The sequence below is a fragment of the Burkholderia sp. YIM B11467 genome (assembly GCF_052952715.1).
This window is the reverse complement of sequence record NZ_JBQVSQ010000012.1, coordinates 1-54,944: the sequence shown is the minus strand read 5'-3', so window position 1 is coordinate 54,944 and position 54,944 is coordinate 1. Positions and strand designations below refer to the sequence as shown.

At 67.9% G+C, this 54,944-nt stretch carries 56 protein-coding genes and 2 pseudogenes (1 of these 58 running past the window's edge); 26 read left to right on the top strand and 32 right to left on the bottom strand.

The features are described from left to right. The 3 genes in view from ACTRWB_RS31350 to ACTRWB_RS31340 are tightly spaced (at most 25 nt apart) and all read right to left on the bottom strand, a layout consistent with a single transcriptional unit that may run on beyond the window. Positions 1-792, bottom strand: partial view of a DUF4178 domain-containing protein gene (locus ACTRWB_RS31350; protein WP_446904136.1) — the 5' portion only. Its footprint begins 720 nt before the window's first position; only the first 792 of its 1,512 coding nucleotides appear in the window; it begins with the start codon at positions 790-792; the stop codon falls past the left edge of the window. A gap of 9 nt (positions 793-801) precedes the next feature. After that, positions 802-1,857 (bottom strand): SPFH domain-containing protein, encoded by a 1,056-nt coding sequence (locus ACTRWB_RS31345; RefSeq protein ID WP_446904135.1) that lies wholly within the window; start codon positions 1,855-1,857, stop codon positions 802-804. A 25-nt stretch (positions 1,858-1,882) separates the two neighbouring features. Continuing rightward, on the bottom strand, positions 1,883-2,269 hold the full coding sequence (locus tag ACTRWB_RS31340) for a DUF350 domain-containing protein (RefSeq protein ID WP_129515440.1): 387 nt from the start codon (positions 2,267-2,269) through the stop codon (positions 1,883-1,885). Positions 2,270-2,390: 121 nt separating this feature from the next. Between ACTRWB_RS31340 and ACTRWB_RS31335 the strand changes: the two genes are divergently transcribed. The 6 genes and pseudogenes from ACTRWB_RS31335 to ACTRWB_RS31310 all read left to right on the top strand — a co-directional run bounded on the left by ACTRWB_RS31335 (position 2,391) and on the right by ACTRWB_RS31310 (position 8,117). Next, a complete protein-coding gene (locus ACTRWB_RS31335) occupies positions 2,391-3,905 on the top strand; it encodes a polyamine aminopropyltransferase (protein WP_446904134.1) in 1,515 nt (504 codons plus the stop codon). Continuing rightward, positions 3,905-5,524 (top strand): FAD-dependent oxidoreductase, encoded by a 1,620-nt coding sequence (locus ACTRWB_RS31330; RefSeq protein WP_446904133.1) that lies wholly within the window; start codon positions 3,905-3,907, stop codon positions 5,522-5,524. Before ACTRWB_RS31335 ends, ACTRWB_RS31330 begins: the two co-directional genes overlap by 1 nt. Positions 5,525-5,672: 148 nt before the next feature. Then, on the top strand, positions 5,673-6,434 hold the full coding sequence (locus tag ACTRWB_RS31325; protein WP_446904132.1) for an N-acetylmuramoyl-L-alanine amidase family protein: 762 nt from the start codon (positions 5,673-5,675) through the stop codon (positions 6,432-6,434). Positions 6,435-6,484: 50 nt separating this feature from the next. After that, positions 6,485-6,874, top strand: a complete 390-nt coding sequence (locus ACTRWB_RS31320) for a lysozyme inhibitor LprI family protein (protein WP_048245551.1) — start codon at positions 6,485-6,487, stop codon at positions 6,872-6,874. Positions 6,875-6,943: 69 nt separating this feature from the next. Further along, positions 6,944-7,522: a hypothetical protein gene (locus ACTRWB_RS31315; RefSeq protein WP_446904131.1), complete on the top strand. Its 579-nt coding sequence runs from the start codon at positions 6,944-6,946 to the stop codon at positions 7,520-7,522. A gap of 44 nt (positions 7,523-7,566) precedes the next feature. Beyond that, a pseudogene (locus ACTRWB_RS31310) lies at positions 7,567-8,117 on the top strand (N-acetyltransferase family protein). Here the strand turns inward: ACTRWB_RS31310 and ACTRWB_RS31305 are convergent. Then, positions 8,100-9,020, bottom strand: a complete 921-nt coding sequence (locus tag ACTRWB_RS31305) for a LysR family transcriptional regulator (RefSeq protein WP_129515446.1) — start codon at positions 9,018-9,020, stop codon at positions 8,100-8,102. The pseudogene ACTRWB_RS31310 and the gene ACTRWB_RS31305 overlap by 18 nt on opposite strands. A 150-nt stretch (positions 9,021-9,170) precedes the next feature. On the opposite strand from ACTRWB_RS31305, the gene ACTRWB_RS31300 reads away from it, so the two are divergent. Further along, on the top strand, positions 9,171-10,346 hold the full coding sequence (locus tag ACTRWB_RS31300) for an FAD-dependent oxidoreductase (protein WP_446904130.1): 1,176 nt from the start codon (positions 9,171-9,173) through the stop codon (positions 10,344-10,346). Between the two features lie 23 nt (positions 10,347-10,369). Here ACTRWB_RS31300 and ACTRWB_RS31295 read toward each other — a convergent pair whose 3' ends face one another. The 3 genes from ACTRWB_RS31295 to ACTRWB_RS31285 all read right to left on the bottom strand — a co-directional run bounded on the left by ACTRWB_RS31295 (position 10,370) and on the right by ACTRWB_RS31285 (position 13,731). Continuing rightward, complete coding sequence (locus ACTRWB_RS31295; RefSeq protein ID WP_193100050.1) at positions 10,370-11,716, bottom strand: glutamine synthetase family protein; 1,347 nt, start codon at positions 11,714-11,716, stop codon at positions 10,370-10,372. A gap of 150 nt (positions 11,717-11,866) precedes the next feature. Next, positions 11,867-12,424 carry a helix-turn-helix domain-containing protein gene (locus tag ACTRWB_RS31290; RefSeq protein WP_048245547.1) on the bottom strand — a complete coding sequence of 186 codons (558 nt, stop codon included), beginning with the start codon at positions 12,422-12,424 and terminating at the stop codon, positions 11,867-11,869. A gap of 17 nt (positions 12,425-12,441) precedes the next feature. Then, the gene (locus ACTRWB_RS31285) at positions 12,442-13,731 is read right to left on the bottom strand and encodes an NAD(P)/FAD-dependent oxidoreductase (RefSeq protein WP_446904129.1); all 1,290 of its coding nucleotides are present in this window, start codon (positions 13,729-13,731) and stop codon (positions 12,442-12,444) included. On the opposite strand from ACTRWB_RS31285, the gene ACTRWB_RS31280 reads away from it, so the two are divergent. The 10 genes from ACTRWB_RS31280 to ACTRWB_RS31235 all read left to right on the top strand — a co-directional run bounded on the left by ACTRWB_RS31280 (position 13,708) and on the right by ACTRWB_RS31235 (position 23,904). Next, complete coding sequence (locus ACTRWB_RS31280; protein WP_446904128.1) at positions 13,708-13,995, top strand: hypothetical protein; 288 nt, start codon at positions 13,708-13,710, stop codon at positions 13,993-13,995. The genes ACTRWB_RS31285 and ACTRWB_RS31280 overlap by 24 nt on opposite strands. A gap of 390 nt (positions 13,996-14,385) precedes the next feature. Next, a complete protein-coding gene (locus tag ACTRWB_RS31275; protein ID WP_446904127.1) occupies positions 14,386-15,762 on the top strand; it encodes an acyl-CoA dehydrogenase family protein in 1,377 nt (458 codons plus the stop codon). Between the two features lie 36 nt (positions 15,763-15,798). Then, on the top strand, positions 15,799-16,203 hold the full coding sequence (locus tag ACTRWB_RS31270; protein WP_034180561.1) for a thioesterase family protein: 405 nt from the start codon (positions 15,799-15,801) through the stop codon (positions 16,201-16,203). 17 nt (positions 16,204-16,220) lie between these two features. Continuing rightward, positions 16,221-17,240: an NAD(P)H-dependent flavin oxidoreductase gene (locus ACTRWB_RS31265; RefSeq protein WP_446904126.1), complete on the top strand. Its 1,020-nt coding sequence runs from the start codon at positions 16,221-16,223 to the stop codon at positions 17,238-17,240. Then, complete coding sequence (pheA, locus tag ACTRWB_RS31260; RefSeq protein WP_446904125.1) at positions 17,237-18,376, top strand: prephenate dehydratase; 1,140 nt, start codon at positions 17,237-17,239, stop codon at positions 18,374-18,376. Before ACTRWB_RS31265 ends, pheA begins: the two co-directional genes overlap by 4 nt. After that, positions 18,376-19,047 (top strand): hypothetical protein, encoded by a 672-nt coding sequence (locus ACTRWB_RS31255; RefSeq protein WP_446904124.1) that lies wholly within the window; start codon positions 18,376-18,378, stop codon positions 19,045-19,047. Before pheA ends, ACTRWB_RS31255 begins: the two co-directional genes overlap by 1 nt. Next, positions 19,044-19,568, top strand: coding sequence for a shikimate kinase (locus ACTRWB_RS31250; protein ID WP_446904123.1), 525 nt, complete (start codon positions 19,044-19,046; stop codon positions 19,566-19,568). The genes ACTRWB_RS31255 and ACTRWB_RS31250 overlap by 4 nt, the downstream gene beginning before the upstream one ends. 153 nt (positions 19,569-19,721) lie before the next feature. After that, positions 19,722-21,167 carry an efflux transporter outer membrane subunit gene (locus ACTRWB_RS31245; protein WP_446904122.1) on the top strand — a complete coding sequence of 482 codons (1,446 nt, stop codon included), beginning with the start codon at positions 19,722-19,724 and terminating at the stop codon, positions 21,165-21,167. Further along, positions 21,164-22,363: an HlyD family secretion protein gene (locus ACTRWB_RS31240; RefSeq protein ID WP_446904121.1), complete on the top strand. Its 1,200-nt coding sequence runs from the start codon at positions 21,164-21,166 to the stop codon at positions 22,361-22,363. Before ACTRWB_RS31245 ends, ACTRWB_RS31240 begins: the two co-directional genes overlap by 4 nt. Before the next feature lie 2 nt (positions 22,364-22,365). Then, positions 22,366-23,904 carry a DHA2 family efflux MFS transporter permease subunit gene (locus ACTRWB_RS31235; protein WP_446904120.1) on the top strand — a complete coding sequence of 513 codons (1,539 nt, stop codon included), beginning with the start codon at positions 22,366-22,368 and terminating at the stop codon, positions 23,902-23,904. A gap of 398 nt (positions 23,905-24,302) precedes the next feature. Here the strand turns inward: ACTRWB_RS31235 and ACTRWB_RS31230 are convergent, their stop codons facing one another. The 5 genes from ACTRWB_RS31230 to ACTRWB_RS31210 are packed head-to-tail and all read right to left on the bottom strand — an operon-like array spanning position 24,303 to position 27,883. Continuing rightward, a complete protein-coding gene (locus tag ACTRWB_RS31230; RefSeq protein ID WP_446904119.1) occupies positions 24,303-24,614 on the bottom strand; it encodes a DUF1330 domain-containing protein in 312 nt (103 codons plus the stop codon). Next, positions 24,611-24,961 carry a non-heme iron oxygenase ferredoxin subunit gene (locus tag ACTRWB_RS31225; RefSeq protein ID WP_446904118.1) on the bottom strand — a complete coding sequence of 117 codons (351 nt, stop codon included), beginning with the start codon at positions 24,959-24,961 and terminating at the stop codon, positions 24,611-24,613. The genes ACTRWB_RS31230 and ACTRWB_RS31225 overlap by 4 nt, the downstream gene beginning before the upstream one ends. 14 nt (positions 24,962-24,975) lie before the next feature. Next, positions 24,976-25,503 (bottom strand): aromatic-ring-hydroxylating dioxygenase subunit beta, encoded by a 528-nt coding sequence (locus ACTRWB_RS31220; RefSeq protein ID WP_048250716.1) that lies wholly within the window; start codon positions 25,501-25,503, stop codon positions 24,976-24,978. Beyond that, entirely contained in the window at positions 25,504-26,763 is a 1,260-nt protein-coding gene (locus tag ACTRWB_RS31215) for an aromatic ring-hydroxylating oxygenase subunit alpha (protein ID WP_446904117.1), read from the bottom strand. Between the two features lie 13 nt (positions 26,764-26,776). After that, positions 26,777-27,883 carry a 3-deoxy-7-phosphoheptulonate synthase gene (locus tag ACTRWB_RS31210; protein WP_446904116.1) on the bottom strand — a complete coding sequence of 369 codons (1,107 nt, stop codon included), beginning with the start codon at positions 27,881-27,883 and terminating at the stop codon, positions 26,777-26,779. A gap of 207 nt (positions 27,884-28,090) precedes the next feature. On the opposite strand from ACTRWB_RS31210, the gene ACTRWB_RS31205 reads away from it, so the two are divergent. Next, entirely contained in the window at positions 28,091-28,531 is a 441-nt protein-coding gene (locus ACTRWB_RS31205) for an acyl-CoA thioesterase (RefSeq protein ID WP_048250717.1), read from the top strand. A 41-nt stretch (positions 28,532-28,572) separates the two neighbouring features. On the opposite strand, the gene ACTRWB_RS31200 is transcribed toward ACTRWB_RS31205, so the two are convergent. Together ACTRWB_RS31200 and ACTRWB_RS31195 are read right to left on the bottom strand one after the other, a co-directional pair. Further along, a complete protein-coding gene (locus ACTRWB_RS31200) occupies positions 28,573-28,761 on the bottom strand; it encodes a LuxR C-terminal-related transcriptional regulator (RefSeq protein WP_048250718.1) in 189 nt (62 codons plus the stop codon). Between the two features lie 341 nt (positions 28,762-29,102). Beyond that, positions 29,103-30,017, bottom strand: a complete 915-nt coding sequence (locus ACTRWB_RS31195) for a LysR family transcriptional regulator (RefSeq protein WP_446904115.1) — start codon at positions 30,015-30,017, stop codon at positions 29,103-29,105. Between the two features lie 803 nt (positions 30,018-30,820). Between ACTRWB_RS31195 and codB the strand changes: the two genes are divergently transcribed. From codB to ACTRWB_RS31180, 3 genes are read left to right on the top strand one after another with little or no spacing between them, the layout of a single operon-like run. Then, entirely contained in the window at positions 30,821-32,116 is a 1,296-nt protein-coding gene (codB, locus tag ACTRWB_RS31190; RefSeq protein ID WP_412024085.1) for a cytosine permease, read from the top strand. Between the two features lie 44 nt (positions 32,117-32,160). Then, a complete protein-coding gene (gene codA / locus ACTRWB_RS31185) occupies positions 32,161-33,414 on the top strand; it encodes a cytosine deaminase (RefSeq protein WP_446904253.1) in 1,254 nt (417 codons plus the stop codon). Between the two features lie 23 nt (positions 33,415-33,437). Next, a complete protein-coding gene (locus tag ACTRWB_RS31180) occupies positions 33,438-34,133 on the top strand; it encodes a TetR family transcriptional regulator C-terminal domain-containing protein (protein WP_446904114.1) in 696 nt (231 codons plus the stop codon). 154 nt (positions 34,134-34,287) lie between these two features. Here ACTRWB_RS31180 and ACTRWB_RS31175 read toward each other — a convergent pair whose 3' ends face one another. Beyond that, entirely contained in the window at positions 34,288-34,719 is a 432-nt protein-coding gene (locus ACTRWB_RS31175) for a hypothetical protein (RefSeq protein WP_419688968.1), read from the bottom strand. Positions 34,720-34,995: 276 nt separating this feature from the next. Between ACTRWB_RS31175 and ACTRWB_RS31170 the strand changes: the two genes are divergently transcribed. After that, positions 34,996-35,937: a LysR substrate-binding domain-containing protein gene (locus ACTRWB_RS31170; protein ID WP_446904113.1), complete on the top strand. Its 942-nt coding sequence runs from the start codon at positions 34,996-34,998 to the stop codon at positions 35,935-35,937. 169 nt (positions 35,938-36,106) lie between these two features. Here ACTRWB_RS31170 and ACTRWB_RS31165 read toward each other — a convergent pair whose 3' ends face one another. The 3 genes from ACTRWB_RS31165 to ACTRWB_RS31155 are packed head-to-tail and all read right to left on the bottom strand — an operon-like array spanning position 36,107 to position 38,540. Next, complete coding sequence (locus tag ACTRWB_RS31165) at positions 36,107-37,351, bottom strand: NAD(P)/FAD-dependent oxidoreductase (protein ID WP_446904112.1); 1,245 nt, start codon at positions 37,349-37,351, stop codon at positions 36,107-36,109. After that, positions 37,294-37,464, bottom strand: coding sequence for a rubredoxin (locus ACTRWB_RS31160; protein ID WP_048250728.1), 171 nt, complete (start codon positions 37,462-37,464; stop codon positions 37,294-37,296). Before ACTRWB_RS31160 ends, ACTRWB_RS31165 begins: the two co-directional genes overlap by 58 nt. A 20-nt stretch (positions 37,465-37,484) precedes the next feature. Continuing rightward, a complete protein-coding gene (locus ACTRWB_RS31155) occupies positions 37,485-38,540 on the bottom strand; it encodes a Rieske 2Fe-2S domain-containing protein (RefSeq protein WP_446904111.1) in 1,056 nt (351 codons plus the stop codon). A 264-nt stretch (positions 38,541-38,804) separates the two neighbouring features. On the opposite strand from ACTRWB_RS31155, the gene ACTRWB_RS31150 reads away from it, so the two are divergent. Both ACTRWB_RS31150 and ACTRWB_RS31145 read left to right on the top strand, forming a co-directional pair. Then, positions 38,805-39,542 (top strand): sulfite exporter TauE/SafE family protein, encoded by a 738-nt coding sequence (locus ACTRWB_RS31150; protein WP_446904110.1) that lies wholly within the window; start codon positions 38,805-38,807, stop codon positions 39,540-39,542. Positions 39,543-39,622: 80 nt separating this feature from the next. Continuing rightward, a pseudogene (locus ACTRWB_RS31145) lies at positions 39,623-40,174 on the top strand (amino acid permease); the annotation flags it as partial. A 28-nt stretch (positions 40,175-40,202) separates the two neighbouring features. Here ACTRWB_RS31145 and ACTRWB_RS31140 read toward each other — a convergent pair. The 7 genes from ACTRWB_RS31140 to ftrA all read right to left on the bottom strand — a co-directional run bounded on the left by ACTRWB_RS31140 (position 40,203) and on the right by ftrA (position 47,193). Continuing rightward, positions 40,203-40,781, bottom strand: a complete 579-nt coding sequence (locus tag ACTRWB_RS31140; protein ID WP_412024075.1) for an NnrU family protein — start codon at positions 40,779-40,781, stop codon at positions 40,203-40,205. Positions 40,782-41,049: 268 nt separating this feature from the next. Beyond that, on the bottom strand, positions 41,050-41,631 hold the full coding sequence (locus tag ACTRWB_RS31135; RefSeq protein WP_446904252.1) for a TfoX/Sxy family protein: 582 nt from the start codon (positions 41,629-41,631) through the stop codon (positions 41,050-41,052). Then, entirely contained in the window at positions 41,628-42,737 is a 1,110-nt protein-coding gene (locus ACTRWB_RS31130; protein WP_446904109.1) for a malate/lactate/ureidoglycolate dehydrogenase, read from the bottom strand. The genes ACTRWB_RS31135 and ACTRWB_RS31130 overlap by 4 nt, the downstream gene beginning before the upstream one ends. Positions 42,738-42,782: 45 nt before the next feature. After that, positions 42,783-44,237 (bottom strand): M20 family metallopeptidase, encoded by a 1,455-nt coding sequence (locus tag ACTRWB_RS31125; protein ID WP_446904108.1) that lies wholly within the window; start codon positions 44,235-44,237, stop codon positions 42,783-42,785. An 81-nt stretch (positions 44,238-44,318) separates the two neighbouring features. Then, positions 44,319-45,389, bottom strand: a complete 1,071-nt coding sequence (locus ACTRWB_RS31120; protein WP_446904107.1) for an NAD(P)H-dependent flavin oxidoreductase — start codon at positions 45,387-45,389, stop codon at positions 44,319-44,321. Between the two features lie 55 nt (positions 45,390-45,444). Then, the gene (locus tag ACTRWB_RS31115; RefSeq protein WP_446904106.1) at positions 45,445-46,176 is read right to left on the bottom strand and encodes a hypothetical protein; all 732 of its coding nucleotides are present in this window, start codon (positions 46,174-46,176) and stop codon (positions 45,445-45,447) included. A 54-nt stretch (positions 46,177-46,230) separates the two neighbouring features. After that, complete coding sequence (ftrA, locus tag ACTRWB_RS31110) at positions 46,231-47,193, bottom strand: transcriptional regulator FtrA (RefSeq protein ID WP_129515468.1); 963 nt, start codon at positions 47,191-47,193, stop codon at positions 46,231-46,233. A 114-nt stretch (positions 47,194-47,307) separates the two neighbouring features. Between ftrA and ACTRWB_RS31105 the strand changes: the two genes are divergently transcribed. Then, positions 47,308-47,727 carry a rhodanese-like domain-containing protein gene (locus ACTRWB_RS31105; RefSeq protein WP_446904105.1) on the top strand — a complete coding sequence of 140 codons (420 nt, stop codon included), beginning with the start codon at positions 47,308-47,310 and terminating at the stop codon, positions 47,725-47,727. A 90-nt stretch (positions 47,728-47,817) separates the two neighbouring features. Continuing rightward, positions 47,818-48,144 (top strand): superinfection immunity protein, encoded by a 327-nt coding sequence (locus ACTRWB_RS31100; protein ID WP_129515470.1) that lies wholly within the window; start codon positions 47,818-47,820, stop codon positions 48,142-48,144. A 15-nt stretch (positions 48,145-48,159) separates the two neighbouring features. Here the strand turns inward: ACTRWB_RS31100 and ACTRWB_RS31095 are convergent, their stop codons facing one another. From ACTRWB_RS31095 to ACTRWB_RS31065, 7 genes are all read right to left on the bottom strand, one after another. Continuing rightward, positions 48,160-49,329: a cytochrome P450 gene (locus ACTRWB_RS31095; RefSeq protein WP_446904104.1), complete on the bottom strand. Its 1,170-nt coding sequence runs from the start codon at positions 49,327-49,329 to the stop codon at positions 48,160-48,162. Between the two features lie 100 nt (positions 49,330-49,429). After that, entirely contained in the window at positions 49,430-49,696 is a 267-nt protein-coding gene (locus tag ACTRWB_RS31090; RefSeq protein ID WP_048250743.1) for a YodC family protein, read from the bottom strand. A 344-nt stretch (positions 49,697-50,040) separates the two neighbouring features. Beyond that, positions 50,041-50,901 carry an isocitrate lyase/PEP mutase family protein gene (locus ACTRWB_RS31085; protein ID WP_446904103.1) on the bottom strand — a complete coding sequence of 287 codons (861 nt, stop codon included), beginning with the start codon at positions 50,899-50,901 and terminating at the stop codon, positions 50,041-50,043. Positions 50,902-51,057: 156 nt separating this feature from the next. After that, the gene (locus ACTRWB_RS31080) at positions 51,058-52,725 is read right to left on the bottom strand and encodes an ankyrin repeat domain-containing protein (RefSeq protein ID WP_446904102.1); all 1,668 of its coding nucleotides are present in this window, start codon (positions 52,723-52,725) and stop codon (positions 51,058-51,060) included. A 189-nt stretch (positions 52,726-52,914) separates the two neighbouring features. Then, on the bottom strand, positions 52,915-53,340 hold the full coding sequence (locus tag ACTRWB_RS31075; protein ID WP_048250748.1) for a GNAT family N-acetyltransferase: 426 nt from the start codon (positions 53,338-53,340) through the stop codon (positions 52,915-52,917). A 55-nt stretch (positions 53,341-53,395) separates the two neighbouring features. After that, positions 53,396-54,256 (bottom strand): MurR/RpiR family transcriptional regulator, encoded by an 861-nt coding sequence (locus ACTRWB_RS31070; RefSeq protein ID WP_048250749.1) that lies wholly within the window; start codon positions 54,254-54,256, stop codon positions 53,396-53,398. 55 nt (positions 54,257-54,311) lie between these two features. Then, a complete protein-coding gene (locus ACTRWB_RS31065; RefSeq protein ID WP_446904101.1) occupies positions 54,312-54,665 on the bottom strand; it encodes a YgiW/YdeI family stress tolerance OB fold protein in 354 nt (117 codons plus the stop codon). Positions 54,666-54,944 lie beyond the last annotated feature (279 nt).

Genomic DNA, 54,944 nt, shown 5'->3' with positions numbered 1-54,944 from the left:
GGTCTGCTGCTCGGCCGTGCACTGCACGCCCGCGTGACAACTGCCGCACACGACGTAGTCGGCGACGTTCGGCGCATACGATAGCGGCGCGCCGCAGCTCGGGCACGCGAACGGCACCATCTCCGCGCCGCGCTTCTCGCGCGTATCGGTCTCGGTGTCGCGTAGCCCCGTGAACGCGAGCGCGTCGAACTCCAGCGCCTCGCCCGAATAGACGGCCGGGCTTCCGCCGTTCGAATCGGCGTCGGAATAGTCGTAGGTCGCGAACGCGTTGCCGGTTCGCAGATCGACGACGCGCGCCTCCCAGCCGGCATCGACGCGGAACGGCAGCTCGCCGTCGCCGCCCGTGCAGCGCGCGGTGCGCACATCGGACACGAGGTATGCGCGGCCGCCGTGGTCGATCCGCATGCCCGGTTCGAGCGTGCCGAACGCGGGCCACGCGCCGCCCGACGCATCGTCGGGCTCGCGCACCGTGACCGCGTACTGGCCCGACGCATCCGACAACCAGCCGAACGCGCCGTCGTCGAACACGACGTACCACTCGCTCCACGCGCCGGCGTCGTAGGTCATCTGGATGCGCCCGAGCACCGTGAACATGCGCTTGCCATAGCGCCCGGCCGTGCCGATCTGGATCGGCGACGCGTCGTCGAGCACCGTGGCCAGCTCGCCGATGCGCTCGACGTCGGTGCCGCGCTTGAGCAGCGTGCTGCGGCAGGACGCGCAGACGGCCATCACCGCCGCCGCCGAGCGAAACTCGACCGGCGCGCCGCACTGGGGGCACGAAGTGCTGAACATGCGCGACGCTTACCGGGTGAGCTTCGCGAGGATCTCGGCCTTCGCGCGCGAATATTCGTCTTCGGTCACGAGGCCCTTGTCGAACAGCGCCTTCAACTGCTCGAGCCGCTGCACGTAGTCGGTACCGTCGGCCGGCGCAGCCGGCTGCGCAGCGGCCACCGGTGCCGCAACGGGCGCGGCCGGTGCGGCGGCCGGCGCCGGTTGCGCGGCGCCCGCCATCTGGCCGGCCATCGCCTGCCCGATCACCGCACCCGCGGCGAGCCCCGCGCCGACACCGGCGATGCCACCCGGGTTCTGCGCGGCAAGCGGAATCGCCTGCGCGGTCTGGTATTGCGTGGCGCGCGCGAGATCGCCGGCCATCCCCGCGCCGATCCGCAGGTCGAGCGCCTTCTGCAGCTCCGCCGGCAGCGACACGCTCTCGACCGCGAACGCATCGAGCGCGAGGCCATAACGCGTGAACACCGGCGCCAGCGCGTCGGCGATGCGCTGCGACAGCAGCGACTGGTTCGCGGCCATGTCGACGAACGGTACGTCGGACGCGCCGAACGTCGTGCTCATCGCGGTGACGACCAGGTTGCGCAGCTGCTGTTCGAGATCGTCGACCGTGTACTGCGCGCGCGTGCCGCTGACCTCGCGGTGGAACGCGCCCGCGTCGACGATCCGGTACGAGTAGATGCCGAACGCGCGCACCTGCACGAAGCCGAATTCGCGGTCTCGGATCGTCACCGGCTGCGCGGTACCCCAGCGCCGGCCGAGCTGCAGCCGCGTGCTGAAGAAATAGACGTCCGACTTGAAAGGCGACTGAAAGAGTTTGTCCCAGTTCTTCAGGTACGTGAGCACCGGCAGCGTGTTCGTTTCCAGCGTATACAGCCCCGGCTGGAACACGTCGGCGACCTTGCCTTCGTTGACGAAGATCGCGACCTGCGTCTCGCGCACGGTCAGCTTGCCGCCGTAGCGGATTTCCTGGTCTTCCATCGGATAGCGCCAGGCCAGCACGCCGTCGGTGTCTTCCGTCCATTGCAGGACGTCGACGAACTGCTTGCGGATAAACGAACCCAGACTCATGTCGGTCTCCTCGGACGCGTGGCGGTCAGGTCAGGCAGGCGGCATTGATGATGCCGACGACGAGCGACGCGGTGCCCATCAGGCCGCCCATCGCGACGTTGCGGTCCTCGATTGCATGATTCATGCCGGGCATCAGGCGCGTCAGCGCCGCATAGGTGATCAGTTGCACGGCCATCGCGCCGACGGCCCAGATCACGACTTCGCCGAGCGTCGAGTTGTGCGCGATGCTGGACGCGAGCGTCAGGCAGAAACCGATCAGCGCGCCGCCGAACGACAGCGTCGCCGCCGAGTTGCCGTCGCGGATCAGCGCCAGTTCGTCGAACGGAGTGACCTTCAGGTACACTGCCGCGAACACAAGAAGCAGCACGAACGCCGACAGTAAATGAACCGCATAAAGATAGGCACTATTCATTCTTTCCCTCGGATTTTGTGCTCGGTTCGCCGCCCCGTCGCCGGTCGGCCCGCACGGGGCCAGCTGACAAAAATCCGCGCCAGTATATCCACATTGCCGAACACTGCACAACGGACGCACCATGCTGCATAGGCGTGCGCTCGTCCTGTCGATCCTCGTGCTCGCGTCGTGCGGGCTCGGTTACGAACTGATCAGCAGCGCGCTGTCGAGCTACCTGCTCGGCGATTCGATCCTGCAGTTCTCGTCGGTGATCGGCTGCTACCTGTTCGCGATGGGGATCGGCTCGTGGCTCGCGAAGTTCGTCGAGGACGACGACGTGCTCGACCGCTTCGTCGACATCGAGCTGCTCGTCGGCCTGCTCGGCGGCGTGTCGGCCGCACTGCTGTTCGCGGTGTTCGCGTGGCTGGCCGCGCCGTTCCGCGCGGCGCTCTACGCGCTCGTGCTCGCGCTCGGCATGCTGATCGGGATGGAGATCCCGCTCGTGATGCGCGCGTTCCAGCAGCGGCGCCAGGCGTTCCGCCATACCGTCAGCGAGGTGCTGACCTTCGACTATCTCGGCTCGCTTGCCGTGTCGCTGATCTTCCCGCTCGTGCTCGCGCCGCGTCTCGGCCTGCTGCGCACGAGCTTCCTGTTCGGCATCCTGAACGCCTTCGTCGCGCTGTGGACCACGCACCTGTTCCGCGACGAGATCCGCAACGTGCGCGGCAAGCTGATGCGCGCGTCGCTCGTGATCGGGCTGCTCGTCGCCGGCTTCGCGCTGTCGGACCGCATCACGCACTGGGCCGAGCATGGCGTGTACGGCGACGAGACGATCTATTCGGAAACGACGCCGTACCAGCGCATCGTGCTCACGCAGTGGCACGACGACATGCGGCTGTACCTGAACGGCAACCTGCAGTTCTCGTCGCGCGACGAGCATCGTTATCACGAGGCGCTGATCCACCCGACAATCGAGGCGCTGCCGTGGGCGAAGCACGTGCTCGTGCTCGGCGGCGGCGACGGCCTCGCGGTGCGCGAGCTGCTCAAGCACCGCAACCTCGAACAGATCACGCTCGTCGATCTCGATCCCGCGATGACGAAGCTGTTCTCGACGTCCGCGCCGCTCGTCAAACTGAACCAGAGCTCGCTGAAGGACCCGCGCGTGCACGTGATCAACGACGACGCGGTGCGCTGGCTCGAATCGAACGCCGACGTGTACGACGCGATCGTCGTCGACTTCCCCGATCCGACCAATTTCGGGCTCGGCCGCCTGTATTCGGTGCCGGTGTTCCGGCTGCTCGCGCGCCACCTGTCGGAGAACGGCTATGCGGTGATCCAGTCGACGTCGCCGTATTTCGCGCCGCACGCGTACTGGACCATCATCGCGACGCTGCACGAAGCCGGGCTCAACACGTGGCCGTACCACTGCTACGTGCCGTCGTTCGGCGACTGGGGCTTCGTGATCGCCGGCAGGCGCCGCGACTTCACGGTGCCGACGCACTACTCGGTGCCCACGCGCTGGCTCGACGCGCAGACGGCCGCCGAGATGTTCCACTTCCCAGCCGACATGCCAGCGCTGCCGATGACGCCGAACGAACTCAACGACCAGCCGCTCGTGCGCCGCTTCGACGACGACTGGAAACACGTGCTGCGCTGATGGATCGCCGCACGTTCCTCGTCGCGTCGGCGGCCGCGTCGCTCGCCGCTTGCGGCCGCACCGGCTGGATCGAGACGACGCCGCGCGTCGGCTACCCCGGCATGCGCGAAGGCCATGCGCTGCGCGACCATGCCACGCTGCCGCCGCCCTCCGGCATGATCGAGACGGACGTCGCGATCCTCGGCGCCGGCGCGGCCGGACTGTCGTGCGCGTGGCAGCTCGCGCGCGCGGGCCACACGCGCTTCACGGTGCTCGCCGGCCCCGAATTCGGCGGCAATGCGGCCGGCGGCCGCTTCGGCGATCTCGGCTATCCGAAAGGCGCGCACTACCTGCCGCTGCCGTCGCTCGAATCCGCGCATCTGCGCGACATGCTCGCCGATCTCGGCGTGATCGAATCCGCGCCGTTCTCCGCGCGCCCCGTGTACGACGAGCGCGTGCTCGTCCATGCGCCGGATGAACGCCTCTTCATTGCCGGCCAGTGGCAGGACGGCATCGTGCCGACGGCCGGCCTCGACGCCGACGCGCTCGCGCAGCAGGCGCGCTTCTTCGCGTACACGGACGGGCTGCGCACCGCGCGCGGCGCCGACGGCCGCAAGGTGTTCTGCATCCCGATCGCGGAATCGTCGCGCGACCCGCGCTGGCGCGCGCTCGACCGGCGCTCGTTCCGCCAGTGGCTGCTCGACGAGGGCTACACCGCGAAGGCGCTGCACTGGTACCTGAACTACTGCTGCCGCGACGACTACGGCGCGGGATACGAGCATGTGTCCGCGTGGGCCGGCCTGCACTATTTCTCGTCGCGCGGCGGCCATGCGGGCGACGCGAGCGACGGCGCGGTGCTGACCTGGCCCGACGGGCTGCACACGATGGTGACGAAGCTGAGCGATTCGATCACCGCGCGCACCGGCTCGAATGCGTGGTCGCGGGACGGCTTCGCGGTGCGCGCGACCGAACGCGCGGGCGGCGTCGACGTGCTGTGCGCGCGTCTCGGCGACGACGGCGCGCTGTCGACGTTCACGCTGAAGGCGCGGCGCGTCGTGTGCGCGATGCCGCTGTTCGTCGCGGCGCACGTGTTTCCGCAGCTTTCCGCCTACGGCTTCGAACCCGCGCGCGACCTGCCGCCGCGCGCGCCGTGGCTCGTGTCCAACTTCCTGCTCGACGGCATGCCGGCCGAGGCGGCGGGCGTGCCGCTTGCGTGGGACAACGTCGTCTACGACGGCGCGGGGCTCGGTTATGTCGTGTCGACGCACCAGCTGATCCGGATGTCGCCGCCGACGCGCTCGGTGTTCTCCGCGTATCAGGCGTTAAGCACACGCGCGCCGGACGACACGCGCCGCTGGCTCGCGCAGGCCGAGCCCGGCGCGTTGCGCGAACAGGCGGCGATCGACCTGCAGGCCGTCTACGGGCGCGCGCTGTGGAAGCACGCGACGGCGCTCGAGATCACCGTGCGCGGCCACGCGATGGCGACGCCCGACGTCGGTTTCCTGAGCCGGCCTGGGCTGCTCGCGCTGCGCGAGGCCGACGGCCCCGTCGTGTTCGCGCATGCCGACCTGTCCGGGCTGTCGCTGTTCGAGGAAGCGTCGTACTGGGGCATGCTGGCAGCGCGGCGCGTGCTCGCCTGAGCACCGGCTTCCGGCCGGCGCGGCGGCGGCCGATTCGTCATTGCGACGACGCCGCCACCCGCTATAATCGCGCGACATTCCGACTGCATTGAGCAGGCCGACGGTGCCGTGCCGTTCGACGCGCCGCATGCCCTCCTCGACAACAACAATGACGAACCGAACCCTCCGACGCCTTCGCCCGTTCGTGCGCACCGCCGCGCGTGTGCTTGCCTGCGCCCCGCTGCTCGGCGCGCCGCTGGCGCTGCACGCGGCCGACGCCGCGGCCCCCGGCACCGAGCCCGCATCCGGGCGCTATATCGTCGTCGACACCGGCCACACGCCCGCTCACCCGGGTTCCACCGGCGCGAGCGGCCGCGTCGAATACCTGTACAACCTCGATCTGTCCGCAGCGGTTGCTGAAAAGCTCGCCGCACACGGCGACCGCGTGCTGCGCACGTCGGCCGACGGCCGCGAGATCGCGCTCGACCAGCGTTCGACGCAGGCGCCCGACGCGAACCTGTTCGTGTCGATCCATCACGACTCGATGCAACAGCAGTTCATCGACGCGGGCCGCCAACGCGAATTCCGCGGCTTCTCCGTGTTCGTATCGGAGCGCAATCCGCACTATGCGGAAAGCCTGCGTTGCGCGAAGGCGATCGCCGAGCGGCTGGTCGCGGCCGGCGAGCGTCCGTCGCTGTATCACGCGCAGCCGATCCGCGGCGAGAATCGTCCGCTGATCGACCCGCAACTCGGCATCCACCGCTTCGACGATCTCGTCGTGCTGCGCACCGCGCCGATTCCGGCCGTGCTCGTCGAGGCCGGCGTGATCGTCAATCCCGACGAAGAAGCGCGGCTCGCGCGGCGCGAGACGATCCAGCGCCTGTCGGCCGCGATCGCAGGCGGGATCGACGCGTGCACGGTGCCGAAGTGACGGTATCGCCCATCGGGCTCAACGGTTTTCACCCAGCCAGGAGCATCACAATGAAAAAGAAGAATCTGTTCGCATCCTGCGCGCTGCTCGCGCTTGCCGTTCCGTTCGCCGCGCACGCGGCCGGCTGCGCGAAGCCGCACAGCGCGTTCGACCAGGTGTACTGCACCAGCACGCAGTTCTCGCAGAGCGACCGCGAACTCAACGACGAGTACGGCCGCCTGCGCAAGCAACTGAGCGGCGACCAGCAGGCGACGCTGAAGGCCGGCCAGCTCGCGTGGCTGAAGCAGCGCGATGCGCAGTGCAGCGAGACGCGCAACAACAGCTACCTCGTGGATATCCAGTGCGCGAACGACATGACGCAGTCGCGGCTGTCGTTCCTCCGCGAGCGTGAGCGTGAATGCACGAGCACGGGGTGCGTGGCGTCGAAGCTCGGGGAGTAAGGTCTTCGCGCGTGCCGTGCCGTGAAACGTTTCGCGGCGCGGCGCTTCAGCCCCACGAAGGGAACGGCGATGCGACATGAATTCTCCGAAGTCCTCAACGACCTGGTCGACTACTTCCTCGTCGGCGATGTTCTGCTGCTGAAACGCTACAAGGAACAGCACGGGCTGTCGGACAACGTCGCATCCGAGTTCACGTCGAACGACAGCGGCGACAACGCCGTGCTGGAAGGTGTCGTGATTCCGCTGGCCGGCATCGAGAATCATCCGTACACGGTCATCTTCACGCTGGACGACGAAACACCCGAATTGCTGAAGACGGGAAGCCGCTTGCAGCATCGGCGTGGTGGCTACGTGCTGCGCGTCGGGCATCGTAAGATCATGCTCTACACGTGGCGCATTCTCGAACGCTTCAACGACGAGACGGTGAACGCGCTGCTCGCGCGTTACCGCGAACCGGGCAGGCCCGTCATCGAGATCGAGAACGGCTGGTACGAAGTCGAAGTCCTCGGCGGAGAAGTCCCGCGCAACGGCTGGTTCGAACCTGCGTTCGAATTCGTGCTGAAAAGAACCGACGAACCGCAAGATGCGTCGCACGTGGATATCGGCTACAGCTTCGCGATCGACAGCAGTTCGGATCGCGCGAATTGATCCGGACACGGCAACGCAACAGCAACCGATCAGGCAGAACACACATGGCACCGAACAGATGACGATCGACATCCGCGCTGCCACATCCGCCGACGCCGCGACCATCGCCAGCATCCACGTCGCGTCGTGGCAGGCAACCTACACGGGCATCATGCCGGCCCCGTTCCTCGCCGGTCTGTCGGTCGAAAAGCGCACGGCTGCCTGGCGCCATGCGCTCGATGCCGGTCGGCCGCGCGTCGCGCTCGCGTTCACGGACAACGAGCCGACGGGCTGGATCGCATACGGTCCGACACGCGACCCCGACAAGGATCGCACCTGGGGCGAAATCGAAGCGATCTATCTGCATCCGGCGCATTGCGGGCAACGCATCGGCGCGGCGCTGGTCGACCATGCGTGCCGATCGCTGCATAACGCGGGCCACGCATGGGTGTCGCTCTGGGTGCTGATCGAAAACCGTCGTGCACGGGCGTTCTATGAACGCGAGGGTTTCGTCGCGGAAAACGACATCAAGACGTTCGAGATCGATGGCACGCCAATCGAGGAAGTGCGCTATTGGCGCGCACTGCCGAAGCAATCCTCACGACTGAATAGTTAGCCCCGCCTCCAAACGCAACTGCATCATCCGCACCAACTCGCGGATCTTCGCGTTGACGGAATTGCGGCTCGCATAAGCGGCAAGCAGTTCCAGCGGCGCCGGTGCCATCTCCAGCGGCACGCGCAGCAACCGCCCGTCAGCAAGCTCGGCCGCGCACGCACGCTCGACGAGAATCGCGAAGCCGATCCCGTTCAGCGCCGCCAATCCCGCCATCTCGCCGCTATTGACGCGATACCGGCTCGCGACCGGAATCTTGTGAATCCGCCCATCGCGGTCGGCGAACTGCCACGGCTGCCCTTTCAGCGTGCTCAATGTCGTGATGCACGGCAATTGCCTGAGCTGTTCCGTCCGGGTCGGCATCCCGGTCCGGGCGACGAGCGACGGCGCAGCCACGACGACGCTCGGCAAACACGCGAGCGGCCTGACGACGAACGCGCTGTCGTCCAGCTTCCCGCGATTGACGATGATCGACAGGTCGATGTCGTCGCGCAACGTCGATATGCCCGCGAGGCTGGTATCGCAGTCGATTTCGACGCGCGGATGGCGGCTTGCGAATTCCGCGACGATCGGCCCGAGCATGCGCGGCCCGATTTCGCCGGGCACGCAGAGCTTCAGCACGCCACGCAACTCCGTTTGCTGCGAGGTCAGCTCGGATTCGGCCAGCGTCAGCGCATCGAGCATCGGCCTCGCGCGCTCATGCAGCAGGCGCCCGGCCTCGGTCATCCGAAGGTGCCGCGTGCTGCGCTCCAGCAACCTCACACCGAGCCTCGACTCCAGTTGTGCCACATGGCGGCTCACGTTGGAACCCGGCAACGCAAGCGCACGCGCGGCACCCGCAAAGCTGCCCTCGTCGACGACCGACACGAACACGCGCACCGCATTCAGATCCAGCTTGCTACGCATCATTATCCCGTTTGAGGTATCAAAGCCCGCCATTTTTCATGGCTTATCCCGCCAGACACCGTAATTTACGATGCTCGTCCCGTCAATGCGACGCCGAAGCGCAAACCCGCGACCCAGCGAGCGCTCGCACGACAATACGGAAGGAGTGTCATGGATATTGCAATTCTGGGTGCCGGCGTCGCCGGCATGAGCACCGCACTCGCGCTTGCCGGGCGCGGGCACCGGATCCGTCTGTACGAACGCCGGCTATCCGACTCGACGATGGGTGCGGGCGTGGTGCTGTGGCCGAATGCCGGTTTCGTGCTGGCGCAGCTCGGCATCCTGCCGGACATCGTCGAGGTCAGCGGCCACCTGCGCGCGATGCGGTGCATCGACCGGCACGGCAACCCGTTCAAGCTCACCGATATCCGCCAACTCGACCGCCGCATGGGTTTTCCGACGCGCTCGATCCTGCGGCGCGACCTGCAGGCCGTGCTCGCGCGACACGTGGCCGCGCGCGGCATCGAAGTCTGCTTCGGCCACTGCGCAACGGCCATCGACACCGGGTCGGACGGCCGCGCCGTCGTTCGTTTCGACAACGGCACGGCGATCGCGCCCGATCTCGTGATCGGCGCGGACGGCCGCATGAACTCCGTCGCGCGACGCCATGTCGTCGGCAGCAACACGCCGGTCTATCAAGGATTCGTCAACTGGATCGGCGTCGCGCAGAGCGACGCGCCGCTCGTCGATGAAGTGTCGATATTCGACTACTGGGGCACACGCGAACGGTTCGGTATCGTTGCGATCGATCGGCAGCGCGTGTACTGGGCCGCGGCACGGGTCGAAGCCGACGGCGACGACACGGTACAAGGCGATCCGGGGCCGATGCTGAAACGGCTATTCGATGCGTGGCCTGCACCCATCGCAGACGTGATGCGCGCGACGCCGCCGAACACGATCGCAAAGATTCGCGTGCACGATCTCGATCCGGTCGACGTGTGGCACCGTGGCAATGTGCTGCTGATCGGCGATGCCGCGCATGCGCCCTTGCCCACCTCAGGACAAGGTGCATGCCAGGCACTCGAAGATGCGTGGCACCTCGCCCGTTGTCTCGACGAGCACGGGGAAGGCAACGGCAGCGACCTCGACGCAGCACTCGCGTCGTTCACGATGCGACGCAGCCTGAAAACCACGGCGATCACCCTGCGTGCCCGCGATTTCGCCCACCGGCTATTCGGCAACGACACGCACGAAAGCGCACGGCAGGTCGATCCGCTTGCCGAAATCGACTCCCTGGCGCACGCGTGGGGCGCGAACCTGCCGTTGGAGCAGATGCCCGATCGATAGGACTCGCAGGCGGCGGCATGCAATCACAGAAACCACCGATACTCCCGCGCGCCGATCTCGTTGCGAAAATCCAGCTCCTCCTGCCGCTTGTTCTCGCAATAGACCATCACGAACTCGCTGCCGAGCCCTTCGCGCACGGCCGGATGATCCTGCATCGCCGCGACCGATGACAGCATCTCCTTCGGAAAATCGATCCCGCTGCCGCGATCCTCGTTGAGCGGCGCGATCGGTTCGATCCGTGCATCGAGTCCGTGCTCCATCCCGGAAAGGATCGCCGCGAGCACCAGGTACGGATTCGCATCCGCGCTGGCGAGCCGGTGCTCGATCCGCAGGTTGCGCGCATCCGACTCGGGAATCCGGATGCACGCATCGCGATCCTCGAAGCCCCAGCTCGCACGGCTCGCCGCATTCACCATCGATCCGTAGCGCCGGAACGCATTGTGATTCGGCGCGAACACCGGCATGCAATGCGGCAGCAGCGCGAGACACCCGGCCACCGCGTGCCGCAGCGGCCGCTGCCCGTCCGCCGCGAGCAGGTTGCGCCCCGCGTCGTCGTACAGGCTTACATGCACGTGCATCCCGCTGCCCGGCGCATGCAGGTACGGCTTGCCCATGAAACTTGCGCGATAGCCGTGCTGCAGCGCGACGCCGCGCGTGCTGCGGCAGAACAGCGCCGACCAGTCGGCCGCGCGCAGCGCGTCGTCGGTATGGCCGAAATTGATCTCGAACTGGCCCGGCCCGAGCTCGGCCGTGATCACCGTCGCGTCGACGCCCTGCTCGCACGCGGCCTCGACCATCTCGTGCAGCACGTCGGAGAAGCGCGACAGACGCTCGATATGCATGTTCGGCTGATCGTCGCGGTCGTCGCTCAGGCGGTCGCGCGGATACTGCGGCATCCCTTCCGCGAGTTGCGCGGCGAACAGGTAGAACTCGAGCTCGAACGCGACGACCGGCCGGATGCCGCGCGCCGCGAAGCGCCGCAGCACGCGCGCAAGCACCTCGCGTGGTTCGAACTCGATCGGCGCATCGGTGCCGTCGGAGCTGATCAGCATCTGTGCGAGCGGCTGCCGCTCCCAGCGCACGGGCTTCAGCGTGCCGGGGATCAGCCGGCGCGGCGCGTCGGGGTCGCCGTCGTTGAAGCAGTAGTCGCCGATCTTGTACAGGCCGCCCTGCGTGCCGAGCAGCACGCAATTCTGCGGCAGCTTCAGCAGCGAGCCCGACGCGACCTTCTCGAGCGCGTCGATCGGGTAGCGCTTGCCGTAGAAATGCCCGGGCAGGTCGAGGCAGATCAGGTCGACATAACGGATCTCGGGATGCGCCTGCCGGAATGCGCGGACTTCACCGACCAGCGCGGGAACGACGTCAGCCATGTCTCATCCTTTCCATGTCTTGTATGGCGGTGCCGCAACGCGGCGAACCGGATTCATGCGGCGCGCGGAACAACGCAGTCGCATTTAAATCAGTACTGCAAACAGGCTGCGAGGTGCGGCGGCCTGCAACGCCGCCCGCCCCGCTACAACTCAGGTGAATACCCAGATCACGCGCGTCGGCGCGTCGGTCAGGTTGGCGTAACGGAAGCGCCGGTGCGCGGGAAGCTGGAACGCATCGTTCGGGCCGAGCGTGACGGGCGTGTCGTCGCCGTCGATCCAGATCGTCAGTTCTCCTTCGAGCACAAAACCGCCCTGCTCGTCGCTGTCGTCGACGGGCCGCTCGCCGCTGCTCGCACCGGGCGCGAGATGGCTTTCGAGGATCGAGAAGCGCGAGCGCATGTTCGGCGACACGAGGATGTCGGTAATGCCGGCCGCGTAATACACGGTGCGCCGCTCGTCGGGCCGCGTGACCCACGGCACGCTGCGCGGCTTGCTCAGGCTGTAGAAATACGTGGTCGGCACGCCGAGCGCCTCGCCGATCGCGGTGAGATCCGCGACCGTCGGGCGCGACAGCCCGCGCTCGACCTGCGACAGAAAGCCGACCGAGCGGCCGATCCGCTCGGCCAGGTCGTTCAGCGTGACCTTGCGATGCTTGCGCAGGTCGCGGATCAGGATCGCCAGACTTTCTATCTCTTCCTGTTCGTTCATGATGGGTTCCGGTGCGGTCAGACGGTATCGCGCAAACGGTACCAAACCTTGCCCAGCGCTTCCAGCGGCGCGGCGAGCCGGTCGCCGCCGGGAAAGCGCGGATTGCGGATGCGCTGGTATTGCGCGAGCAGGCGCTCGTCGCCGAGCACGGCGTCGGCGACCGCGCGCGCACCGGCAAGCGTCGGCAGCACGCCGTGCCCCGAGAAGCCCTGCAGCCAGAAACGCTGCCCGTGGCGGCCGATGTCCGGCGTGCGGCGCATGCTGATGTCGATATGGCCGCCCCACGCGTAATCGAGCGGCACGCCGGCCAGTTGCGGGAATGCACGTTCGAGGTGCGGGCGCGTCGCCGCCGCGATATCGGCCGGGATGCCGCCGAGATACGTGCAGCCGCCGCCGAACAGCAGCCGGTTGTCGGGGCTCAGGCGGAAGTAGTCGGGCACGAACTGGTTGTCGATCACGCAGCTGTTCTGCGGCAGCAGCGAACGCGCGACGTCGGGCGCGAGCGGCGCGGTCGCCACCTGGTACGTGCCGACCGGCAGCAGCCGGCGCGCCAGGTCGCGATCGAGCCGGTCGACGTACGCGTTGCAGGCCAGCACGAGCACGTCCGCGCGCACTTCGCCGCGCGCCGTGCGGGCGACGTGGCCGCCGGGCGTCTCGCGGCAGTCGAGCACGCGGCTCTGCTCGAAGATGCGGCCGCCCGCGCGCTCGATCGACTGTGCGAGGCCGAGCGCGAGCTTCAGCGGATTCAGGTGGCCGGCCTCGGGATCGTGGAGCGCCGCGAGATAGCGCCCGCCGCCGATCCACGCCGGCATTTCAGCCCGCTCGATCACGCGCAGCCGGTCGTAGCCCCAGCGCTCGGCGGCCTCGTCGCGGGCCTGCGCGAGCATCGCGACGCGACGCGGCCGCACCGCCGCCCACAGGCTGCCGGGCCGGTAATCGATGTCGAAACCGTGCCGCCCGGGCAATTCGCGCACCTCGGCCGCGGCCCAGCGCATGCTGTCCCACAGCAGGCGTGCGCCGTCGCGGCCGAGCGAATCCTCGAGCGGCTGCATGTCGCACGACCAGCCGAGCAGCGCCTGCCCGCCGTTGCGGCCCGACGCAGCCCACGCGACGCGGCTCGCCTCGAGCACGGCGACGCGCTTGCCGGCGAGCGCGAGACGCAATGCCGTATGCAGCCCGCTGAAGCCGGCGCCGACGACGAGCACGTCGGCGTCGATGCGTTCGTCCAGCTCCGGACGACGCGGGATCGGCGCCGGATAGGTGCCGGCGTAGTAGCTTGCGACGTGACGGTCGGACTGCACGAACATGCGGGCTCCGGTGAAATTTACCTCGCCAAATTTCATGAAAAATTAGCACGACAATTTCATGCGAGCAAGCTGGAAATGCTTTTCCCGATCGTCAGGACAGCAGGATCGGGCGGTCCGAATCGTATGATCTTTTCCATTCCGCGTTGCCTCGTCGAACGCGCCGATGCAAGGCAAGTGCGCGCGGCAGCAGTCCGGCTTGTCGACAACAACGACACGGGCGTCCCGGCATCCGGCGCGAACGCATTGCCGATCACGACACACTGACTCCCCCCCCCGGCCGGAAATTCATCACCGTCTTCGCTCCATGCGGGACTTCGATACGCCACCGGTACGGTTGCCTCCTCGTGCGCAAACGGAATGCCGGCCGCCTTCTGCTCACGGGATCCAGTGTTGTTCGAGATCGTCACGGCGTGCCCGTACGCGCATGCGATCCATGCTGCCGCGCAAGTTACGCAACGCTGAATCTTCGGCACGAATCACACCCTCTCCAAATGATCTGCAGTGCGAACTCAATCGACGTCGCCCGTGCGACAGAACATCGGCAGCCCGACGCCGTCCCGCCGTCACGATCGACGCGCGGCAGCGCCCTCACCCGCCGGCGCGCAATCCTTTCCCGTCGCCGCAGCGACCCGGCCCTGGCGGCGACGGCACACCGTGACCGGAATCGTCCGGCATCCCTCGCCAGCCATCCTTCGCAACGACATGTGCGACGGGCATCACGACCTCGCTCGGCAAGCGTGTTCCGCCGCTCGTCACATCGTGCAATTCACCCGGATCGTTCGCCGATGCGCGTCGCACCCGAGTGCGATAACTGACAGTTTCTCGTCCGGGGGCTTTTCATTAGATTGGCGACACGATCCATACAAGGTCTCGCTCATCGACATGACTCTCACTGCCAGCGAAGCACAGCCCACGACGACCGCCACGTACCGGGACATCGCCGAACGCCATGCACGGTCCGCCCCTTCCGGCGCGTTCCATCGCGATGTATGGGATGCATTGTCCGACGCGGGACTGTGGCGCCTGCCCGTACCGCGCGAACTCGGCGGCGCTGGGCGCACGTGGCACGACTTCGTCGATGCATTCGAAGCGGTCGCCGCAGCGCTGCGCTCCGTCGGCTTCGCGATGGCGCTCGCCAACCAGGCGACGCTGATTCGCGCGATCGTCGCATACGGTTCCGACGCGCAGCGCGCGCGGCATCTGCCGCCGCTGCTGTCCGGCGCGATCGGCGCCACGGCGATCTCGGAGAGAGGCACCGGCACCGAAGTGCGCGCGCTCGAAACGTGCCTCGTTCGCGACGGCGACCACTACCGGCTCGACGGCCACAAGTACAACATCAGCCACGCACCCGAAGCGCGCGTGATGATGATCGTCGCGACCCTGACCGGCGACGCCAAGCCTGCCACCGCGCTGGTGCTGATCGATCCCGAACGCTCGGGCGTGCAGCGCAGCGCGCCGCAGGCGACGCTCGGCGTCGCGGATCTTCCGATCGGCGATTTCGCGCTGTCCGGCGTGCGCGTCGACGCCGACGAACTGCTCGGCGCGCCCGGCGATGGGCTGCGCCTGCTGATGGACATCGCGTCGATGAATCGCGCGCTGTTCGGCCTGCTGTGCGCGAACGTCACCCAGCCGTTCCTCGCCGACGCGCTCGCGTACGCCGGCGCCCGCAAGACGCTCGGCGTCGCGATGGACGCCCATCAGCACGTGCAGCGCCGGCTGGTCGACGTCCAGGTCGGCATCGAACGCACGCGCTGGACGGCGCGCGCAGCGCTCGATCAACTCGTCGGGCAACGTCCCGAAGCGCTCGCGAACTGCTCGATCGCGAAGCTCGCGGGCGCGCGCGATCTCGCGCAGGCGGCGCTGCACCTGCTTGCGATTCACGGCAGCGACGGCTACCGGCGCGGCCCGCTCGCCACCTTCGTCGCCGACGCGCTTGCGATGGGCTCGGCCGGCGGCACCGAGGAAATGCATTACCGGAACATCTTCAGCCAGATGCAACGACGCGCGGCCGCCACGGCGCGCGCGGCGTAACCGCTCACCCTTCCATCACCCCTTCAGGAGCTGACCTTGACTATCCAGACTGGCCTGCGCGCCCGCGCCACCCACCGCGTCGACACGATTTCGCTCGCCGATCAATGGGGAGGCGAAGCGCACGCGCTCGCGAGCCCGATCATGATCATCTTCATCGAACAGACCTGCATGCAGGCGACCGACCATCTGCTGCCGGCCGGGCAGATGACGGTCGGCTACAACTTCGAGATCAAGCACCTCGCACCGACGCCGCCCGAATGGGACGTCACGATCGACGCCGAACTGATCGAGGTCGACGGCCGCATGATGACGTACCGGGTCGAGGTGCGCGACGCGGTGGGCGTCGTCGGCGAAGGCGTGCATACGCGCTGCGCCGTCAGCCGCGACGGCTTCCACCGCCGCCTGGACGAGCGGCGCGACAGCGCGGCGCTCGCGCGCTAACGAGCCGGAGCCCGACCATGATTCCACGTCCGCTACAGGGTCTCCGGCTGCCGGTGATTGCGTCTCCGATGCTGATCGCGAGCTATCCCGAGATGGTGCTCGCCCAGTGCAAGAGCGGAATCGTCGGCACATTTCCGGCGCTCAACGCACGGCTCAGCGCGCAACTCGGCGACTGGATCGACACGATCGACGGCACGCTGCGCGCGTACCGGGATGCCCATCCCGATGCGCCGGTCGGCCCGTACGCGGTCAACCATATCTGCCACCCGTCGAATCCGCGCGTCGAACAGGATCTGCGCATCTGCATCGACCGACGCGTGCCGCTGATGATCACGAGCCTGCGCGCGCCGTCGCGCGACGTCGTCGATGCAATCCACGCCTACGGCGGGATCGTGCTGCACGACGTCACGACGGTGCGGCACGCGCAGAAGGCGCTGGAGGCCGGCGTCGACGGCCTCGTTCTCGTCGCGGCGGGTGCGGGCGGCCACGCCGGCACGCTGTCGCCGTTTGCGCTGGTCACGGAAGTGCGGCGCTTCTACGACGGCTTCATCGCGCTGTCCGGTGCGATCGCGACAGGCGACGCAATCGCCGCCGCGCGCGCGCTCGGCGCCGACTTCGCGTACATCGGGACGCGCTTCCTGGCGTCGCACGAAGCGAACGTGGTGCAGCGCTACAAGGACACGATCGTCGAAGCCAACGCGGCCGACATCATCTACACCGACGCGTTCACCGGTGTCCACGGCAACTACCTGCGCCAGAGCATCGAGGCGGCCGGGCTCGACGCGCGCCGGCTCGCGCGGGTCGACGGCGCGCAACTCGATTTCTCGCCGGACGGCGGCGCGAAGCAGTGGCGCGACATCTGGGGTGCCGGCCAGGGCGTCGGCGCAATGGACGCGGTACTCAGCGTCGCCGAGATCGTCGAGCAGCTCGAAGCCGAATACGACCGCGCCGTCGCGCGCGTGCAGCCGAGCGCGGCCACGCACGTCGCCGCACGCCGCCCGTCCATTTCCCCGACTTCACGGATCGACACGCCATGACGCCGTCCGAACTTGCCGCCCCGTCGTCCGTCGACGATGCGATCGCGCGCCGCCGCGCGCAGATCGACGTGATCGACGACCAGCTTCTCGAGCTGATCGGCCAGCGCATCGTTCACGCAACCGAGATCGGTCATCTCAAGCGGCATGCAGGGCTCGTGGTGCGGCAGCCTGCCCGCGAAGCGTCGATCGTCGCCGCGCTGTGCACGCGCGCGCCGTGGGGGCTGCGCGACCGCGACCTGCGAGCCATCTGGCAGACGCTGTTCAGCGCGAGCCGTGACGCGCAATCGCTGCCGACCGTCGCATTCCTCGGCCCGTCGGGCACCTACACCGAAACCGCGATGCTGCGTCACTTCGGCGAATTCGCCCGTGGGCAGGCGCACGAAACGATCGACGCGGTATTCGAAGCGCTCGCGCGCGGCGACGCGGAATGCGCGGTCGTGCCGGTCGAGAATTCCTCCGAAGGCAGCGTGACCCGCACGCTCGACCTGCTGATCGCGCAAGCGGCACCCGTCACGGGCGAGATCGAACTGCCCGTCGCGCACTGCCTGCTGAGCGCCAGCGGATCGCTCGCCGGCGTCGACAGCGTGGTCGGCCATCCGCAAGCGCTCGCGCAATGCCGCGCGTGGCTCGACGCGCATGCGCCCGGCCTGCGCCGCATCCCGGTGTCCAGCAACGCGGTGGCCGCGCGCGAGGCCGCGCACCTGTACGACTGCGCGGCGATCGCCGGCGAACCGGCGGCCGAACTTTACGGACTGCGAATCGTCTCGAGCGCGATCCAGGATCACCCGGATAACCGCACACGCTTCATGATCGTCGGCGGCCAAGCGCCGGCCCCGACCGGCCACGACCGCACGAGCATCGTGCTGCGGCCAACCGATGCGCCCGACGCGCTCGCGCGCGTATTCGATGCGCTCGCCCACCACCGCGCACCGCTGCTGTGGGTCGACGTGCGCCCGGCACGGGGCACCGGCCATGCGTATCGGTACTGCATCGATTTCGGCGGGCACCCGCTCGATCCGAACGTGCGCGCGGCGCTCGACGAGATTGCGCTCGCCGCATCCGAACTGCGCGTCCTCGGCGCCTATCCGCGTGCCGCGGGCGGCACCGACGGGCACGCCGACGGCCCGGCCGCGTGATGACGACGGCGCCCGCTTCGTCCCGCGTCGCCGCCCGGCTGCTCGCGATTCGCGACGGTCGCGACGATCGCCTGCTCGTGCTGTGCGGCATCGCCGCGGCGAGCTGCCTGCCGCTCGCCGCCGGGCGATGGCTGCGCGCGCTGCGCGCCGAATACGACGACGAACTGGAGCTGCTGCCCTTCGTACGCGGCACACCCGACGCCGCCGGCACCGCGTGCCTGCTGCGGCGCTGCGCGCGGCTCCAGCTTCCGGCGGTGGTGATCGGCGACACCGCGGCGACCGCCTATGGTCGCTGGCGCGCGTGCCTGCCCGCGGCGCCGCTGACCTGGCGCGTGCTCGAAACGTCCGCTGCACGGGCCGCGACGCCACTGCCCGGCGGCCTGCTGGCGCGCTGGCCGGCACGCGCGGCCGAGCCGGTCGACTGGCCGCGCTCGCGCCGCGTCGTTGCCGACCTCGGCGCTGCGTCGCCGGCACTTGGCGCCCGGATCGGCGCGCTCGCCGACGCACTGTGCGACGGCACGCTCGTGATCGCCGGCATTGCGCTGGACACGGCCCCCGGCGCGCCTCACACCTTCATCACCGATGCGCTGGATCCGCTCGCCAATTACGTGCGGATGCAGCGCATCGCCGCCGTGACACGCCGCGCCCCGTCGCTGCGGAGCCGCCTGTGAGCCCGCGCCCGCAAGCCGGCCCGACGCGCATCGCGCTCGTCGGTATGCCCGGCGCCGGCAAGACAACCCTCGGCAGCGCACTGGCCCGCGCGCTCACCCTGCCGTTCGTCGACGCCGACCGCGAACTCGAACGCCACTTCGGCGCGCCCGTCGCGGCCCAGTTCCATGCGGGCGACTTCCGCGCACGTGAAGCCGACGTCATCGACGCGCTGACGCGCGGGCCGGCGCTCGTGCTCGCAACCGGCGGCGGCGCCGTGCTGCGCGCCGATACGCGCGCCCGGCTCGGCCAGCGCTGTTTCGTGATCCATCTCGCGAGCGATCTCGACACCCTGTGGCACCGCACGCGCGACGACGCGTCCCGCCCGCTGCTGAACGTCGCCGACCCGCGCGCGGCGCTCGCCGCGCTGCACGACGCGCGCGAATCGCTGTACCACGCCTGCGCGCACTGCCGCATCGATACCTCGGGCCAGTCCGTCGCCCAAACGCTCGCGGCAGCGCTCGACGCGCTCGCGATGGCGTAACCCACGCGACCTCATCGGTCCCCTTCAGCGGTTTCAACGATGCCGGCCGGTTCGGCCGAACTGCCATTTCTACCAGTTGCCGATCGTCTAATAATATCTAAAGATATATTTTTAGATACAAATCGTTCGCCATCGCGTCACAGGAAACCGACCATGCCCTTCCTCATCGACCGAGCGCGCGGCGCCCGCCGCCTGGTTCCCGCGCTCGCCGCGCTCGCGATCGCCGGCTGCGCCCCGTTCGGCCCGCAACGCCCGGCGGCCCGGATCACGCCCCTCGAGCAGCTCGATGCGGGCGCCGCGATCCGCTCCGCCGGTGCCGGCTCGCCGACGATCGCCGAGCGCTGGTGGACCGCGTTCGGCGATGCGCAGCTGGATCGCCTCGTCGACGATGCGCTGGCCGGCGCACCGACGCTGCAGGCGCAGCGCGAACGCGTCGCGCAGGCGCTGGCCGACGCCGACGTCGAAAACGCCGCGCTGGTGCCGCAACTCGGCGCGACGGCGAGCGCGGTGCCGACGCGCCTGCCCGGCAGCTACCGGACGCCGCCGCCCGCGGCCGGACACTGGCAGGTCGACGCGCAGGCGCTCCTCGGCGCATCGTGGGATCTCGACATCGCCGGCCGACAGCACGCGCTGGCGCGCGCCGCCGCGCTGCGCGCGGACCAGCAGCGCGCGCTCGAGCACGCGGCCACCGTGTCGCTGCAGGCGGCGATCGTCGAAACCTATCTGCAGCTCGCGCTCGAACAGCAACTGCTCGCGATCGCGCGCGAAACGCTGCAGCAGCACAGCTATCTGCTTCGCCTCACGTCGCAACGCGCCGATGCCGGACTCGACATGCAGGTCGCCGTGCTCAGGGCGAGCGAACCCATCCCGCACGCGCAGGCCGACATCAACACGCATGCAGCCGCATCGGCCCGGCTGCGCCACCGGCTCGCCGCGCTCGTCGGCCGGGGGCCCGGTTACGCCGATGCGCTGACGCCCGCCGCGCCGCCGGCGGCCGAGCTGCCGATGCCGGCCGTCGTGCCCGCGTCGCTGATCGGCCGCCGGCCGGACGTGCTGGCCGCGCGCTACCGGGTCGAAGCCGAAGCGGAGAACATCGACGCGGCGCGCGCCGCGTTCTATCCGGACGTCAACCTGCTGGCCTTCGCCGGCGTGCAGAGCTTCGGCTTCCGCGCGCTGTTCCACGGCAACAGCGGCACGTTCGGCGCGGGCCCCGCGATCACGTTGCCGATTTTCGAGGGCGGGCGCCTGCGCGCCGGCCTGCGCGCGCAAACCGCCGCCTACAACGCCGCCGTCGCGGTGTACGACGACACGGTCGTCAACGCGCTCGCGCAGGTCAGCGACACCCTCGTCGAGATCGACACGCTCGGCCGGCAGCGCGCGCTTCAGCGCGAGGCGCTGTCGCGCGCGCAACAGACCTACGCCATCGAGACGCAGCGCTACCGGAAAGGCATTTCCGGCTACCTCGACGTTCTGCTCGCGGAAGGCCGGCTGCTCGAGGATCGCGCGTCGGTCGCCCGTGCGGATGCGTCGTTCGCGATCGAGCATGCCCGCCTGATCGCCGCGCTCGGCGGCACCACTTCCACTGGAGTCACGCAATGAACCGTCCTGAATCCCCCGCCGCCGAGCCGTCGCTGCAACGCGCGCGCCGGCGCTACTTCCGCTGGCTCTTCATCGCGCTCGCCGGCGCGGCCGGCCTCGCCGCCGCCGCGTGGGCCACCACGCGCGGCACCGAGACGACCGACGATGCGTACGTGTCCGGCGACGTCGTGCAGATCTCGCCGCAGATCGGCGGCACCGTCGACGCGGTGCGCGTGCAGAACGCCGACTGGGTCCGTCCGGGCGACCTGCTGTTCAGCGTCGACAAGACCGATGCCCGGCTCGCGCTGGACGAAGCGGTCGCGCAACTCGCGCACGCGGTGCGCCAATACCGCACCGCGCATGCGGACGCGGTGCGCGAAGAAGCGCAGATCCGGGTACGGCGCACCGAATGGTCCAAGGCGAACGACGACCTGCAGCGCCGGCTGAGCCTCGCGCAAGACGGCGGCGTGTCGCGCGAGGATCTGCGCCATGCGCGGGATGCGATGGACGGCGCGGCAGCGGCGCTGAACGCGCAGCAGGCCGCGTACGACGCGACGCTCGCGCACACCGACGGCACGTCGATCGACACGAATCCGCTCGTGCGCGCGGCGGCGTCCCGGGTCCGCAGCGCGGCGCTAGCGCTGCGCCGCACCGAAATACGCGCACCGCTCGGCGGGCTCGTCACGCGCCGGGTCGTGCAGGTCGGCCAGCACGTCTCGCCCGGCGCGCCGTCGCTGGCGGTCGTGCCGCTCGATCACGTGTGGGTCGAAGCCAATTTCAAGGAATCGCAACTGCGCGGCATGCGCGCCGGGCAGCCGGTCGAACTGTTCTCGGACCTGTACGGCAGCGAAGTTGTGTTCCACGGGCACGTCATCGGGCTCGAAGCCGGCACCGGCGCCGCCTTCGCGGCCGTGCCCGCGCAGAACGCGACCGGCAACTGGATCAAGGTCGTCCAGCGCGTGCCGGTCCGGATCGCGCTCGATCCCGCCGAGCTGCGCGCGCACCCGCTGCGCATCGGCCTGTCGATGACGGCATCGGTGCCGGTCGATCACGGCCCCGGCACCGCATCGGCGTCGCCGCCCGCCCGTCCGCCCGAAGCGCGCCGGTCGATCGATGCCACGTCGATCTATCGTGACGACGACGAAGCGGGCGATGCGCTCGTCGCCGAGACGATTCGCGCGAACAGCGGCGCGCGCCCGCTCGCGCCGGGAGCCTGACGATGCGCTTCTTCGCCCGGAACGCGGCGCCGAAACTGCCGCTGGAGCCGCTCGCCGGCATGCCGCTGGCGCTTGTCGCGATCGCGGTCAGCGTCGCGAATTTCATGCAGACGCTCGACCTGACGATCGCGAACGTCGCCGTCCCGACCATCGCGGGCGATCTCGGCGTCGCACCGGACATGGGCACGTGGATGCTGACCTCGTTCGCGACGCCGCTCGCGATCACGCTGCCGCTCACCGGCTGGCTCACGCAGCGCTTCGGCCAGGTGCGGCTGTTCCGCGTATCGGTGGTGCTGTTCGTGCTCACGTCGATCCTGTGCGGGATGGCGCCGAACTTCGAGTCGCTGCTGCTGTTTCGCGCGCTTCAGGGCGCCGCGTCGGGCCCGATCACCGCGCTGTCACAGGCGCTGCTGCTCGCGGTGTTCCCGTCGACGCGCCGCCACGTCGCACTGGCCGTATGGCAGACCACGACGTTCGTCGCGCCGGTGCTCGGGCCGATCGCCGGCGGCTGGATCACCGACAACCTGAGCTGGCCGTACATCTTCTACGTGAACGTGCCGCCGGGCGTCCTCGTGCTGGGCGTGCTCTCGCGGCTGCTGGCGGGACGCGACAACGCGACGCGGCGGCTGCCGGTCGACGTCGTCGGGCTGCTGCTGCTCACCGCCGCGTTCGGTTCGTTCCAGTTGCTGCTCGATCGCGGCCAGAACCTCGACTGGTTCGCATCCGACGAAATCCGCGTGCTGGCGGTCGTGGGCGCCGTGTCGTTCGTCGCGCTGATCCTCTGGGAGCTGACCGACAGCCATCCGATCGTCGACCTGCGGCTGTTCGCGGACCGCAACTTCACGACGAGCACGCTCGCGATCACGGTCGGCTTCGGGCTCTACTTCGGCGCGCTGGTGCTCGTGCCGCTGTGGCTGCAGACGCAGCAGGGATACACGGCGACCTGGGCCGGCATCGCCACCGCGCCGCTCGGTCTCGCGGGGATCGTGATCGCGCCGCTGCTCGGCCGCTTCCAGGGCCGCACCGACCCGCGCCTGCTCGCGACCGTCGCGCTCGTCGGCTGGGGCGCCGCCTCGTTCTGGCGCATGCACTTCAACAGCGATGTGACGATCGGCGACATCGCCGCCAATTCGCTGCTGATGGGTGCCGCCACCGCGTTCTTCATCACGCCGCTCGTGTCGCTTTCGCTCGCCGGGCTGCCCCGCGAGCGGCTGCCCGCGGCATCCGGGCTGCAGAACGCGCTGCGGCGGATCGGCACCAGCGTCGCGACGTCGGTTGCGCCGACCTACTTCGAGCGCCGCTCCCGCGTGCACAACACCTATCTCGTCGACCACATCACACCGTACGATTTCGCGTCCGGCGACTGGTTCGCGCGGCTCGATCACGCGGGGCTGTCGCCGTCCGGCGTGCTCGCGTCGGTCTCGCATGCGATCGACGTCGAAGCGCACATGCTCGCGCTGAACGACTTCTCGTTCGGCTGCCTGCTGCTGTTCGGCGCGACGCTGCTGACGGTCTGGTCGATCCGCTACCGCCACGCGTGACGCATGAGCCGCGGCCGGCGGCCGCGGCGCACACCGTGTGCGACACGTTCCGCTTCCTCCGCTTCGAAGAACGCGCGTCGCGATCGCAACGACGTTCAATCATGACGGCGCTTCGGTACGCCTCCCTGACGGCGAAGCACGCCCGCGCATGCACAGCCACTGCGTGCACCGGGCAGCGGCATGTGTGAAAACGCGCGAGCGGAAAGATCCGGAACCCGTCTCGCCCGACGGGAGCGACGGACCGGGTAACCGGGCCGCCGACAGGCGGCTGAGGTATCTGCCGGATCGCATCGCCATCACCGATGAATCGATTGTGCCGATCGCGCTCGACGGCATCCCAAATGAAAAAGGGGCGCCGCGCCGATCGACACGGCGCGGCGCCCCTTCACCTGCACCGCTTAACGCGGATCGGCAGCGGCCGGCACGTAGCCGTCGGCGAGGATGCCGATCGTCCGCGCGGCCGGCTCGCGCAGCCGCTTCGCCGCCTGATAGCCTTCCGACCGATACCACTCACGGGCGCGCTCCGCCGACTCGAATTCGAGCACGACGACGCGCTTCGGTGCCCAGTCTCCTTCCAGCGTCTCGACTGCGGCGCCGCGCACCAGGAAGCGCCCGCCGTACGCAGCCACCGTCGGCGCGCCGAGCCGGCGGTACGCCTGGTATGCGTCGACGTCGTGCACGTCGATATCGAACACCACGTACGCGCTCATGATCGCGCCTCCGACGGCGCCGCCGCATCGGCCGGCTCGAGTTGCACGAACACGCGGCCGTTCTCGATCTTCACCGGATAGGTACGCACGCACGTCGTCAGCGGCGCGCACAGCGCAATGCCGGTCCGCACGCTGAAGCGCCCCTGATGCAGCGGGCATTCGATCTCGTCGTCGAGCAGGAAGCCGTCGCTCAGTCGCGCGTCGCCGTGCGTGCACTGGTTCTCGGTCGCGAAGATCGCGTCGCCGACCGCATACAGCGCGATGTCGCGCCCGCCCACCCAGACGCCGAGTATTCCGTCGGTGCGCACCGTCTCCGGAGCGACCGCATCGATCCATTCCGTAGTCACTTTCGGCACCTCGTTCAGATCGGGAAAATCAGCGAGTTCGGAATCATCTCGCTGTCGTAGACGCAGATGCGCGACTCGAAACGCAGCCCCTGCGGCGTGCGCACGATCCGGTCCAGATAGCGCCCCGTGTTGTACACGTCGCTCATCTGCTCGGTCTTCGTGCGCAGCACCGCATAGTTCGTCTCCGCCTCGATCACCGTGTCGTCGAGATACGTGACGAGCGGCAGCCCGATCACGTGGCGCTGGTAGTACGGGTCGAAGAACAGCGTCTCCTTGATCCCGTAGACGCGATCCTTCAGCATGCCCTTGCTCTCGAAATCCATCACCGCGAGCGGCAGGTTGCGCTCGTGGTTCTCGCGCGGTACCACCGTGTACCGGCATTGCTCGACGAAGAATTCCGGCCACGCATCCCAGTCGCCGCCGTCGAGCACGGCCGCATACCGCGCGTTGAGCTGGACGAGTGAATAGAAATCCTCGAAGCTCGCGCCGCCCGCGTGCGGCTCGGCGGCCGGCCGGCCCGTTCGTGTCGTGATCGTGCTCATTCAGGCCTCCATCACTTGGCGCCAGTACTGGTACATGCCGCGCACCAGCGTTTCGCTGACCATATGGTCGGTTTGCTCGTCGATCTGCCGGCCGCCGAGTTCGTTGTAGACGTTGCCGTGCTGGATCTGCTCGAAGCTCTGCTGCACGCATTCGATGACCTCGCCGTCGTCCGCCGACACGAAGCCGGCCGGCCCGAACAGATTGGCCTGGCGCAGACGGCGCCGCGTCATCTCCTCGGTGTCGGTCTCGAAACCGAAATGCGTCCACACGTAGTCGAACACGCCCGGGCTGATCGGCCGGATGCGGCGCGTCGACAGCGCATTGACCTGCTGCTGGATGATGACGCTCGGCATCAGCGTGAGCATCACGACGGTCGGATCGCCCCACCACGGTTCGTGCACGACATCGAGGAAACGGTCGTCGTGCAGCGTCATGCGATCCTTGAAACTCGTCACGTTGTGGGTCACCTCGCCGACGCCGCCGCCGCTGCGGATCGACACCATCGCGCCGTGCCGGTGATGCGCGTCGGTCACGAGCTTGGCGGGATTGTCCGCGCGCCACAGGCCGAAATTGACGAACCAGGTATGCAGCAGCCCTGCGTGATACGGATCCTTGATGTTCTCGACCATCAGCTTCCAGTTGCTCGGCACGCGCTGCCGCGTGTAGCCGAGCACGGTCAGCTTCGGGCCGTGGAACAGGCGATCGTAGTAAGGCAGGATGCGCGGGCCGAGGAAATCCTCGAACGACTCGACGTTCTCGTCGAACGACGCGAACACGGCACCGCCGCGCGTCGACACGCGCAGGCGCCGCAGCGCATGCTTGCCCGGATCGAAATCCGCCGGCATGCCGCCGTTGATCGTGCCGCCCTGACGCACGCCGCGCCGGAACGGCACGCCGATCAGGTTACCCTTCAGGTCGTAGTTCCACTGGTGATACGGACAGTGGAAATCCTTCGCTTTCCCCGAGCGCTCGCGGCAGAACTGCATGCCGCGGTGCGCGCACGCGTTTTCGAAGACCACGATTTCGCCGTCCTCCGTGCGCGTCATCACGACGGATCGCTCGCCGACTTCCGTGCGCTGGAAATCGCCGGGAGACGGCACTTCGGCTTCGAGGCCGATGTAGCACCAGTGATTCGCGTAGAACAGGCGCTCGAGTTCGCGCTGGTACAGCGCTTCACTCGTGTACGCCTCGTATGGCGTGCGGCTGGCGCCGTCGCCTTTCCAGTCGAGCGCGCGGGCGATGTCGATGGGTGAGTTCAAGAGAGCTCCTCTTTCAGTAAGAAACGGCTTGCATCGCGACGGCGGCGCCGTGCGCGATGAAGCCGGCTGGCGAACGCCGCCGCGCAACCGCCGCGGCAGCCAACTGCTCGACGAGCTCGGCCGTGTGATTCCAGCCGAGACATGCGTCGGTAATGCTTTGGCCGAACACCGGCGGCGTACCCGGCACCAGGTCCTGCCGCCCCTCGACGAGGAACGACTCGATCATCACGCCCACGATCGCGCGCTCCCCCCGATGCAGTTGCGCGGCGAGGTTGCCGCAGACGTCGATCTGCGCGCGCGTCTGCTTGCCGCTGTTGCCATGGCTCGCGTCGATCACGACATACGGGGGAAGATGCGCGTCGCGCAGCGCGGCGCAGGCGGCCGCGACGCTGGCGGCGTCGTAGTTCGGGGCCTTGCCACCGCGCAGGACGATATGCGTGTCGGGATTGCCCGACGTGGTCGCGATTTCCACGCTGCCGGAGACGGACGACCTCAGGTAACTGTGCGACGCGCGCGACGCGCGGATCGCATCGATCGCGACCTTCACGTTGCCGTCGGTGCCGTTCTTGAAGCCGACCGGCAGGTCGAGCCCCGATGCCGCCTGGCGATGGATCTGCGATTCGGTCGTCCGCGCGCCGATCGCGCCCCAGGACACGAGGTCGTCGAGATACGGCGCGGTCATCGGATCGAGAAACTCGGTCGCGGCCGGCAGGCCCAGCGCATTGATGCCGAGCAGCACCTTGCGCGCGACGCGCAGGCCGTCCTCGATCCGGAAACTGCCGTCGAGATACGGGTCGTTCAGGAGCCCTTTCCAGCCGACTGTGGTGCGCGGTTTTTCGAAATAGACGCGCATCACGATCTCGAGCACATCGGCGTACCGCTCGCGCAGCGGCGCGAGCCGGCGCGCGAACGCCAGCGCGGCCTCCGCGTCGTGGATCGAACACGGGCCGACGATCAGCGCAAGCCGGTCGTCCTCGCCCGCGATGATGCGCGCCAATGCGCGCCGCGCATCGCCGATCGACCGTGCCAAGCCCGGATCGCATGGCAACTCGGCGCGCAACCGCTGCGCACTGATCACCGCCACGCCCTGCGTCAACACTACCTCAACAGGTTTTTCCATTTAACGCTCCACTCTCGCTGATCGGATGCCGATATACGGAGGCAATTAGAGCGCGGTCAAATCCCCGGTGATACTGTCATTTATCTCAGAAGCATTTCGCATAGTGGATATCTGTGATTTCCGACAGTATTCCGATATGCGGATCACGTCTAACTTAACTCCTGCACAAACCCGTTCTCACCCGCTGTTCAGCCAAGGAGCCTCGTAATGACAAGAAAATATTTTGAAACCCGAATCGACGTGAAGTATCGGGAAACGGACGCGATGGGCCATGTGAGCAGCCCTGTCTATTACGATTATCTGCAGCACGCGTACCTGACCTATATGCACGATCTGCTTGAGCTGCCCTATTCGGAAAAGCTGCCGCACATCATGGTCAAGACCTCGTGCGAATATCTGAAGCCCGCGCAGTACGGCGATACGATCACGGTCCGCAGCAGCGTCACGCGCTTCGGCTCGAAGAGCTTCGAACTGGAATACCTGATGGTGCGCGACCCGCAGGCGGACACCGAGGATTCGGCCGACGATCATGCGGTGGTTGCGCGGGCCGTGTCCACGCACGTGATGTTCGACTACGGCAGCAAGAGCACGGTGCCGGTGCCGGAAGAATTCAGGACGCGCGTGCTGTCGTTCCAGGGCGCGATCTGATGCCGCAACCGGGGGTCCACGGACGGACGCCCCGGTGCCGTTCATACAAACACGATCAGGCCCATCAACACGGCTTTCACGACCGCATTGGTCTTGTTGCACGCGTCGAGCTTCACAATCGATCTCGAAATATGGAAATTGATCGTGCGCTCGGTCAAGCCGAGAATGATGCCGATCTCATACGCGGTCTTCCCTTCCGCCGCCCATCGCAACACCTCGCATTCGCGCATACTCAGCGTGACATCCTCGGGTGTCGCTATATTCGCTGCACACTGAACCATTCGTATCCCCATCCAGAACAAGACGCCAATATGTCAGATTCACGATTTCCAATGTTCACCTCGATCCACATACCCCTCGGATTGGATATTTATTATTTAAAGGCGTCACGAATGTTCGGCGAATCCAAAAGCAACAACCGCCCTGCCTATTATCTCCATTGTTGTCCGAATGGAATCGAGCATACCGAATCGATTTACGCTTCGGAAGATGCGCGAAACGCAATATATCAATGACGTTGACGCGCGCTACCAGCGGTTGCATGACGCGTCACATCGAAGCGACCGCGCGACTAGCGGGCGATCGCATCGGCCACGCGCGGCGCGCAGATACTGCGCACGCTATCGCGCAGCCAGCGATGCGCGGGGTCGCGATCGAAACGCGGGTGCCAGATCTGCGAGACGGTCAGGTCCGCGATCGGCAGCGGCAGCGTAAAGCTGTACATGCCGACGCGGGACCGCTCGGTCTGCCGCTCCGGCACGCTGGCGACGAAGTCCGAGCTGTGCGCGAGCGACAGCGCGGTCGGGAAGCTCGACACGACGGTGGTCACCGAGCGCGCGATGCCGAGGGCATCGAGCAGCGTATCGATCGGGCCGTTGAACTGCCCGCGGCGCGACACGCCCACTTGCGGAAACGACGCGAAGCGTTGCGGCGTGATTTCGCCGGTCGCCAGCGGATGATCCGCGCGGACCACGCCGATGAAGCGGTCGCGAAACAGCGCCTGCACGCGCAGCTCCGGGCCGGCCTGGCCGATCACGCCGACTTCGAGATCGATGTCGCCGTTGCGCAGCGCATCGACATGCTTGTTCGGTTTGGGCGCGAAGCGCAGCCGCACGTCGGGCGCGGTGCGCGACGCGTGTTCGAGCAGCGCCGGCGCGAACGTCTCGACGAACGCCTCGTTCGCGCGAATCGAGAACGTGCGCTTGAGCGTACTCATGTCGACCCGTTCGCACGGGCACATGACCGAATGCGCCTCCATGACGAGCGCATGCACCCTGTCGCGCAACTCGAGCGCGCGCGGGGTCGGGACGAGATCGCGCCCTGCCCGCACCAGCAACGGGTCGCCCGTCATCACCCGCAGCCGCGCAAGCGAGCGGCTGAGTGCGGACGGACTGAGGCCGAGCGCGTTGGCCGCGCCCACGACACTGTTCTCGGACAGCAATGCGTCCAGAACGACGAGAAGATTGAGGTCGATGGAAGTCGCCATGTTGCGCCCATGCTGTACTGTCGGGACCGGCCGGCCGATGGGCCAACGGCATCGTGCCTCGGGCGTATGTGCTCCGTGATTCGCGATATACCGGAAATCGGCAGTCGCGCCGCCGAACCTGACGCACGATCGTGCGCCCGCCGAAATGGCGTGCAGTGAATGGCGGGGAGTATTCGTGCCGCTGAGAAAATCCGCTGCGGATTTATTGCACTTGTGAACGATTGTGCACCTCGTTGCAATAAATCGCAACCGGACGCGATGCATATCCGGTTTAAATGAAACGATGTGCACGAGTGAACAATAAAACAAACCGATTCGATTGCGTCGATCCGCGCATCGCGCGCGCAAGCCGGCCGGTGAAGCAAAGCCCGCCGCGGCAAAGCCAGCGCGGGCCTCACCAGGCGCTGCGTGGCCGGACCCGCCGGCACGGCTTCCGCGCAAAGCACGGCACATTCCGCGCATCGGGATCGAATTACAGAACTTTTAGACTCTTCTATTGACTTTCACGCCGATATTCCGTTTTGGCGCGCAAACGTTTCATGAAACCAATTCCGATCGGACGATTCGCGCAGGTCTTCCCGCGATCCGAGAAAACCCACTGGATTGTCCGGCATGCCCCTTTCGCGACTCGATCGGCATTTCACTCAGTCCGGTGATGTTTCGTCCCATCCGCCCGCCCGGAATTTTTACCCTTGTAAAAATTTTGGACAGAGAGAATGACACCTGGAAACAGCGCGTCATCTGTCCATGCACGGCCCCTGCCAACCCTTTCGGACCCCCCCAGATCGCTGACGGGAGTAAAGATGCCCACGAACCAGGATTCACGCCCGACGAACGCATCCGATCACGGAGAATTCTCGCTAAGCGAAGTCCCGCTCGAGAAACGCACCGGATTCCTGTCGATCACGATGGTGCTGCTGAGTTTCACGTTCTTCACGGGAACGATGTTTGCCGGCGGCAAAATCGGCGTTGCCTTCGACGTCGTCAGCATGATCCAGATCGCCGTGATCGGAAACCTGTTGCTCGCCGCCTATGCGGCGTCGCTGGCGCTGATTGCGGCCCGCAGCGGCCTGAATGCGGTGCTGATGGGACGATTCTGCTTTGGGGAAGTCGGCAGCAAGCTGTCCGATTTCCTGCTCGGCTTCGCCGAACTCGGCTGGTACGCATGGGGCACCGCAACGGTGGCCATCGTCCTGGTCAAGCTGCTCGGGTGGCCGGCCTCCGTTACCACGCCGTTGATGATCCTGTTCGGCTTCGGGTTCTCGATCACGGCCATCATCGGCTATCGGGGCATGGACGTGCTGTCGCGCGTCTCCGTGCCGCTGATGTTCGTGCTGCTGATGACGTCGATGTGGATCGCCACCCGCGATATCGGCGGATGGGCCGGCCTCAAGCACATCGCGCCGTCTCATCCGATGCAGTTCTCGGCCGCCGTGACCATGGTCATCGGCACCTTTGCCAGCGGCGCCACCCAGGCAACCAACTGGACGCGCCTCGCACGCAGCGCGCGCAGCGCCGTGTCGGCCAGCATGATCGGGTTCTTCTTCGGCAACGGCCTGATGATCATCGCGGGCGCGTACTGCGCGATCGTCTATCAGCAAGCGGATATCGTCGAAGTGATGATGCTGCAGGGCCTGTCGATCGCGGCGGTCGTGATGCTGTGCCTCAACCTGTGGACCATCCAGGGGCCGACGATGTACAACGTGGCGGCCGCAGGATGCCACCTGCTGCGCACCGAACGGCGCCGCACGCTCGTCCTCGTGGGCGCGGCGATCGGCATCGTGCTCGCGGTCGGCGGGATGTACGAGCTGCTGATTCCGTTCCTGGTGCTGCTCGGCTCGATCATTCCTCCGGTCGGCGGCGTGATCATGGCGGACTACTGGTACCGCCATCGCGGGAAATACCCGCCGCTTGCCACCGCGCGCCTTCCGCGCTTCAATCTGGTGGGTCTGGCCGCCTACGCGATCGGCGCGATCCTCGCCTACACGTCGCCGTGGATCGCGCCGATCGTCGGCATCGCGGCGTCCGCCGGCGCGTACGTCGTGCTGCTGCAGATTGCCCGTGCGCTGTCGCGCGAACCGTCCGTCCAGGGCGAATGATGCCGCCGAGTGCCGGCCCGGTCCCCCGAACAACAGGAGCTTTCATGAAAATCGTCAATGCGAAATTGCGCGGCCGTAGCGGCCTCTTCACGATCGACATCGATGCGGACACGATTCGAAGCATCGACCTCCAGCCGTCACCGCTGACGCCGCAAGGGGACGACGTCATCGATGCAGGCAGCAATCTCGTCATCCCGCCGCTGGTCGAGCCGCACATTCATCTTGATGCAACGCTGACCGCTGGCGACCCCGAGTGGAACATGAGCGGCACGCTGTTCGAAGGCATCGAGCGATGGGGGCAGCGCAAGGCCACCATCACGCACGACGATACGAAAGCCCGCGCCCACACCACGATCGGGATGTTGCGCGACAACGGCATCCAGCACGTACGCACGCATGTGGACGTCACCGATCACACGCTTGCCGCATTGAAGGCGATGCTCGAGGTCAGGGACGAGGCGCGCGACCTGATCGATCTGCAGATCGTCGCGTTCCCTCAGGAGGGCATCGAATCGTTCGAGAACGGACGCGCGCTGATGGAACGCGCGATCGAGATGGGCGCCGACGTCGTCGGCGGCATTCCGCATTTCGAGAACACCCGCGACCAGGGCGTGAGCTCCATCAAGTTCCTGATGGATCTCGCGGAACGAAAGGGCTGTCTGGTCGATGTTCATTGCGACGAAACCGACGATCCGCATTCACGCTTCCTGGAGGTGCTCGCGGAAGAAGCGCGGGTTCGCGGAATGGGCAAGCGCGTCACCGCCAGCCACACGACCGCCATGGGTTCCTACGACAACGCGTACTGTTCGAAGCTGTTCCGCTTGCTGAAGCGCTCGGAAATCCATTTTGTTTCGTGTCCGACCGAAAGCATCCACCTGCAGGGGCGTTTCGACACCTTTCCGAAACGACGCGGCATTACGCGGGTGGCGGAACTCGATCGCGCCGGCATCAACGTGTGCTTCGGACAGGATTCGATCAAGGATCCGTGGTATCCGATCGGCAACGGCAACATCCTGCGCATCCTCGACGTCGGCCTGCACGTGTGCCACATGCTCGGTTATGAAGACCTGCAGCGATGCCTCGACTTCGTCACGGAGCACAGCGCCAACGCGATGTCGCTGGGCGATCGTTACGGCATCGCCGTCGGGCGGCCGGCCAACCTGCTGATCCTCGACGCGGATTGCGACTACGAAGTGGTTCGCAAGCAAGCCAAGGTGCACATGTCGCTTCGCGCCGGGAAGGTCATCATGCAGCGCGCGCCTGAACGCATCACCTATCCGGACGCGAACACGCATTGAGCGGGCGACACCCCCGGTCCGACATGAAGGTGGAAGACATGGCGACGAACCCGTCCGAGCCGACTGCCGGAACGCCCGCCCGGCCCCATGGCCGGCGCGAAGCGCTGCGCGACACGCTCGAGGCGGCCATTCTCGCCGCGGCCGAAGAATCGTTTTCCACTTACGGATTTGAAGGGAGCTCCGTTACGACAATCGCCGCGGCCGCCGGCTTGTCGAAGCAGAACCTGATGTACTACTTCCCGACGAAGCTGGCGCTCTACAAGCGCGTGCTGGATGACGTATTGCGGGACTGGCTCGGCAGGATGCGGGAGTTTGCGGCGCCCGATCGAGAGCCCGCGGAAGCCATGTCGGCCTACATCCGGGCCAAGCTCGAATTCTCCAGAAATCGCCCGCATGGATCGCGGGTGTTTGCGCTGGAGATCATCGGCGGCGCGAAGACTTACGGAAAGGAAATTCGCAAGCAACTGATTCCGGTGTTGCGCGACGACATCCGGGTGCTCGAACGCTGGATCGACGCCGGCAAGGTCAGGCCGGTCGATGCGGAGCATCTGTTCTTCCTGATCTGGGCAGCCACGCAGGCGTATGCGGATTTCGCGCCCCAGATGCTGCTGGTGCTCGGCAAGCGCACGCTGGGCAGCGACGATTTCGATGCGGCTTACCGCACCATCTCGGACCTGGTGCTCAAGGCCCTGATCACCAACGACGGCATGACGAAATGATGGATTGACCGCCTCCATCGCGAGGTCGGTCATGCAGCGGCGGCCCGGCGCCCTCGGCGTTCGTCGAGCCGTGCGGGATGAAGTCGCGATGATGTGCGCTTCGTCGCCGTCCGCTCGCCGCTCGCTTCATCGAGGCTCGCCGGGGAATCGCCGGTCAGTCGTTGTGCTTGTGGTGCTTCTTGTGTTTGTTGCCGTGGTAGTTGTCGTTGGAACGCGAGTTGTTGCGCGACACGTGGCCGCCCAGCGCCGCACCCGCACCGCCGCCCACCGCGGCGCCGACGAGACTGCCGGTCGTGCCGCCCATCGCGTTGCCCGCAGCGGCGCCCGCGCCACCGCCCAGCGCGCCGCCGACGACCGCACCCGTGCGTTCGCGCTTGTTCGACGTCACCGCGCCGCCTGCGCCGCCGCCCACCGCGCCGCCGATGATGGCGCCCGTGCTGCCGCCGACCGCATGGCCGACCGCTGCACCGGCGACACCGCCGAGCGCGCCGCCCAGTGCGTTGTTCGTGTCACTCGCCATCGCAGGCAGCGACGCCACTGCCGTCGCGCCAACCACCACTGCCATCCCGACCCATTTCTTCAGCATCTGCCTGCCCTCTTCAAATTCCGAGATATCGAGCGGCGAATTTAGCATTTTTCCGGAAAGCCCATCGTAATGAAGGGTTAAATAAGCAGTTTTCGGGTCGGATCCCCGCTGCGGCCCACGTCGCGGCCATGAACCCGCGGACATAGACGCGATATCCGATCCGTTATGAAGTCCGCCCCGCAAGGCCCGTCCGCCGGCTCCGGCGATCCACTCGATTGACGACCGAAATATCGCTACGTATACATCGCTGCACAAACGAACTCACCGGCAGCCTGCATGTCCCGACACGTCATCGACGCCCATCTCCTGAAGACCCTTCACACGCTCATCACCGAATCGAGCGTCTCGCGCACCGCCCTGCTGCTCGGGCAATCGCAGCCGACCATCAGCGTCGCGCTACGCCGGCTGCGCGCGATCACCGGCGATCCGCTGCTGGTGCGAAGCGGCAGCCGGATGGTGCCGACCAGTCACGCGATGACGCTCGTCGAGCCGCTCGACCAGGCGCTCGCCGGCATCGCCGCCGTGCTGAACCCGGCCAGCAAGTTCGACCCCGCCACGACGCGTCGCACGTTCCGCATCGGCTCGCCCGACTATCTCGACGTGTTCTTCCTTCCCGCGATCGTCGACGCGTTCAAGCACGAGGCGCCGGGCGCGCGTATCGAGTTCCAGCACCTGATGACGGTGGACGGCGGATACGAACACGCGCTCGAAAGCGGCGCGCTCGATCTGGCGGTCGGCAACTGGAGCACGCCTGCCCAGCAGTTGCATCTGCAGCCGCTGTGCCGGGACGATCTCGTGTGCCTGATGCGCGACGATCACCGGATCAAGCGCGGCCGGCTCAGCGCCGACGTCTACCGGGAAGCGGAACATCTCGGCGTGACCACGCATCACGCGACGGGGCTCGGCACGATCGACCGGGAACTCGCGCGCGGCGGCCTGTCGAGAAACGTCACGACGACGATGCCCTACTTCGGCATGGCGCCTTACGTGCTGATGCGCTCGAACCTGCTGTTCACGACGACGCGCACGCTCGCGATGCATTTCTGCAGCCTGCTGCCGCTGCGCATCGAACCGCTTCCGTGCGAACCGCAGGCACTGAGCTATTACCAGCTCTGGCACGACCGCACGCATCGCAGCGCCGCCGCCATCTGGCTGCGGCGCCTCGTGTCGGGCGTCGCGAAGAAGCTGGTGCCGGAAAACGCAAGCGACAGGCGGTGAAAAGCAAAAAAGCCGCGAGCAAACGCTCGCGGCGACGAACGGACGAGCCCGCGCACATCGTGCGGGCCGCGTCCGCGACAGGGGTCGGTCAGCGAAGGGGCTGCCTGTCGAAGGCGCACCTGGAAAAAGCGCCATTTCAGGGGCCGCGCGCAGGCGCGCGGCTATAAGGCTAGGTCGATGCGCCAGCGGTCATCGCCTTCAGCAGCGCGGCCTTTTCCGCCGTCGCCGCATCGAGCAGCGCAAAACCCGTGATGCGCCCCGACTCGGGATCCGAGCAGAGCGCGCGCGTCGAACGCGGCGCATCGCCGACTCCGATCTCGGTGGTCCAGCGGCCGCCGTCATCCGCCGTCACGACGACGGCGGGAATGGCCGGTGTCTTCACCACGACCGGCATCACCGGGAAATCCACCCGTGCCGGCGTGCCCCGCAAGCACTGCGCCAGGGCGCGCGCCGCGTGCATGATGGGCAACACGTAGGGCCGCACGCGCCCGTCGATCGCCGCGCAGTCGCCGAGCGCAAAGATGTCCGGCGCGCTGGTGCGGCACCACGCGTCGGTCACGATCCCGTCCGCGACGTCGAGCGCCGCCTCTCGCGCGAGCGCGGTTCGCGGCACGAGCCCGATCGCCGAGATCACGAGGTCCGCGTCGAGGCTCGCGCCATCCGTCAGCGCAAGCCGGTATCCGCGCACGAGACGGGCGATCGAGCGCACGCCCGCGCCGAGCCGAAGCTGTACGCCCGCGTCGCGCAGCCCATGCGCGAACACCTGTCCGGCCTCCGGCGGCAGCAGCCGCGACAGCGGCGCGTCGGCGGGATCGATCACGGTGACCGTCAGCCCCGCCGCGACCAGATCGTTCGCGAACTCGCAACCGATGAGGCCCGCGCCGAGGATCGCGACCGATCGACAGTCACTCAGTGCGCTGCGAAGCCGCGCGTAGTCGGCCAGGTCGTTGACCGGCAGCACGTCGGCCGCGCCATCCCCTTCGCAGGGCACGCGCCGCGCATCCGCGCCGGTGGCGAGGACCAGCGCGCGATAGCGCAACACCCGCGCGTCGTCGAGCACGACCTCATGCGCGTCGACGCGAATCCGCCGCACCGCGCACTGCGTCCAGATGGACGCGCGCAGTTGATCCGCCATCGTCGCCGCATCGGACATCGCAAGCTGCTCGGGCGTCTTGCGCTGCGCGAGCGCGTTCGACAGCGCCGGCTTCGAATAGAAGCTGCCGTCGTCCCGGCTGATCATCACGAGCGGCGTCTCGCCGTCGAGCTTGCGCCACTCGCGCGCCACGGTATAACCCGCGAGGCCCGTGCCGACGATGACGACGGGATCGTTCCGGTTATCCGACGTTTCTCTTATGCTCATGCGGCCACCACCTGCATGTCGAAATCGTGCTTGCCGGTCGCGCAGTCCGGACACATCCAGTCGTCGGGCACGTCTTCCCAGCGCGTGCCGGCCGCGATCCCGTGCTGCGGCAAGCCCTCGGCCTCGTCATATCGAAACCCGCAGATCACGCATTCCCAGATCTTCATCGTGTTCTCCCGTGCGGCGATCAGCGTGCGTAAGACTGACCGAGGCCCAACTCGCCGAGCGCACGCCGGTAGGCACCCGACGAGCGATCGGCCAGGATCGGCGCTTCCTGCGAACGATCAATCGGCAGATCCTCGGGACATTGCTGCTCGACGATCTCGCGATCCTCTTCGAACACCTGGCGATTGAATTCGTACACGTCGTCGAGCGGCAGGTCGTGATCGAAGTTGCGCACGATCGGCACGAACAGGCGCGTCAGTCGCGCGGAAACGGGGCTGGCCGCGTTCAGGATCGCGAGCCGGCCGCCTTCCGGAAAATGCACGGTGAGGCGCGCGAAGAACGGAACGTCGACCTCGAACACGCGCCGCCACAGAAACCCGTCGGGCGCGCGATGCTGCATCGACTTCGGAAAGTTGCTGACCGTGCTGACGTATTCGGCCCGCAACCCGTTCTCGCGCCGCTCCACCGAGTATTGCGGCACGACCGGATTGCGCCGGTCGGCAAAGCTGTCGTGATGAATCCACGCGAAGTGCGCGACGTCGATGAACCCTTCCGTCTGCCGGCCGGCCGACGCGCGAATATCGATCGACGGCGGCAGGATCTGCTGGAAACCCTCCTCGTTCCACGCGGGGAAGTCGGGCAAAGGCAGTTCCCCGCCGCCCAGCGATACCCATACGAGCCCGTACGCCTGCTGCGCCGCGAAGGTCGTCAGGCACAGGCGCTCCGGAATCGGGCCGTCGGGCTGCGACGGAATATGCTTGCACTTGCCGTCGGCCGCGTATTCGAGGCCGTGATACGGGCACACGAGCCGATCGCCGACCACCCAGCCGCGGCTCAGCGGCGCGCCCCGGTGCGGGCACACGTCGCGCGCGGCGACGATGGTGTCACCTGAGCGGAACAGCACGAGCCGCTCGTCGAGCAGCGTCACGCCGAGCGGGCGTTCGCGCACGTCGCTCGCGAACGCGACCGGATGCCAGTAGCGGCTCAGTATTTCCCAATCGCGCACGTCGAATGTGCAGTTGCGGGGCGGGACGGGCGAGCGTGACCGAGTCAACGGCACGACCTGGGTATGCGTCATTCGTGTCTCCTGGCATGAGTGGCTGTCAACGCGGCGATCGCCGAAGGTCCGGGCATAACCGCGCGGAACCCAAGATATAGAGCACGCTGCCGCGCTCCCATCGCCGGACCGCCATGTAGTCCATGTCGACGCCGGCATGGACGCGCACCGCACGCGCGTGCCGCATCGGCTTCCCGCGCCCGCGATCCTGCATTACCATCGTGCGTCCACCGCGCCTGCCCGCCTCCGGCAAGCGAGCCCAGCCACCTCCCCGCTCCCGCACCCATGCTCGCTCTCGTCATCCTCGCTGGCCTCTGGGCCGGCCTGCAGAACACCCTCGCCGGCGGCGGCTCGTTCGTCACGCTGCCCGCGCTGATCGTGTCGGGCATGTCACCCCTCGCGGCGAACATCACGTCGACGGTCGCGCTGTTTCCCGCACAAGTCACGACAGGTTGGGCAAGCCGGAACATGGTGCGCGGCGTGGGCAAGCTGTCGTTTCGCGCGATGTTCGCGATCAGCGTCGTCGGCGGCGCGCTCGGCGGGTTGCTGCTGCTGAAGACGCCTTCGTCGATCTTCTCGCACCTCGTGCCGTGGCTCGTGCTGTTCGCGACGATCGTGTTCGCGTGGGGCAGCTTTTTCCGCAAGCCGCGCGAAGGCACGGCTCACCTCGGTGCCGTCCCCGCCGCGATCTCGCAGTTCATGATCGCGATCTACGGCGGCTACTTCGGCGGCGGGCTCGGCTTCCTGATGATGGCCACGCTGACGATGGCCGGCCTGTCGCCGCGTCACGCGATGTCGACCAAGAACGCGCTCGCGGGCGTAATGAACGCATCGGCCGTCGTGCTGTTCCTGACCTCACCTCAACTGCACTGGCGCTCGGCACTCGCGCTCGGCGGTGGTGCGATCGTCGGCGGGCTGCTCGGCACGTGGGCGCTGCAGCGCGTGAACGAACGCATCCTGCGCATCGGGATCGTCTGCATCGGCGCGGTACTGACCATCGGGTTGTTCGTCAAACCGATCTGACGCACGCTCGCCGCTGCCGCCATCACGGCAATGCAGCGGCAATTGATGAGCAAACCGCAAGACGTCTTTCACATATCTCGTTCACCGGCGCGGCCGTCGCGATGAAGATCGTGCTGTTCGTGTCGTTCATGTCGGTGATGAACTCGTTCCTGTTCTCGAACTCGCGCATGGTGTTCTCGCTGAGCCAGCGCGGCCATGCGCCCGCGATGTTCGGACGCACCAACGCGAAGGGCGTGCCGATGAACGCGCTCGTGCTGTGCCTGGCGATCTGCGTGTCGATCCTCGGCGTGCATTTCGTGAGCGGCGGCGACCTGTTCCTGATGCTCGCGAAGAGCAGCGGCGCGTTCGTGATGATCGTGTGGATCTTCATCATCGCCGCGCACTTCGCGATGCGCCGGCAGACGAAGCACGATCAACGCGACCCGTCGGCGTTCCGCGCGTGGTTCTATCCGGTGTCGAACTGGGTCGCGCTGCTGGCGCTGGTCGCCGTGCTCGGGTCGCAGGCGTTCAACCCGGATTCGCGATTCCAGTTCTGGTTCACGGTATCGACGGCGCTCGCGATCGTCGCGTCGTACTTCCTGCGGCGCAGGCAGCCGTCGTTCGGGCAGGCGTCCGGCGCGAAGCTGCGCTGACCGGCGGCCGGCGGCCCGGCGTGCGCGTTCAGCCGAACGGCCGCACGCCGATCAGCCAGCCGTGCAGGAACAGCGCGAACACGGCCCAGACGACGAGTCCGCCCAGCACGGCGACGACGTCGCCCGACAGCCCGCCGGCCGGATAGCGGACACCGTCGCGGCGGTCGCGCGCACGCGACACGACGAAATCGACGATCGACCACACGAAGAACGCGCCGAACAGCACGACCGCGTGCAGCGTGCCATTCATGAGCAGGTGCGCGACCGCCCAGACCATCACGCCGGCCAGCATCGGGTGTCCGACGAGCGTCTTGATCCGGTTGCGCGGCACATACGACGCGGCGATCAGCACGAACGCGACCGCGGTCAGCACGCCCGTCAGGTGGCGCACGCCGACCGGCGACACCCACAGCTGCGTCGCGCTCTCGCGCGCGATCCCGTAGCCGCGGACGATCAGCACGAAGCCGACGATCGACGCGATCGAATAACCGGCCTTCCAGCCTTTCTCGCCGATTCGCGCGATCATCGCGGAGCGCCAGCCATCGGCGACGATCCGGATCGAGTGCACACCGAGGAAGATCGCTAAACCGAGAATCAGGACGAGCATCGGCTGTCTCCGCTGGAATGATGAGTGGGGAAGCGTTCCGCGCGGCGTACGATGCGCCGTTCGCGGGGCCGGCGGCGAGGCCGGCGCGGGTCGTGCCAGGCACCGGCGCAACCCGCGCCGATCATAAACGCCAAGGCTGCCGTTGTGAAGCATGCAGGATGTGCGGTGCGTCAAGCCTGGCGCTTTCGCGCACCCGTCGCGCGGCAATGGGCACGCCTGAAAGAAAGGAAAGGGAACGTCGCGAGGCGATCGCCTCGCAAGACCGGCGCTATGCCGGTTTGCGCTTGGCCGGGGGTTTCGATGCCGGTTTCCGCGAAGGTTTCGATGCCGCTACCGCTATCGCTTTCGGCTTCGGCGCCGGTTTTGGCGCAGGCTTCGGCGCGGATTTCGCTGCCGCCGTGGATGCCGTCTTCGGCTCCGGTTTCACCGAACGCTTCGATGTGGATTTCGGCGCCACCGCGGATCCCGTCGCCGACACCGGCTTACGGGCGGCCCTCGCCTTGCGCTTCGGCGGCCCCGCCAGCAGCGCCGCGCGATACGCGCTGCGGCACCAGTCGAACAGCGCGCCCGCGTCCTCGAGCACGTCGGCCGGCGTTTCGTAGTAGCCCTCGAGCGCTACGGTACGCGTCGGCCTTGCGTACGAGAACGGCCCCATGCCCGCCGCGACGAACGCCGGACGATTCACGTCGTCTACACGCAGGAACAGCGACCCGCGCGACATGAAGCCGAACATCACGCCATCGAGCCGCATCGCCGCCCCGCTGAAGAACCGTGCGACCTCGACCATGCCGAGCGGAGCAAGCTGGTACGCGATCTCCTCGCCGTGCGCCTTCTCCGACTGCCAGCTCACGCGGAAGCCTCGCAGCGCTGCGTCCACGCATCGAGTTCGGCGTCGTCGAAGCCGACGGCCGCCGCGCTCTCGCGAATCTGCCGCCACGTCGCACGGTCGACCGGAATGCCGCCTGCGCCACGCGCGGCGCGGCTTGCTTCCTCCGGTTCGCCGGGCACCTGCACCGGCGCATCGCCGGCCTGCGGCGACGCCTTCGCCCATGCAACGAACGCATCGGCTTCGCGCTCGGCATCTACCGCGTCGAACGCGTTCGGATCGATCAGCACCGACAGCATCCCGTTGACGATCGCGCTCGTCTTCTGCAGCGTGTCGCCATAGGTCGTATGCCCGCCCACGAGCGCGCCGCCGAAGATCTCGCACATCGCGGCCAGCGCATACCCCTTGTGCAGCCCGAACGGCAGCAGCGCGCCGAACGGCTGCTCGTGCATCACCGCCGGATCGTCGGTCGGCTGGCCGAGATGGTCGATCAGCGACCCGGCCGGCACGCGCTTGCCCTGGTTGTACGCGACGCGCGTCTTGCCGTACGCGATCGCGCTCGTCGCGAAATCGAGCAGCAGCGGCGGCTTGCCCGCACGCGGATACGCGGCGCAGAACGGATTCGTGCCGAAGCGCGGATCGGTGCCGTGCAGCGGCGCGACCAGCAGGTCGCCCGGCACATTGACGAAATGGAACGACACGAGCCCCGAGCGCGCGCACTGCTCGGCCCAGTGCCCGATGCGGCCGAGATGATGCACGTCGCGCAGCCCGATCGCGCAGATGCCCATGCGCCGCGCACGCTCGATCCCTTCGACCATCGCCTCGAACGCGATCACCTGGCCGAAGCCGCGCTCGCCGTCGATCGTCAGCACCGCGCCGCCGTCGCGGACGATCGACGCGTGCCCGTTCAGTTGCAACTGCCCTTCCCGCCACGATGCGACGTAGTTCGGGATCATCCCGATCCCATGCGAATCGTGGCCCGCGAGATTCGCGCCGACCAGGTGATCGGCGACGAGCCGCGCCTCGCGCTCGCTGCTGCCGGCCCGTTGCCAGAGTGCCGCGACGAATGCATGCAGCGGTTCGGCGCGCATGCGCAGCGGTTCGGTGTCGGGCGTCGGCAGTGCGGTCATCGGCAGGGTTCCTTCAGGTCGGATTGGGTCGGGCAGTCGCGACGATCAGCGCGCGGACGCGATCACGTCGGCAACCGCGGCCGTCAGTTTCTTCGCGTACGGCACGTGCAGGAACTCGTTCGGGCCGTGCGCATTCGACTTCGGTCCGAGCACGCCGCACACCATGAACTGCGCGGACGGGAAGCCCGCCTGCAGCACGTTCATCAGCGGGATCGTGCCGCCGAGGCCCATGTACGCGCAGTCGGCGCCGAAGTGGCGGCGCGACGCGGCGTCGAGCGACGACGCGAGCCACGGCGCGAGATCGGGTGCCGCCCAGCCGGTCGCGGCGCCCGCGTCCGGCTTGAACGTGACCTTCGCGTTGTACGGCGGATCGAGTTCGAGCAGGTCCTTCAGTTGCTGCACGGCCTGCGCGGCGTCGACGAGCGGCGGCAGGCGCAGCGACAGCTTGAATGCGGTGCGCGGACGCAGCACGTTGCCCGCATCGGCGAGCGCCGGCATGCCGGCTGCGCCCGTCACCGACAGCGACGGACGCCACGTCGAATTCAGCAGCGCCTCGCGCGGATCGGTCGTGGTCGGCAGCACCGGCTTGCCGTCCGCGCCGCACGCCCACGGCAGCCCCTTCCACACCGCGTCGCCGAGGATCGCGGCAGCCGCATCGGCTTCGCGCACACGGCTCGACGGAATCTCGCAATGGAACACGCCCGGCAGCAGGTTGCCGTTCTTCGCGTCTTCGAGGCGCTCGAACAACTGGCGCATTACGCGGAAGCTCGACGGCGCGATGCCGCCATAGACACCCGAGTGGATGCCTTCCTCGAGCACCTCGACCTGCAGGTCGCCGGACACGAGCCCGCGCAGCGACGTGGTGAGCCACATCTGGTCGTAGTTGCCGGCGCCCGAATCAAGGCACACGACGAGCGACACCTGACCGAGCCGGTCGCGCAGCGCGTCGACGTACGGCAGCAGGTCGTAGCTGCCCGATTCCTCGCAGGTTTCGATCAGGCCGACGCAGCGCGGCCGCTCGATACCCTGCTCGTCGAGCGCGCCGAGCGCCGCGAGGCTCGCGTAGATCGCATAACCGTCGTCCGCGCCGCCGCGGCCGTACAGCTTGCCGTTCTCGAACTTCGGCGTCCACGGGCCGAGGTCCGCGCGCCAGCCGTCGAATTCGGGCTGCTTGTCGAGGTGGCCGTACAGCAGGATCGTGTCGGTGCTGCCCGAGCGCGTGGCCGGCGATTCGAAGAAGATCACCGGCGTGCGGCCCGGCAGGCGCACGATCTCGAGCTTCAGGCCCTTCACGGGCTGCCGTTCGGCCCACTGCGCGGCGTCGGTGACGACGCGCTCGAGATAACCGCGCTTCGCCCAATCGGGGTCGAACGCGGGACTCTTCGCGGGGATCGCGATGTAGTCGGTCAGTGCGTGGAGGATTTCATCGTTCCACTTGCGCTCGATGAAGGTAACGAGCTTGTCATGGTCGAGGACGGGGGTAGTGTCAACGGAGGTCATGATGGGGGTGCCTGGATCGGGCTGACGAAAACCCAGATCATACGCCGATGCTTCCGCTCCGGCGCCCCCTGCCCTGGCCGTTCAGACCGCCTGCGGGAACGCGTCGCGCAGCCCCGCTGCGCACGCCAGCGCGTCGTCCCACAAGCGCCGCGTCAGCGCGCCGGCATCCTCTTCGCGCGCGAGCGCCGCGGCCTCGCCCGACCACAGCAGCGAGAAATCGTCGCGGCCCTGCCGCTCGAACGCGCCACGCAGCGGATCGACCGCGGCCGTCGCGAGCGGGAACGCGGGCGCGAGCGCGCTCATCGGCCCTTGCTCGCGCATGAAGCGCGTCAGCAGCCCGCGCGCGGGCCGGCCCGTGTACAGGTTGGTCACGCGCGTGCCGTCGTCGCGCGCGGCGCGCACCGCCGCGCGATGCTGCGCCGAGCGGCCGGCCTGCGGCGTCAGCAGGTAGCCCGTGCCGATCTGCACCGCACGCGCGCCGAGTGCGAACGCGGCCGCGATGCCGCGCCCGTCGGCGATCGCGCCGGCCGCGATCACCGGCGCGCGCACCGCGTCGACGATCTGCGGCAGCAACGCGAACAGGCCCGGTTGCGCGTGGATGTCGTCGGTCAGGAACATCCCGCGGTGGCCGCCGGCTTCCGCGCCCTGCGCGACGATCGCATCGACACCGCGCGCATCGAGCCAGCGCGCTTCCTCGACGGTCGTCGCGGATGAAACGACTAGCGCGCCGGTGCAGCGCACGCGCTCGAGCAACGTGTCGTCCGGCAGCCCGAAATGGAAGCTCACGACGGCCGGCCGCAAGTCCTCGACGACCGCGCACATCGCATCGTCGAACGGCGCGCGGCCGGGGCCGCCCTTCACGTCGGCCGGATCGAGCCCGGCTTCCGCGTAGTAGCCGGCGAGCGCCGCGCGCCAGCGCGCGTCGACCTCTGCGTCGGGCGCCGGCGGCGTGTGGCAGAAGAAATTCACGTTGAACGGCGCGGACGTGCGTGCCCGAATCGCCGCGATCTCGTCGCGCAGTTGCTGCGGGCCGAGCGCCGCGCACGCGAGCGAGCCGAGCCCGCCGGCTTCGCACACCGCAATCGCGAGCGGGCTCAGCGAACCGACCATCGGGGCCTGGATCAGCGGCAAACGGGAAGGCAGCATCGTCATCGGAGTCCTTGTTCGGAATGAATGGTTATCGGTTATCGCGAGCGCCGGCGGCCGTTCAGGCGGCCGGTTGTCCCGGCAGCTGGCCGACCCACGCGGCAAGCTGCGCTTCGCCTTCTTCGTCGAGCTTGCCGTTGAGCGCGCCGTACCACGGTGCGATCGCGTCGGCCGGCTGCGTGGCCTTCAGGATCTCCAGGCTCTTCTCGAGGAACGACGGGAAAAACGGAATGCCGCGCATGTAGAGGAACGTCGAATCGGTGATGTGTACCTGGCCGTACACGTCGCGCATCCACGCGATATGCGGCAGCGCGTCGTAAAGATGGCCGCTTTGCATCAGCGCGGAGATGAAGTTCACGCGCGCGGCGACATCCGACTGCTCGTGCGTTTCATGATTGATCTCGGCGGCCTTCTGCATCCACGCTTCGCCGCGCTTGACCTCACCGCACATCACCGATGTCGTCGCGAGCTGCACCGCGTTGTGCGCGCTCGGCTCCTGTTCGAACAACGCGAGCCAGTGCGGGAAGGCGTCGTCATACCGGTCCATCGCCGAATACGCGAGCGCGCAGAGCCGCGCCGCATCGGCGAGACGCTCGGCGTACGGCGCGGCGATCGCAATCGCGGCCTCGTGCCGGCCGGCCTGGTAGGCCGCCAGCGCGGGCACGAGTTCGGGTGCGATGTCGGGGCCGTTTTGCTCGTTCTGCTCACCCTGATCGCCAGTCGAAGGCGCCTGAGGTGCCGACGACGCTTCGTCGCGCGATTTCTTTCCGAACAGCTTTCCGAACAAGCCCATGATGTTTTTTTCCTTTTGTTGTCGTGCCCGAACGGCCCCGTTCGGCGCCCGTCATTATCTTTCGCCGCGACCCATCCCGCGCCGGTAGGCGGCCGGGCTCGTCGCCGCGACGCGCCGGAAATGCCGGCGCAGCGATTCCTCCGACCCGAACCCCGCGCGCGCCGCGATCTGTGCGAGCGACAGTGCGGGTTGCGCTTCCAGCATGTCCTTCGCGACATTCACGCGCTCGCGGATCAGCCACGCGAGCGGCGACATCCCCGTCGCGTCCGCGAACTGGCGCTGCAGCGTGCGCGTGCTCATCGCGGCCTGCGCGGCGAGCGACGCGAGCGTGTGCGGCTCGGCCGCGTGCACGCGCATCCAGTCGATCAGTTTCGCGAGCCGGTCGCTGCCGCCCGGCGCGACCGGCCGCGGCACGAACTGCGCCTGGCCGCCGTCGCGATGCGGCGGCAGCACGAGGCGCTGCGCGACACGGTTCGCGATGGCGCCGCCGTAATCGCGGCGCACCAGATGCAGCAGCATGTCGAGCCCCGCCGCCGAACCGGCCGACGTGACGATCTGCCCTTCGTCGACGTAAAGCGCATCGGGATTCACGCGCAGCGCCGGATAACGTGCCTGCAGGCGCTCCGCGTAACGCCAGTGCGTCGTCACGGTGAGGCCGTCGAGCACGCCGGCCGCCGCCAGCACGAACACGCCCGAACAGATCGAGCAGAGCCGCGCGCCGCGCCGATGCGCGGCCCGCAGTTTCTTCAGCAACGGCTCCGGCGGCAGTTCGTCCGGATCGCGCCAGCCGGGAATCACGATGGTATCCGCGCGATCGAGCGTCGCGAGCCGGTACGGCGCGGCGACCGTGATGCCGCCCGCCGCGCGCACGGGCCCCGGCTCGCTCGCGCATACCGCGAAGCGATACCAGTCGACGCCGAGCTCGGGACGCTCGAGTGCGAACAGTTCGACCACGCAGCCGAATTCGAAGGTGCAGAGGCGATCGTAGGCGAGCGCGACGACGAGATGATTGTGCATGGCGCGATGTTACCGGAACTTGTCGATCGCGCCACTGCCGCAAAACACGCCGAACCGCGATACTGCCCTTCATGACGGCGCCTTCCGCGCCCTTTTGACCCGGAGAACCTGCCCATGTCTTACGTCACCGACGTGCCCGCCGCCGACAGCCCCGCCGCCCTCGCGCATTTCGAGGCGTCGCTGCGATTCGAGACCGATTGCTGGGACGTGCACGACGCGCTCGCGTCCGGCGCACCCGATTTCGTGCTGCTCGACGTGCGCGGCCCCGACCAGTTCGCGGCCGGCCATGTGCCCGGCGCACGCAACCTGCCGCGCCGCAAGATCATCGAGAGCAAGCTCGCCGGCTATCCGGCCGGCACGTTGTTCGTCGTCTACTGCGCGGGCCCGCACTGCAACGGCGCCGCGCGCGCGGCGATCCAGCTCGCGCGCCTCGGCCGGCCGGTCAAGCTGATGATCGGCGGCATAACGGGCTGGCTCGACGAAGGGTTCATCCTGAGCAACGATGAGCAGCTGGAGGACGCTGAAGCCGGCTGATCGTGATTAAAAACGCAACAATCAATTGCCGGCACACGAACGGAAAAAGCGCGACAATCGGCTCCATTGCAGTTCGGACGGAGCAGCACCATGCAGAACGCAGTCCTGATTCAAGCAGTGGGTTCGGTTGTCGCGATCGCGCTCTATTTTCTGCCTGCCATCATTGCCGACCGGCGCGGCCGGCGCGACAAGCTGACGATCGCGCTGTTCAACGCGCTGTTCGCGTGGACGGGCATCGGCTGGTTGATGACGCTGTACTGGGCATGCCAGCCGAACCCGCAAGCCGACGTCGCGCAGACGATCATCGCGAAGCGTCGCGGCATCAGCATGCGCACCTTCTCGACCGGCCTCGTCGAACGCGTGCAACGCCGCGTCGCCGCCCAGGAGCAATGGGCGGAGAAACAAGGCTGCCGTTAAGTCCCTCTTTCCCCTTCACCGCGCCGCGTCGAACATCGGCATCCTGACGTTGGTCGACGTGCGGTAATGCCACGCCAGCCGGTCGCGCGGCGCCCAGCCGCCCGCGCGCAGCCACGCCCCGAACGCCCCCGTCGTCACCGCCCGCGCGATCCGCTCGCCCGGACAGCCGTGCGGCCCCGTGCCGAAACCGAAATTCGGCCCGGCCGCGCGGCCCGGCATCAGCCGGTGCGGATCGCGATGCACGGCCGGGTCGCGGTTCGCCGCGGCGAGCACGACGAGAATCGCGTCGCCGGCTTCGACGGTCACGCCTTCGATCGTCGTGCGCGCCGCAACGAAGCGGCGCGTGTTCTGTACCGGCGAATCGAAACGTCCCACTTCGGCAACGAACGCGTCGAGCGTCGCGTCGTCCGGCGCGACGCGCGTAGCTTGCGCTTCCCCGTCCCATGCCACCAGCGCATTGCCGAGCCACGCGGCCGTCGCTTCGCAGGTCTGCGACAGCAACCCGACGAGATTCGCGACCAGCGCGCCGCTCGCCTGCCAGCCCGACGCGCGGGCCGCCTGCTGCACCGCGGCGACCAGCGTGCCGTCGTGCGCGTGCGTCTGAGCAACGCGCTCCGTCATCCGGTCGAGCAGTTGCCGCGCAGCGTCGCTCGCGCGGGCCAGCGCCGCGGCGTCCGACAGCGGCGACAGCGCGGCGACGAAGTCGACGACCTGCGCCGCGATGTCGTCGAGCTGCGTCTCGTCGAAGCCGAGCAGATCGGCGACCGCGCAGACGGGCAGCGTCATGCACCACGCGTTCAGCGCGTCGGCGTCGCCCGGCGCCGGCAACCGCCGTGCGGCCAGTTGCGCGGCGCGGATGCGCAGCGCATCCGTGTCGATCGGCGCGAACGCGGTGCGCAGCGCCTGTTTCGGCACGTCGTGCCGCGACGCGCCGTCGTTCATGCGCACCAGCTCGCCGAACAGCGCACCGGCCGTCGTGCCGCGCAACGCGGGTGGCACGGGCGCGTCCAGCGGACGCACGCGGCACACGGGATGGCCAAGCACGGCCGTCACGGCCGCCGCGCGGCTCGCGACCCACAGGCCGAGCGTCGCGTCGAACGCGAGCGGCGGCCCGTCGACGAGCGCTGCGTAGTAGGGATAGGGATCGCGGTGCGTCACCGCGGCAATGGGATCGGTCGGGTTCATGCGTGCAGTATCGGCGCAACGCGCCGCCTCATGTTTCGGGCTGGCGTGAAATGTCGTGGCGCGGGCGCCGCGCACTGCCGCACGCTGTGACCGGCCGACGTCAGGCAGCCGACCGATAGCGATGCGACTGCATGCGCATCCGGACGCGCCCGGCCGAAATCGCGCGCGGCTCGGGCACGACCGTGTCGTGATGGAACATTTCCTGCCGGAACTCGCCGCTTTCGTCGAACCACTGGCAGATCAGCCAGTCGGCGTCGTCGAACACGACCGGCCCGGCATAGGTGACGGTCATGCGCGGCCCGCCGGTTTTCAGCGTCACGACATCGCCGACGCGAAACCCGACACGCTGATTTTCTCGGATCGTCATCGTTCTCTCAATTTTTTATATATTGAATATATTGATATTCCCGGCAACTCATCGACCGGTCGTTCGACGTGCGGCAGATTATCAATCAAAAAAATAACCGGCAACTCCCGCGCACAAAAAACGCGTCGCCCGGGAAAATGTAACAATACGCCGCACCGGCACGCGCGGCGAAAGGCAATCGCCAGGTCCGGCGCGGCTTGCGCGCCGGTTCCGGGTGAACCGGAGAAATGCGGAGAATAAACGATGGTTTTCGCGCCGTCATTGCCATTTAATTCGGACGCGAAATCGGTTGATTATTGTCAATCAACGTTTCGACTGGAAACGATCCCACCTTTTATTTGTCGTCATTCACCGAACAAAACCGGTGAATTATCGGGCGCCGCGAACCAGCGATTGAGTTCTCGACCCGGCACGGCCGCTTGCGAAAACGTAAACGTGCCGTCGCGCGCCATCTCCATCGCGGCACGCAGGAACGCACCGAGCGCGGCCCGCGCCAGCGCGCCGCCGACGCTGACGCGCTTCACGCCGAGTGCCGCCAGCGCATCGAGGCTCAGCAAGCCACCCTGCAATCCCATGACGACGTTCACGGGCGCGCCGACCGCCTGCGTCACCGCCGCGATCTCGTCGGCATCGGTGATGCCCGGCGCGTACAGCACGTCGGCGCCCGCGTCGCGATAGGCGACCAGCCGCGCGATCGTGTCGGCGAGGTCGCGGCGGCCATGCAGGTAGTTTTCGCAGCGCGCGGTCAGCGTGAACGGAAACGGCAGCGCGCGCGCCGCGTCGACGGCCGCCGCGATGCGCTCGATCGCCGCTTCGCGCGCGTAGATCGGCGCATCGGCACGGCCCGTCGCATCCTCGATCGAGCCGCCGACCGCGCCGGCCTCGGCCGCCAGCCGGATCGTTTCGGCTACCGTTGCGGGTGCGTCGCCGAAGCCGTTCTCGAGATCGGCGCTCACGGGCAGGCCGCCCGCGGCGACGAGATCGGCGATGTGATCGAGCATCGCGTCGCGGTCGATCGCATTGTCGGGCTGCCCTTTCGAAAACGCGTAGCCGGCACTCGTGGTGGCGAGCGCCTCGAAGCCGGCCATCGCGAGCAGGCGGGCGGTGCCGGCATCCCACGGATTCGGGATGATGAACGCGCCGGGGCGCGTGTGCAGTGCGCGGAAAGCTTCGGCTTGGCGGGCTTGAAGGTCGGAACGGGTCATCGTGGACTCCCGGAAGGTGTTGACGGGTGAGCTTACGCCGGTCGTGCACGCGACGTTTCAGCGATGGCCGAAATGTCGTCGCACGACAGGAAAAATCTCGCGGCCGGCCACGCGCGGGCAGGTATCACCGCCTGCCCGCTGTCCAGCCGCTGTCATTCACTTCGATGCGGGCTGCCCGTCGTCAATGCCGAGCAACACGTCGGTGACGGCTTCGGAGAACCGCATCGCGCGGCCATCGATCAGCACGCCGTCCGGATCCGACGGATCCCGCGCGGCTTGCGGCACGCCGTGCGCGACCAGCACGCGCGCGCAGGCTTCCCAGTCGGGATGGCCGACGCCCTCCGGTTCGTTGACGGACGCCCACGACAGCGTGCCGAGCGCATCGCTCCCGAACCCGTGCGTTTCGCGCCAGCTTGCGCCGTGTTCGAGCAGGAACGCCAGCAACGCCGCGTCGCCGCGGAACACGGCCTGATTCAGCGCGCTCGCGTACCAGTCGCCACCCCGCGCGGCGATCGGCCAGCCCAGTTCGACCATGACCTTCACCGCGTCGCCCGAGCCCCACGCGGCGGCGTCGGGCAGCAACCGCAGCCGGTCGTCGGGCAGCACGCCGGGCAATTCGGGATGCCGCGCCTGGATGCGCCGCGCGGCGTCGGCGTCGGCACGCGCGCAGGCCGCCACGAACGCGTCTTCCGCGCTGAGCGTCTCCTCCGCGCCGGCCGCGCGCAGCAACGCCGCGACGTCGGGCAGCCCGGTCTGCATGGCCAGCCGGTACGCACTGACGCCTGCCACCGTCCGCGCGCCCGGATCGGCGCCGGCCGCCAGCAGCGCGGCGATATGGCGCGCCGAGCAGCGCACGGCGATCGCCCGCAACAACGGCGCGCCCCACATCTTCGTCGGCCCCTCGCCGGCCGGTTCGTTCGGATCGCCGCCATGCGCGAGCACCAGTTCGAGCGCGGCCGCGTCGCGCATGTCGAGCGCCCTCCGCACCGCGTTCGTCCCGCCCACCCGCGCGCCGTGCTCGAGCAGCCGCCGCGTGCACGCCGGGTTCTCCAGCGAGTGATACAGCGATTCGCCGTCGTTCGGGTCGGCGCCGGCTTCCAGCAGCAGGGTCGTGAGCACCGGATCGCGATTGACGCCGGCAGCGCCATACAGCGCTGACAGCGGGCCCGACTCGTCGGGCGCGGCGAGCGAAGCCGGCGGGAACCGGTTGCCGATCCGCTGGTTCGGGTCGGCGCCGGCATCGAGCAGAAGGCGCGCGCAGGCGCGCAGCCTGACGGCAAACTCGGGGATCTGCCCGAGCCGCGAGTGCGTGACGGCGACCAGCGGCGGCAGATTCAGCGCGCCGCCGGCGCGCGCGATCCAGCCGGGATCGGCGGCCAGGGCCGCCTGCACCGCGTCGAGATCGCCCGCCGCGCACGCGATGGTCGGATCGCCCGACACGAGGTCGGGCTGGTCGCGCAGCAATTGCGCGGCGACGCGCGGCCGGGCCGCGCCGAAGCCGCCGGTCACATCGCCACCGTATGCGAGATCGAGCCAGCGCCGGATCAGCAGCGAGCGCTGCTGCCGCGCCAGCGCATGCGTTTCGACGAACGCGCCGAGATCGGCCCACGACGCGAAGCCGTACTCGCGCGCAATGCACGACTGCGCGTCGTGCAGGCGAAGCCCGAGCGCGCGCACTTCGGCGTGCGTGCGGTTCGCGGCGGCGGGGAGAAACCGGACAAAGCGTTCGACGGCTTGCGCGTCGCCCTGCCGGTACAGGCGCAACAATGCCTTGGCCTGCTTTTTCAGATGTTCGGGATTGGCCCTGGGGGGCAGCGTGTTCATGCGGATCCTCGTGCGGAAATGGCCGAAGGTCCGCAATACCGCCAGCACAAAGGATGGGGAAAGACTGGATTTGCTGCGACAGGTGGGTTCAACCCTTTCCGCGGACCCGGAAGCGACCTGCATCGCTGACCGGTATCCTAGGCGACGGCCGGTGACATCGTCAACCGTGCCGCGCAGCGGCGGCGCCGCTCAACCCGCGAGCTTCTTCGTCAGGAAAATGCGCGTGTGCCCGACCGGATAATCCGGCAGCTCGCCGAAGCGGACATAACCGCGCTTCTCGTAGAAAGGCCGCGCCTGGAAGTCGAACGTGTCGAGCCACGCGCTATGGCAGCCGCGTGCGACGGCCTCCGTTTCGGCCAGATCCATGATGCGCGTGCCGGCGCCCTGGCCACGCGCTGCCTCGGGCACCACGAGCAGGTCGACGTGCAGCCAGCCGAACGCCGTGCCGCCCCACAGGCCGCCGACCACCGAGCCGTCCGCGTCGGTCACCAGCACGGCCAGCGGACGGAAGTCGTTCGGGCCGGCCTGGCTTTCGTTGAAACGCACGAGCGGCGCGACGATCTGCTTGCGCATGTTCGCATCGCCCGCGTCGGTCACTTCGTATGTGAACGTCATCGGATGGTTCGGATTGAATCGTGAACGGGAAACGGCCGAAGCCGTGGGTACCGCGTCAAACGACGTAAGCGCCCTTCGCGTGCAGCTCCGCTTCCGTGCGCTCGAGCGCCGCGACCGCATCGCTGCCTTCGAGCGCCAGCAACTGCGCGACCAGCGCCTCGGTCATCGCATGCGCGGCCACCAGCGACGGAAAGAACGACGGGCTGTCGTGCGTGAAGATCAGTTGCGCGTCCGCATGCAGCGCGATCGGCGACACCGCGCTGTCGGTGATCGCGACGATCCGGCTGCCCTGCGCCTTCGCGGCCTGCGCGACGCGCGTCGCTTCCGCCGAATACGGCGCGAAGCTGATGACCACGGTCACGCTCTGTTTCGCGATCGTCCGCAGCTCCATTTCGAGCGAGCCGGCGACGCCGTTGAGCAGCGACACGGTCGGACGGAACAGCCGGTAGCCGTACACGAAGCCGAACGCGACCGGATAACACGAGCGAAACCCCGCGACATGCACGTGCGACGCCTTGCGGATCAGCTTGGCCGCGTCCGCGAGCGCGTGCTCGTTCTGCGCGGCGGTGGCCGACAGGTTGTGCTGCTGCGCGGCGAGCAGGTCGTGCGCGAGCGACGCCTTCGCGTCGGGCCGCACGAGCGAGCGCGCCCGCTGCGTGAGCGGCTCGGGGCGCGTGCGCACGCGCGCGACGCACAGGTCGCGCAGCTCGTTCCAGCCGGGGAAGCCGAATTGCTGCGCGAGCCGCACGAGCGACGCGGGCTGCACCTGCGCGCGCTGCGCGACCTTGCGCATCGACGACGTGGCGACTTCGTCGGGATGATCGAGCAGGAAAGCGGCGCCCGCCTGGAATTGCGGGCTCAGCTCGGAAAATTGCGCCCGGATCCGGGACGCGAGTTCGTCGAAATTGTCGGCCATCTTGGTGGGAGCGGGAACCGGTCGTCCATGTTATCACCGGCCCCGCGCGCATCGGTCAGCGCAGCACTTCGACGTGATCGGCGTCCACCTTCACCTTGCCCGACCACTTGCGCTCGAACTCGCCGGTCAGCTTCACCTCGTTCTTGTCGTTGACGGGCTGCCCGGCCGCCCACAGCTTGTCGTCGATCTCGACGCGGATCGTGCCGGTCGCGTCGGCGAACTCGTAGTCCTCGCCGCCGGCATGCTTGACGATGCGCCCCTGCAACTGCACGTGCTGGTCGTCCTTGCCGTTCGCGAGCAGTTCCTTCACGGTCGTCGTGGTCAGCGTCGACGGCCCGGTATATTCCGCGTAGACGGCGGCGGGCAGCACGGCGAGCGCCACGGCCAGGATTCTCGTCAGGTGTTTCATGGTGTTGTTCCTCCGGTTTTGGTCGTATGCCGCGCTCCCGTTGAACGCGACGGCCCGAGATTACGGAGCGTAAGATTAAGCAAACCTGAAGAACGTCCGACGCGGCACGCGGCCGTGTCGATACGGTGCGCCAACGCACGGAGGTGCCCGTGTTTAAGCTCCCGCTAAGGCACGCCCGCTTATCATTAGGGTCTGTTTACATAGGGAACGTGCATGCGTTGCCACGAGAACGGCCGCTCGCGAGGCGCGCGACGCTGCGAATACTGGACGTATTCGCAA

Excerpts from the sequence above, each read along its gene's own strand:
- ACTRWB_RS31325 (WP_446904132.1), top strand. The coding sequence starts at position 5,673 with ATGACGAACCGAACCCTCCGACGCCTTCGCCCGTTCGTGCGCACCGCC.
- ACTRWB_RS31115 (WP_446904106.1), bottom strand. The coding sequence starts at position 46,176 with ATGGGCTTGTTCGGAAAGCTGTTCGGAAAGAAATCGCGCGACGAAGCG.
- ACTRWB_RS31080 (WP_446904102.1), bottom strand. The coding sequence starts at position 52,725 with ATGAACACGCTGCCCCCCAGGGCCAATCCCGAACATCTGAAAAAGCAG.
- ACTRWB_RS31305 (WP_129515446.1), bottom strand. The coding sequence starts at position 9,020 with ATGCGTAGCAAGCTGGATCTGAATGCGGTGCGCGTGTTCGTGTCGGTC.
- ACTRWB_RS31130 (WP_446904109.1), bottom strand. The coding sequence starts at position 42,737 with ATGACCGCACTGCCGACGCCCGACACCGAACCGCTGCGCATGCGCGCC.
- ACTRWB_RS31140 (WP_412024075.1), bottom strand. The coding sequence starts at position 40,781 with ATGCTCGTCCTGATTCTCGGTTTAGCGATCTTCCTCGGTGTGCACTCG.
- ACTRWB_RS31150 (WP_446904110.1), top strand. The coding sequence starts at position 38,805 with ATGCTCGCTCTCGTCATCCTCGCTGGCCTCTGGGCCGGCCTGCAGAAC.
- ACTRWB_RS31290 (WP_048245547.1), bottom strand. The coding sequence starts at position 12,424 with ATGAACGAACAGGAAGAGATAGAAAGTCTGGCGATCCTGATCCGCGAC.
- ACTRWB_RS31065 (WP_446904101.1), bottom strand. The coding sequence starts at position 54,665 with ATGAAACACCTGACGAGAATCCTGGCCGTGGCGCTCGCCGTGCTGCCC.
- ACTRWB_RS31175 (WP_419688968.1), bottom strand. The coding sequence starts at position 34,719 with ATGCTGAAGAAATGGGTCGGGATGGCAGTGGTGGTTGGCGCGACGGCA.
- codB (WP_412024085.1), top strand. The coding sequence starts at position 30,821 with ATGCCCACGAACCAGGATTCACGCCCGACGAACGCATCCGATCACGGA.
- pheA (WP_446904125.1), top strand. The coding sequence starts at position 17,237 with ATGACGCCGTCCGAACTTGCCGCCCCGTCGTCCGTCGACGATGCGATC.
- ACTRWB_RS31300 (WP_446904130.1), top strand. The coding sequence starts at position 9,171 with ATGGATATTGCAATTCTGGGTGCCGGCGTCGCCGGCATGAGCACCGCA.
- ACTRWB_RS31245 (WP_446904122.1), top strand. The coding sequence starts at position 19,722 with ATGCCCTTCCTCATCGACCGAGCGCGCGGCGCCCGCCGCCTGGTTCCC.
- ACTRWB_RS31345 (WP_446904135.1), bottom strand. The coding sequence starts at position 1,857 with ATGAGTCTGGGTTCGTTTATCCGCAAGCAGTTCGTCGACGTCCTGCAA.
- ACTRWB_RS31230 (WP_446904119.1), bottom strand. The coding sequence starts at position 24,614 with ATGAGCGCGTACGTGGTGTTCGATATCGACGTGCACGACGTCGACGCA.
- ACTRWB_RS31120 (WP_446904107.1), bottom strand. The coding sequence starts at position 45,389 with ATGACGATGCTGCCTTCCCGTTTGCCGCTGATCCAGGCCCCGATGGTC.
- ACTRWB_RS31155 (WP_446904111.1), bottom strand. The coding sequence starts at position 38,540 with ATGACGCATACCCAGGTCGTGCCGTTGACTCGGTCACGCTCGCCCGTC.
- ftrA (WP_129515468.1), bottom strand. The coding sequence starts at position 47,193 with ATGCACAATCATCTCGTCGTCGCGCTCGCCTACGATCGCCTCTGCACC.
- ACTRWB_RS31125 (WP_446904108.1), bottom strand. The coding sequence starts at position 44,237 with ATGACCTCCGTTGACACTACCCCCGTCCTCGACCATGACAAGCTCGTT.
- ACTRWB_RS31200 (WP_048250718.1), bottom strand. The coding sequence starts at position 28,761 with ATGCGCGAATGCGAGGTGTTGCGATGGGCGGCGGAAGGGAAGACCGCG.
- ACTRWB_RS31095 (WP_446904104.1), bottom strand. The coding sequence starts at position 49,329 with ATGAACCCGACCGATCCCATTGCCGCGGTGACGCACCGCGATCCCTAT.
- ACTRWB_RS31195 (WP_446904115.1), bottom strand. The coding sequence starts at position 30,017 with ATGGCGACTTCCATCGACCTCAATCTTCTCGTCGTTCTGGACGCATTG.
- ACTRWB_RS31240 (WP_446904121.1), top strand. The coding sequence starts at position 21,164 with ATGAACCGTCCTGAATCCCCCGCCGCCGAGCCGTCGCTGCAACGCGCG.
- ACTRWB_RS31105 (WP_446904105.1), top strand. The coding sequence starts at position 47,308 with ATGTCTTACGTCACCGACGTGCCCGCCGCCGACAGCCCCGCCGCCCTC.
- ACTRWB_RS31330 (WP_446904133.1), top strand. The coding sequence starts at position 3,905 with ATGGATCGCCGCACGTTCCTCGTCGCGTCGGCGGCCGCGTCGCTCGCC.
- ACTRWB_RS31285 (WP_446904129.1), bottom strand. The coding sequence starts at position 13,731 with ATGTTCGTGCAGTCCGACCGTCACGTCGCAAGCTACTACGCCGGCACC.
- ACTRWB_RS31235 (WP_446904120.1), top strand. The coding sequence starts at position 22,366 with ATGCGCTTCTTCGCCCGGAACGCGGCGCCGAAACTGCCGCTGGAGCCG.
- ACTRWB_RS31315 (WP_446904131.1), top strand. The coding sequence starts at position 6,944 with ATGCGACATGAATTCTCCGAAGTCCTCAACGACCTGGTCGACTACTTC.
- ACTRWB_RS31100 (WP_129515470.1), top strand. The coding sequence starts at position 47,818 with ATGCAGAACGCAGTCCTGATTCAAGCAGTGGGTTCGGTTGTCGCGATC.
- ACTRWB_RS31085 (WP_446904103.1), bottom strand. The coding sequence starts at position 50,901 with ATGACCCGTTCCGACCTTCAAGCCCGCCAAGCCGAAGCTTTCCGCGCA.
- ACTRWB_RS31205 (WP_048250717.1), top strand. The coding sequence starts at position 28,091 with ATGACAAGAAAATATTTTGAAACCCGAATCGACGTGAAGTATCGGGAA.
- ACTRWB_RS31265 (WP_446904126.1), top strand. The coding sequence starts at position 16,221 with ATGATTCCACGTCCGCTACAGGGTCTCCGGCTGCCGGTGATTGCGTCT.
- ACTRWB_RS31210 (WP_446904116.1), bottom strand. The coding sequence starts at position 27,883 with ATGGAAAAACCTGTTGAGGTAGTGTTGACGCAGGGCGTGGCGGTGATC.
- ACTRWB_RS31295 (WP_193100050.1), bottom strand. The coding sequence starts at position 11,716 with ATGGCTGACGTCGTTCCCGCGCTGGTCGGTGAAGTCCGCGCATTCCGG.
- ACTRWB_RS31170 (WP_446904113.1), top strand. The coding sequence starts at position 34,996 with ATGTCCCGACACGTCATCGACGCCCATCTCCTGAAGACCCTTCACACG.
- ACTRWB_RS31220 (WP_048250716.1), bottom strand. The coding sequence starts at position 25,503 with ATGAGCACGATCACGACACGAACGGGCCGGCCGGCCGCCGAGCCGCAC.
- codA (WP_446904253.1), top strand. The coding sequence starts at position 32,161 with ATGAAAATCGTCAATGCGAAATTGCGCGGCCGTAGCGGCCTCTTCACG.
- ACTRWB_RS31320 (WP_048245551.1), top strand. The coding sequence starts at position 6,485 with ATGAAAAAGAAGAATCTGTTCGCATCCTGCGCGCTGCTCGCGCTTGCC.
- ACTRWB_RS31335 (WP_446904134.1), top strand. The coding sequence starts at position 2,391 with ATGCTGCATAGGCGTGCGCTCGTCCTGTCGATCCTCGTGCTCGCGTCG.
- ACTRWB_RS31340 (WP_129515440.1), bottom strand. The coding sequence starts at position 2,269 with ATGAATAGTGCCTATCTTTATGCGGTTCATTTACTGTCGGCGTTCGTG.
- ACTRWB_RS31070 (WP_048250749.1), bottom strand. The coding sequence starts at position 54,256 with ATGGCCGACAATTTCGACGAACTCGCGTCCCGGATCCGGGCGCAATTT.
- ACTRWB_RS31090 (WP_048250743.1), bottom strand. The coding sequence starts at position 49,696 with ATGACGATCCGAGAAAATCAGCGTGTCGGGTTTCGCGTCGGCGATGTC.
- ACTRWB_RS31160 (WP_048250728.1), bottom strand. The coding sequence starts at position 37,464 with ATGAAGATCTGGGAATGCGTGATCTGCGGGTTTCGATATGACGAGGCC.
- ACTRWB_RS31180 (WP_446904114.1), top strand. The coding sequence starts at position 33,438 with ATGAAGGTGGAAGACATGGCGACGAACCCGTCCGAGCCGACTGCCGGA.
- ACTRWB_RS31255 (WP_446904124.1), top strand. The coding sequence starts at position 18,376 with ATGACGACGGCGCCCGCTTCGTCCCGCGTCGCCGCCCGGCTGCTCGCG.
- ACTRWB_RS31075 (WP_048250748.1), bottom strand. The coding sequence starts at position 53,340 with ATGACGTTCACATACGAAGTGACCGACGCGGGCGATGCGAACATGCGC.